Origin of the sequence: Kitasatospora sp. NPDC086791 (assembly GCF_040685975.1) — a bacterium.
Classification (GTDB): domain Bacteria; phylum Actinomycetota; class Actinomycetes; order Streptomycetales; family Streptomycetaceae; genus Kitasatospora.
This window is the reverse complement of the sequence record NZ_JBFBOC010000002.1, coordinates 455,500-511,970: the sequence shown is the minus strand read 5'-3', so window position 1 is coordinate 511,970 and position 56,471 is coordinate 455,500. Positions and strand designations below refer to the sequence as shown.

The following is a 56,471-nucleotide window of genomic DNA, read 5'->3' as shown; positions in this document are numbered from 1 at the left end:
CTTGAGGTCGGGGGTGGACGGCGAGTGGTCGGAGACGACGGCGATGAACTCGCCGTCCGCCAGGGCCTGCCAGAGCGCGTCGCGGTTGGCCTCGTCGCGGATCGGCGGGCAGCACTTGAAGGCGGTGTCGCCGTCGGGCACCTGCTCGGCCGCGAGGGTCAGGTAGTGCGGACAGGTCTCGGCGGTCACCCGGACGCCGTCCTGGCGGGCCCGACGCAGCAGCGGCAGGACGGCGGCGGAGGAGACGTGCAGGATGTGGACCCGGGCGCCGGTGCGCCGGGCGGTGTCGAGCAGCCGGGCGACGGCCGCGGTCTCCGCGTCGGCGGGGCGGGAGGCCAGGAAGTCCCGGTAGTGGACGCCGGGTTGCCGGGGGGCGGCGTCCAGGACGGCCGGGTCCTCGGCGTGGATGACGGCCGGGGCCCCGATCCGGGCCTGCTCGGCCAGGGCGGCCTCCAGGTCGGCGGCCTCGACGTGCGGGAACTCGTCCACCCCGGAGGGGGCGAGGAAGCTCTTGAAGCCGAACACGCCTTCCCGGTACAGGGGTTCGAGCTCGGCGACGTTGCCGGGGACGGCACCGCCCCAGAAACCGAGGTCGACCCAGGCCTGCCCCTCGGCGGTCTTCCGCTTGGCCAGCAGTGCCTCCACCGTGGTGGTGGGCGGGATCGAGTTGAGCGGCATGTCGATGATCGTGGTGACGCCGCCGGCCGCGGCGGCCCGGGTGGCGGTGGCGAAGCCCTCCCACTCGGTGCGGCCGGGCTCGTTGACGTGCACGTGGGTGTCGACGAGGCCGGGCAGCAGGGCGGTGTCACCGAGGTCGGCGAGTGCGGCGGGTCCGGCGGCTGCGGCGAGTTCGCGGTCGCCGACCGTGAGCGAGCCGTGCGCGACGACCCGCTCGATCTTCCCGTCCCGGATCAGCACGTCCGCGGGGCGCTCGCCGTCGGGCAGGACCACCCGTCGGGACCGGATCACCGTCGGCTGGCTGAAAGGCATGGGAGACCTCCGGAACCTGGGAGTCGGGGGGCGTGGCTTGGCGGCGGGGTCGAAAGGGGTTCACGGGTGGATCGCGGGCGGTTCGAGGGCGGTTCGGGGGCGGTTCGGGGGTCGTTCGCAGGTGGTCCACGGGCGGCCCGGAGACGGCCCGGGGACGGTCGAAGGCGGGACGGGGCGAGGGATTGCCGGGAGCCTAGGCCCGCCTTCAACAAAACGTCAATGGACGAACGCACGAGGGTTCAGCGCGACAGCAGCTCGTCGGCCAGTTTCCACCCGGCGGCCTCGGCCAGCTCGCCGGCCTTGGTCAAGCTGTCCCCCGGCTGCTCGGCCAGGTCGGTCAGCGCGATCGCGGCGGTGAAGCCGGCCGCCCGCCACTGCGGCTCGGCGAGCTCCAGTCGGCCCGCCACGGCCGCCACCGGGACGCCGGCCCGGGCGGCAGCCGCGGCGACCCCGGCGGGGGCCTTGCCGTGCAGCGTCTGCGCGTCCAGGCAGCCCTCACCGGTCACGACGAGGCGTGCCCCGCGCACGGCCTCCTCGAAGCCCAGTAGGTCGAGCAGCAGCTCGATGCCCGGTCGCACGGTGGCGCCGAGCACAGCGAGGGCGGCGAAGCCCACCCCGCCCGCGGCCCCGGCGCCGGGCGCCTCCCGGACGTCCCGCCCGGTGGCCTCGGCGACCAGGTCGGCGAACCGGGTCAGCCCTTCCTCCAGAACCAGCAGGTCGTCGCCGTCCGCGCCCTTCTGCGGGCCGTAGACGGCGGCGGCGCCGCGCGGCCCGAGCAGCGGGTTGTCCACGTCGCAGGCGACCACGACCTCGATGCCGGCCAGCGCGTCGGCCGGCGGCCCGAGCTCGATCGCCGCGAGCCGGCGCAGGGCGGCCCCGCCGGGCGGGAGTTCGGCGCCGGCGGCGTCGCGCAGGTGCGCCCCGAGCGCCTGCACCATGCCCGCGCCGCCGTCCGTGCAGGCGCTGCCACCGAGGCCCAGCACGATCCGTTCGGCCCCGAGCGAGACGGCCCGGGCGATCAGCTGGCCGACCCCGTAGGACCCGGCCGTGAGCGGGGCGGTCCGGCCGCCGGGCAGCCGGGCGAGCCCGGAGGCCTGCGCCAGCTCGACCACGGCGGTGTCCCCCCGGACGGCGAGCGCGGCGTCCACCAGCAGGCCGGTCGGACCGGCCACCTTGGCCGGAACCCGGTCGAAGCCGGCCGCGAGCGCGGCGGCCAGGGTGCCCTCGCCGCCGTCGGCGACGGGCAGCTCGCGCACCTCGGTGCCGGGCACGGCGCGCCGGATGCCGGCGGCGATCCGGGCCGCCGCCTCGGCGCCGTCCAGGCTGCCCTTGAACTTGTCGGGCGCGACGACCACATGGCCCTGACGGGGGGTGGGGGGCATGGTGCGGTCCTCGCTTCCGGACGGGCGTGGCGGTGGCACGCTACGGCGTGCGTCAAGCATGTGCCCGGCGCTCCGGGGGTGCGACCCCCTCCCCGCCGTATCCCCCTCGTCCCGCTCCCGGGGCACGAGGGGCTCCCTCGGCGGGGAGGGGCCGGGCGACGCGCGGGCACGACCGACGTGCCCCCGGGAGGGGGTACGCGTCACCGGCTGGAGCGACCGGCAGGCGGGCGGATGAGCCCCGGCCCGCCCGCCGGTCGGGTCGGACCTCCTGACAGCGCGGGCACGACCGGATGGGTGCACGCCGCCAGGACACGGCCGCTGCCCCTCGCCCGGGGGCCTCCACCACCGGGATCCCGACTGTTCGATCACCCGACCCCTGCCCGCCCGGACCCCCGCTCGATACAGTGATCCCGTGCGATTGATGGTGGAGTTCACGACAGAACCGTTCGAATTGGACACGTTCCCGGAGCACGCCGCGGCAGCTCGCAAGGTCGTCGACGAGGCCGGCCTGGCCGTGTCGGTCGGCCCGTTCGGGACCGGCGCCGAGGGTGAGGCCCAGCAGGTCCTCGCCGCGGTGACCACGCTGCTCCGGGAGACCCTGGACGCCGGGGCGACCCGCATCTCGGTCCAGATCAGCGTCCTGGAGGAGGAGGGCAGCGCACCGTGACCGAGCACGTGGAACACCCGCTCGCCGCGGCGGTGAAGCCGCTGCTGGACGCGGTCGGCGCGACGCCCGTCCCACTGGGCGAGGCGAGGGCCGAGGACATCGTTCTGGAGTGGGAGGGCGCGCCGGCCCTGGCCGTCCGGCTGCCGCACCTGGGCAGCGCGCTGGACCGGCTGCTGGCCGAGATGGCCCGCCAGTTCGACGGCCGCCCGCTGGCCGAGCTGGACCGGGTGGAGAAGCAGCGGGTCGTCGCCCTGCTGGAGGAGCGCGGCGCCTTCACCGTCCGCCACGGCGTCGAGACGGTCGCCTCGGCCCTGGGCGTCAGCCGCTTCACGGTGTACAACTACCTGAACCGCCAGGACAGCTCGAAGCCCTCCTGAGGAGGCGGCCCCCAGAAGCCCGCCCCCCGGAGCCCGACGGTGTCAACACCGCCGAGGAGCCCCCTCGGGGGCTTCCGAACGGGCGACCCCGCCCGTGCGGCCGGTCCGGACCGGCCCGCGGCGGGGCGCACTTGGCGAATCACACACGAAAGGGCCCGGCAGCGCCGGCCGGTTCAAAACGTAACCACCAACCGTTCAACAAAGTGTTGACGATCGAGTGGGGTCGATCTAGCTTTTCCGGGTGGCACCACTCTTCAGGAGGTCCACCCGTGACCAACCACCCCCACGCCCTCGACGCCCTTGACACCCTGGCCGCGGCCGACACCGCGAAGCTGGAGGCGATCCTGCTGGAGGTGTGCTCCAGCCCCCGGTGGGCCGCCGCGGTCGCGGAGGCCCGCCCCTGGTCCGACCGCGAAGCCCTGCTCGCCGCCAACGCGGCGGCCATGACGTCGCTCGCGGTCGAGGACCTGCACGACGCGATGGCCGGCCACGCCCGGATCGGCACACCCAGGACGGGCGACGCCGCCTCCGGGCGCGAGCAGGCCGGGATCCAGGGCGTGGACCGGGCCGTCCTCGACGAACTCCGCGAGGCCAACGCCGCCTACGAGGCGAAGTTCGGCCACGTGTTCCTGATCTGCGCGACCGGCCGCACCGCGGTCGACATGCTCGCCGCACTGCGGGAGCGCCACCCCCATGACGCCGCCACCGAGGCGGAGATCGTCCGCGAGGAACTGCGCAAGATCAACGACATCCGCCTCAACCGCCTGCTCGACGGCTCCTGACCCAGCCATCCTGACGTATCGTCAGATCCCGCCGGGCAACGAGCGCATGCCCTTCCCGTCGCTCGCGAACCGACGCATCATCACCTCTGCCATCAGTAAGGTCACTTCACCCATGACTGGCATCTCAACCCACGTGCTCGACACCAGTCTCGGCCGCCCGGCCGAGGGTGTCCCGGTCGAGCTCGCGCTGCACACCGAGGGTGGCTGGCAGGTGCTCGGCGCCTGCGCCACGGACTCCGACGGCCGGGCCAAGGACCTGCCGGCCGTGGAGGCGGGCTCGGTCGTCCGGCTGCTCTTCGACACCGGCGCCTACTACGCGCCCACGTCGCCGGAGCCGCCGTTCTTCCCGGAGGTCTCGATCGTCTTCACGGTCGCACCCGAACAGCACCACTACCACGTTCCGCTGCTGCTCAACCCGTTCGGATACTCGGTCTACCGCGGAAGCCAGTAGACCGACCTGGAAGCTCTAGGAGCCTCGCCATGGTCCACGTGCTCGGTCAGAACCAGTACGGCAAGGCGGAGAACCGGATCGTCCGGATCTCCCGCGACTCCACCCGGCACGAGATCAAGGACCTCAACGTCTCGGTCTCCCTCCGGGGTGAGTTCGAGGACGTCCACCGCACCGGCTCCAACGCCAACTGCCTCCCCACCGACACCACCAAGAACACCGTCTACGCCTTCGCCAAGAAGTACGGCATCGAGTCGGCCGAGGCCTTCGGGATCATCCTGGCACGCCACTTCGTCGACGACACCGAGCGCGGTGTCGTGCACGGCGCCCGGATCCGGATCGAGGAGTACGCCTGGGAGCGGATCAAGACGCCGGACAGCCCGGCCCGCGTCATCGGCTCGGAGGAGGTCGGCCACTCCTTCGTCCGCAACGGCCAGGAGGTCCGCACCACCGAGATCTGCTACGACGGCGAGACCGTCCGGGTCATCTCCGGCCTGAAGGACCTCGTGGTGATGAACTCCACCGACTCGGAGTTCTGGGGCTACATCAAGGACAAGTACACCACCCTGCAGGAGGCGTACGACCGCATCCTCGCCACCGAGGTCACCGCCCGCTGGACGTACGGCTACCGCGGCGCGGACGGCGAGGCCCAGCCCGACTGGAACCGCTCCTACACCCAGGTGAAGCGCCACCTGCTGGAGGCGTTCGCCGAGACCTACTCCTACTCGCTGCAGCAGACCCTGCACGCGATGGGCACCCGGGTCCTCGACACCCGCGCCGAGGTGGACGAGGTGCGCCTCGAACTGCCCAACAAGCACCACTTCCTGGTCGACCTGGAGCCCTTCGGCCTCGAGAACGAGAACGAGGTCTACTACGCCGCGGACCGCATGTACGGCCTGATAGAGGGCACCGTGCACCGCGAGGGCGTCGTCCCCGTCATCCCGGTCGCCTGACCTCCCCCAGCGCCGTGGACTCCGCCCGGAACCGCCGCCGCCCCACACACCGCCCGACGCGCGCCCCTCCCGCCTCTCCCCCACAGGAGTGACACCATGGCAGTCCAGCCCCCGCCCGCCGACCAGCGGATCGTGATCGAGAACGTCGCGATCGCCACCGTTGACGCGAACGACACCGAGTACGCCCGCGGCCACGTCGTCATCCTCGGCAACACGATCGAGGCGGTCGGCGACGGCCCGGCCCCGGCGTGGCTGGACAACGTGGTGCGCCGGATCAACGGCGAGGGCCACCTGGTCACCCCCGGCCTGGTCAACACCCACCACCACTTCTACCAGTGGATCACCCGCGGCCTCGCCCAGGACCACATCCTGTTCGACTGGCTGGTCGCCCTCTACCCGACCTGGGCCCGGATCGACGCGAAGCTCGTCCACGCCGCCAGCCAGGGCTCCGCCGCCGCGCTGCTCAAGTCCGGCTGCACCACCGCCTCCGACCACCACTACGTGTTCCCCGAGGGCGGTGGCGACGTGCTCGGCGCCTCGATCGAGGCCGTCCAGGAGCTCGGCCTGCGGTTCACCGCGCTGCGCGGCTCGATGGACCGCGGCCGGAAGGACGGCGGCCTCCCGCCGGACCACGCCGTCGAGGAGCCGGACGACATCCTCGCCGCCTCCGAGGCCGCCGTCGACCGGTACCACGACTCCTCGTTCGGCTCGATGCTGCACATCGCGCTCGCGCCCTGCTCGCCCTTCTCGGTCTCCACCGACCTGCTCCGCCAGTCCGCCGAACTCGCCCGCCGCAAGGGCGTCCGGCTGCACACCCACGGCTCGGAGACCGCCGAGGAGGAACAGTTCTGCAAGGAGCTGTTCGGCATGGGCCCGACCGACTACTTCGAGTCGGTCGGCTGGCTCGGCGAGGACGTCTGGATGGCGCACTGCGTCCACATGAGCGACTCCGACATCGCCAAGTTCGCCGAGACCGGCACCGGCGTCGCCCACTGCCCGTCCTCCAACGCCCGCCTCGCCGCCGGCATCGCCCGGGTGCCCGACATGCTCCGGGCCGGCGTCCCGGTCGGCCTCGGCGTGGACGGCACCGCCTCCAACGAGTCCGGCCAGCTCGGCACCGAGCTGCGCAACGCCCTGCTGATCAACCGGCTGCACGGCTCCCCCACCGCCCTCACCGGCCGGCAGGCGCTGCGCCTCGGCACGATGGGCGGCGCCCGGGTGCTCGGCCGGCAGGACGAGATCGGCTCGATCGAGGCCGGCAAACTCGCCGACCTGGCGCTGTGGAAGATCGACGGGGTCATGCACTCCTCCATCGCCGACCCGGTCGCCGCGCTCACCTTCGGCGCGCTGCCGCCGCTGGCGGTGCTGTTCGTCAACGGCAACGCGGTCGTCGAGCAGGGGCAGCTGACCACCGTCAACGAGGACCGGATCGCGCGCGACTGCGCCCGCGCCGCCAGGGAGCTGGCGTCCCGACCGGTCTGACCGCACCCGCTGGGGCGGGTCTTCGGACTCCCGGGGGCGCCCGGGGACGGTGCGCCCCCGGGTTCCGCGCACCCCGCGGCGGGTGCGCGGACCGGATCGGGATCAGCCCAGCAGGGGAAGCGCCGGGAGGGTCAGGAAGTCCTCGAACTCCTCGGCCAGGGAGACCTGTTCGAAGAGCCGGGCGGCCTCGCTCCAGCGCCCGGCACCGTAGGCCTCCTCGCCCAATTCGGCGCGCAGTTCGGCCAGTTCGGCGGCAAGCAGGGTGCGGACCAGCTCGGCGGTGGCCTTCTCCCCGGTGTCGGCGAGCACGACCCCGTTGTGGATCCACTGCCAGATCTGCGAGCGGGAGATCTCGGCGGTGGCGGCGTCCTCCATCATGTGGAAGATGCCGACCGCGCCCAGTCCGCGCAGCCACGCCTCGATGTAGCGGATGCCGACCTGGACGGCGTTGCGCAGCCCGGCACGGGTGCAGGTGCCGCCGGCGCCGGCGATGTCGAGCAACTGGGCGGCGGTGACCGGTTCGGACGGACCGGGGTCGTCCTTCTGGTTGGGCCGCTCGCCGAGCACCGCGTCGAAGGAGGCCCGGGCGACCGGCACCAGGTCCGGGTGGGCGACCCAGGAGCCGTCGAAGCCGTTGCCGGCCTCACGGTCCTTGTCGGCCTTGACCTTCTCCAGCGCGGCCGCGTTGACCTCGGGGTCCTTGCGGCTGGGGATGAACGCGGCCATGCCGCCGATCGCGTGGGCGCCGCGCTTGTGGCAGGTCTGCACGAGCAGGCGGGTGTAGGCGGCCATGAACGGCGAGGCCATGGTCACGCTGTTGCGGTCCGGCAGGATGTAGTGCGCGCCGGCGTCGCGGAAGTTCTTGACGATCGAGAACAGGTAGTCCCAGCGCCCGGCGTTGAGACCGGCCGCGTGGTCGCGCAGCTCGTACAGGATCTCGTCCATCTCGAAGGCGGCGGTGATGGTCTCGATGAGGACGGTGGCGCGGATGGTGCCGTACGGGATGCCGAGTTCGGCCTGGGCGTGGGTGAACACGTCGTTCCAGAGCCGGGCTTCGAGGTGGCTCTCGGTCTTCGGCAGGTAGAAGTAGGGCCCGGAGTTGGGGTCCTCGGCGCCCCTGGCGAGCAGCCGGGCGGCGTTGTGGAAGAAGTACAGGCCGAAGTCGAGGAAGGCGCCGGCGACCGGGACGCCGTCGACCAGCAGGTGGTTCTCGTCCAGGTGCCAGCCACGCGGGCGGACCACGACGGTGGCGAGCTCGGCGGCGGGCTTGAGGGCGTAGGCCTTGCCGGCCGCCGTGGTGAAGTCGATCCGGCCCTCGTAGGCGTCGATCAGGTTGACCTGACCGCTGATCACGTTCTCCCAGGTCGGGGAGGTGGCGTCCTCGAAGTCGGCGAGCCAGATCCTCGCCCCGGAGTTGAGGGCGTTGACGACCATCTTGCGGTCGGTCGGGCCGGTGATCTCGACCCGGCGGTCCTGGAGGGCGCGGGGCGCCTCGGCGACCTTCCAGTCACCGGCCCGGATGTCGGCGGTCCCGGGGAGGAAGTCCAGCGTGCCGGCCGCCGCGATCTCGGCGCGGCGGGTCTTCCGCCTGGCCAGCAGCTCCTGCCGACGGTCCTCGAAGGCGCGGTGGAGGCCCGCGACGAAGGCGACCGCCTCCGGAGTGAGCACCTCCTCCGCCCGGTCGACGTGCGGACCGGCGACGGTGACGACCGGAACGGCGGGGGAGGCACTTGCGGGCGCCCCCAGCCGGAGGCTGGGGGAGGTCCCCTGATCTGCAGCCATGAGCAGGACACTCCTAAGACGGTCGATTCTGTACAGTGGAGACTAGTTTCCGCGATACAGAATTTCAACGACTTGTTGACGAGGTCGCCGGATTCCGCTCCTCCCCGACAGTGAAGGGAACGCCGGTGGTCGCGACCCCCGACACAGCATCGACGACAGGCGCCGACCGCGCGAGCGGCGGCGTGCAGTCCGTCGAGCGCGCCTTCCAACTCCTGGAGGCGCTGGCCGACTCGGGCGGCGTGGCCACCCTCAGCGAGCTCTCCACCAGCTCCGGCCTCCCGATGCCGACCATCCACCGACTGGTTCGCACCCTCGTCCAGCAGGGCTACGTCCGTCAGGACACCGCCCGCCGCTACACCCTCGGCCCCCGGCTGATCCGCCTCGGCGAGACCGCCGGCCGGCTGCTCGGCAGCTGGGCCCGCCCCTACCTGGCCGAACTCATGGAGGCCACCGGCGAGACCGCGAACCTGGCGGTGCTGGAGGGCGGCGAGGTGGTGTACGTCGGGCAGGTGCAGTCGCGTCGTTCGATGCGGATGTTCACCGAGGTCGGCCGGCGGGTGCAGCCGCACTGCACCGGCGTCGGAAAGGCGCTGCTCGCCCAGCTCCCCGAGGACGAGGCGCGCGCCGTCCTCGGCCCCAACCCGCTGCCGGCGCACACCGAGTACACCGTCACCGACCCGCGGGAGCTGATGCGCCAGCTCGCCGAGGCGCGCGAGCGCGGCTACGTGGTCGACGACCAGGAGCAGGAGATCGGCGTCCGCTGCATCGCGCTGGCCGTCCCGGGCGCGCCGACGCCCACCGCGCTCTCGGTCTCCGGGCCGGAGGCCCGCGTCCGGGCGCTGGAGGAACAGGCCGGGGCCGCCTCGCTGGTACCGGTGATGCACCAGATCGCCACCCGGCTGGGGCAGGTGCTCGCCCCCTGACCACCGCTGTCCGGTGCCCGGCGCCTGACGTCACATCAACTCCCTTCGCCGGCAGGACACGCTCCGGCCGACGCCGAACGTCCTCCGATCGGGCGAACGGCGGGCGGGGCGGATCCGGTCGCGACAGCCACTCGGCAACCCTGGTGCGGACGCGGCCCGCGACGGCGCGGGTCGCCGGAGCACGAGAGCAGGGTGTGCGGGATGAAGCACCAGGATGTACGGGGCGTCGCGAGGGACGGCACGGAACAGCACGGCGGCGTGAGGGGCGAGGACCGGGGCAGGAGGTTCGGCGGGGCCGGTCTGGTCGCGGCCGTGGCGGCGGGCTGCGCGGTGGCGGCACTGGCCACCGGCCCGTCCTGGGCGCTGCATCGGCCGGGGCCCCGCCCGGCGGTGGACGTCGTCGCGCCGGGCACGCCGGGCACGTCCGGCGCCCCCGAGGTGTCCACCCTGCCCGCCCTGGTCGCCGCGCCGTCCGACTCCGATCTGCAGGTGGTCCGGATCGACCCGGACCCGGCGCCGCCCGGCGGCAGCACGGTCGTCCACGGCTTCGTCGGCAACGGGGGCCCGGACACCACCGCCTCGCCGTTCACGGTCACCGTCGACCTGCCGCCGGGGGTCACGGCGACGGGACCGTACTTCCCCGCGGACTGCCAGGTGCTCCTGCTCGGCCGCCGGGTGCGCTGTGTCTTCGGGCCCGGCCTGAAAGAGGGTCGCAGCGCGACGGCGCTCGTCCGGGTGAATCTCTCCCCCACCCTGCCTTCGGGCGAGCGACTCCTCGGGGAGGTCTCGGTGCAGAGCCCGGACGACCGGCACCGGGGAAACAACCGGACGCCGTTCGAGATCACGGTCGAATAGAGCAGCAACGAGTTCCTGAAACGCGTCGTCCCATCGGGCGCCGGGCGCCGGTGAGCGGCTGCCGGTTCCCGGCGACCGGTGGGACGTGCTCCGCGTCGTCGGTTACCGGTAGACGCGGACGTAGTCGGCGGCCATGGTGATCGGGGCGGTCCCCTGCGGCGCGGGGTGGTACTGCCCCGCGCACACCGAGAGGTTGAGGATCAGGTAGGCCGACCAGTTGGCGCCGACGCCCTTGCCGTCCGAGAAGACCTTGACGCCGTTGACGTACCAGTCCACCGAGTCGGCGCCGTAGTAGGTGCCGATGGTCACCCACTGGTCCTTCGCGACGGCGCTCGCGTCGGTGTAGTACTTCGCGTTGCCGGGGTTGACGTGGTTGGTCAGCTCCAGCAGGTTCGGGTTGTCGGGGTGGTACTCGAAGGAGTCGACCTCCCCGTTGCCGTTCTTCCAGGTCCACAGGGCCGGCCACGCGCCGGTGCCGGCGGGCAGCTTGACCCGGGTCTCGGCGTAGTCGCCGGTCTTGACCTGGAAGCCCTCGCTGGAGCCCTCGGTGGTCAGGAAGCCGGTGTTCCAGGACTGCTTGCCGTTCTCCAGGGTCGGGCCGCCGGGGGTGGCGGTGAAGGTGGCGACCCCGTTGGCGACGCTGACGTTGTTCTTGTTCAGCCAGTCCAGCTTGTTGTCGTCCGGGTTGTGGTTCCCGTACTTGTACGAGGTGGTCTTGTCGCCGACCCAGCGCTGGCCCCAGGAGATCGCGCTGTTGAACTCGTCGGACCAGGTCAGCGACTTGCCGGCGACCGGGGAGGACGGCGCGGGAGTGGTAGGGGTCGCCGTGGCGCTCGGGGTCGGGGCGGGGGTCGCCGTGGGGGTCGGCGCCGGGGTCGGGGTCTTGGTGGGCGCCGGGGTGGGCGTGGCCGTCGGGGTCGGGGTCTGGGTCGGGGCGGTGGCCGAGACCACCAGCTGCTGTGCGGGCAGGTTGTGCCAGACCCCGCCGAGGTCCTGCCAGAAGCCGAACTGGGAGTACGTCCCGGCGGGCAGGGTGCGCGCACCACTGGTGAAGTTCACCCCGCTCGGGCAGATCTGCACGTCGGAGGCGTTGCCGGGGAAGTCGAGGTTGGTGCCGCTCGCGTCGCGCACGCCCACGCCCACGGTCTTCGCGGTGAAGCAGGCCGAGGAGTGCAGGCCGAGCGAGGCGGTGGCGGCCTTGCCCGCGACCATGGTGGCGGGGCCGAGGCGGTCCTGGGTGACGGTCGGCGCGGGGGTGGTCGCGGTGGCGGTCGGCGCGGTGGCGGCCTGGGCGCCGGCGACGGCCGGCAGTCCGAGCAGGCCGGCGCCGCCGATGGCGAGCGCCCCGGTGGCGGCGAGGGCGGCGTTGCGGCCGCGGTGGGAGGGGCGGGCGTGACGCGGCGCGCGGCGCCGGGCAGCAGGCTGGGGCATGGGGTGACCTCTGCGACGCCTGCGAGGTTAGCTGTCGGGTTCGGGCTGCAGTTGCCCGGCCGCCGGTGGAACGGCTTCACCCCTAGCCTCGCCCCGTACGCGCGAGCGCACGGACCGGGCGCCTACCTCGGTTTCCCCGCTCCCGTCCGCTGTGGTGCTCGGTGGCCCGCCGGCGGGTGGACGGGACTCGGCGTCCCGGCGGCGGGGTCCGCGACGGCGGACGACCGTTGCAGGCTAGGCAGGCCGTCCGTGAACGGACAACTCCGCCGGACCGGTTGTCGTACAGCTCACAGCGGTGTCGATCAACGACGCTGGGTAGCGGCCGAGTTGATCACTTCACCCGGCCCGGCCGGATCCCGGCCGGGTGCCCGCGTGACGGTCGCACGCCTCGGCGGGTGGCACGGCGGCTGCCCCTGCCGTGGCAAAGATCTGACCGAGTGCGCCCCGTCGGATAAATTGGAGCTCCGACATTTTCCGCAGTGCACAAGACCCTCAAGACCACCAAGACCCGAAACGAGGAGCCGCCCCACCATGACCGCGTCCCCGCCCGCCTTCGCCGGCCGCACCTACGTCTTCCGGGCCGACAACGGCGCGGCCTTCCGCAACACCTACTCGGCCGACGGCACGCGGCTGCGCTGGGAGGGCCTCGGCGAGTCCGCGGGCCAGTGGGAGGACGTGCGACTGCACGTCGCCGAGGTCGCGCCGGAGATCTACTTCGTCAGCTGGACGGAGCAGAGCGGGATCACCGTCAGCCATGTGATGGACCTCAACAAGCTGACGGTACGGGCCTTCTGGACCTTCGAGGGCGAGGGCGGCCGGGTCGGGCAGCTGCACACGGGGACGCTGGAGCGGGTGGCCTGAACCGCGTGACGACCGAACCCCCGAGGCTGTGGCCCCGGGGGTTCGGTCTTTGGTCTTCGGTCTTTGGTCTTTGGTCTTTGGTCTGTGGTCTGTGGGCGTTCCGCCGGACAGCAGGACGATCAGGCGGTCGGGTTCGGCACCCTGAGGTGCTGGGACAGCCACTCCAGCGAGGACGGCAGCAGCGCGCTCCAGGTCTCGAAGTTGTGGCCGCCCTTTTCGAGCATGCTGTAGGAGACCTTCATCGGGCTCCGCGCCGCGTCCACGAAGGCCTCGGTCTCCCGCCGGTAGTCGCCGTCGCCCCTCTTGGTGCCGGCCAGCAGCACCGACACGTTCGGCTGCGGCAGGTTCTTCAGCCGCCACACCAGGTTGGCCTCGTCCCGACGCTGCCTGCTGCCGCCGAACAGGTCGCCGGTGGTCGGGTCGTCGGCGGCGTCGTAGTAGGCGGAGAGGGCGACGGCGGTCGGGAAGACGTCCGGGTGGCGCATGGCCAGCTTGAGCGCGCAGTAGCCGCCGGTCGAGTTGCCCATGAAGGCCCAGGCCTGCGGGTCGGACGAGACCCGGAAGCTGGCCTGGATCGCCGAGGGCACGTCCTTGGTGAAGTACGTGTCGGACTGCGGGCCGTTCGGGATGTCCTCGCACTCGGTGTCCTGCGGCAGCGCGGGCGAGGGGCGCACCAGGACCATGACGGTCGGCTGCATCCGGCCCTCCTGCAGCAGCTTGAGCGCCGCGCCCGGGTAGTTGAACCGGGTGATCAGGTTCTCGGCGATCCCGGGGAAACCGGTGCTGACGATCACGGCGGGGAACTGCTTCTGCGCGTACTCCGGCTGGAAGTACTGCGGGGGCAGGTAGACGTAGCCCTCGGTGGAGAGCCGGCTGACCGCGCCGTCGATCCGGACCTTGCGGATCTCGCCCGACTGACTGGGCTCACGGCCCATCGCGCCGCCGCCCTTGACCGAGGCGTGGCCGATCGTCTCCACCAGGAGGCGTCCGGAGGCGTCCGCCTTGTTGTGGATCACCACCGGGCCGGCGTCACCGGTGCCCAGCAGGTCGTCCCAACTGCTGTAGAAGGCGAAGTAGCTGTTCGCCACCAGGCCGAGCGCCGCGAGCACCGCGAGCTGGGTGGCGAGCAGCGCGCCGATCCGGCCGAGCACCGCCTGCCAGGTCTTCCTCGCCAGCCTGGGCCACAGCCAGACCGTTCCCCCCATCACCACGACGGCGATCAATACGGTCAGCGCCAGCACCTTGTGGCTCGTCAGACCCATGTCCTACTTGCTCCCACGCCTCGAACTCCAGTCCCCTCCGCTGGGGACATCCGAGGAGGTCACCCCGGTTCCCCCGCCGGGGCGCGAGGACCAACCCTAGCGGTAGCTGGGAGAAGGCTGGTGATCGCTGGGAGGTCACGGGGAACAGGTGACAGGTTTCAGCTGTCAGAGTTCAGAGTTCAGATAACAGATTTCGAAATCTGTTATGTGAACTTTGAACTCTGAACTCTGAGGTCGCGCCGGAGTGGCCAGTCGGCGGGCGTGAGGGTTCGGGGCGCCATGATGGCCATCACTCAGGCTCCGGCCACCCGGCGGTAGCCGCCGTGCCGGCCCGGGTCGAGGACGGGGTACGGGTACCAGTCGACAGCGTGACCGCGCAGCAGCACGTAGGCCGGGTAACAGCAGCGGGAAGGCCCGCCGGCCGAGCACCACGACCGGGCGGATGCGCCGGGCGGGCGGGTCGACCAGCCAGTCGGCGAGCACGACGAGCGACATCACGCGGTGCACGACGTCGCCCGATCCCGGGCTGCTGCCGGGCTCACGGGGTGCGCCAGTCGACGGCGAAGGCCGCCGCCGGGTTGGCGGTGAGGAGCAGTCCGGGCAGCTCGGGGCCGAAGGCGCGGGCGAGCCGTGGGGCGAGGTCGGTGAGCAGGCGGGCCGGGCCACCGGCCTGCCGGGCGGTACGGGTGGTGGTGTCGGCGCCGAGGAGCACCCGGGAGGCGTGGCCCGCCTCGACCAGGTCGGCGATGACGTCGAAGGCCCGGAGGTCGGCCGGGTGACCGCTCCGGGAGGGGCTGTCCAGTGCGAGGTGAACACCCTCGGCGGCGAGGCTGCGGTACACCGAACGGTCGGGGAAGCGGGTGAGGTGCCCGAGGATGATCCGGTCCGGCCGGACTCCGTGCCGGCCGCTGAGCCGGAACAGGACCTCGTGCGGATCGCCGTCGGGTTCGAGGTGGACGGCGATCGGGGCGCCGGTGGCGTGGTGGGCTTCGGCGGCTGCGGCCATCGTCCGGCGGGTGTGCGGGGTGGTGCGGCCCGCGTCGTCCGCGACCTTGATCAGCCCGGCCCGGACGGGCACGACGGCGCCCGGGCCTTCGCCTTCGGTCGCGCCCGGGCCTTGGGAGGTGCCCGGCAGGCCGGTGGTGAGCTCGGTGACGAAGCGTTCGGCAAGGTCGTCGGGGGCCGCGTCGGTGCCCGGCGGGTAGTGCACCGCCTGGTGCGTGCCGGTGGCGGCCACCAGGTGGACCCCGGTCGCGTGGGAGAGGGCGGCGAGCCAATCCGCGCCCCGGCCCATGCCGGACGGGGTCCACTGGACCAAGGTGCTGCCACCGGCGGCGGCGTAGGCGCGCAGCACGCCTTCGGCGGCGGCGGGGTCGTCCAGCTCCTGTCCGGGGAGCAGCGGGCTGCGGATGAAGAGGTGGTCGTGGGAGTCGGTGACGCCCAGCTCGGCGGGGTCGAGGTCGCCGAGGACGGTACGGATGATTCGGCTCATGCCTGTGCCTCGGGGACGCCGGTGGCCGCGGCGGCTTCGGCGAAGGTGGCGGTGGCGACGCGCAGGCCGGCCAGGGCCTTGGGGACGCCGACGTACGGGGCGAGGTGGACGATGACCTCCGTGATCTCCTCCTTCGTCATGCCGATCCGCAGGCTGCAGCGCACGTGGTCGGCGAGCTGGGGTTCCACGCCGCCAAGGGCGGTGAGGGCGGCCAGGTTGGCGATCTGACGGTCGCGCGGGGCGAGCCCGGGGCGCTGGTAGGTGCCACCGAAGAGGCTGGTGACGATCCAGTCCGGGAAGCCCGGGGCGAGGGCGTCCAGACCGCCGAGGGTGCTCGCGGCGACCGGGCCGGCGAGGTCGGCGAGCAGGGCGTAGCCGGCTTCGCGGTCGAGCGGGGCGGGGGTGAGGCCGGTCGGCGACAGCGGGGCGGACATCGTCGGGACTGAGGCCGTTGGGGTTGAGGTCATCGGGGCAGAGGTCATCGGAGTGGCTGGTCCTTTCACCAGTGGCGGCCGGCCGGCAGCCGGTCGAGTTCGGGGCGGGAGAGGTGCAGCACCTGGTAGCGGGTGCCGGTCGCCTCCTCCGGGGCCGGGCCGTGCCAGAGGGCGATGCGCAGCAGTTCCCAGCGGCTCGGATCGACGGCCACGGCGGCGGTGTGCAGGGCCGGGTGCGCGGGGAGTTCGGCGAGCGCCCGCTCGACGGCCTCGGCCGGATCGGCGGTTTCCGGCAGCCGTACGGTGTCTCGGGTGGCGGTGGTCGGGGCGGTCGTACCGCCGCTTGCGAGGCCCGCTCCGAGCCAGTGACGGACGACGGGGCGGCCGAAGTCGGCGCTCAGGCCCCGGAAGCCCGGGCCCCAGAGGAAGCTGTTCATGCCCTCGGCGGTGCGCCAGAGGTAGAACGGCGCGTACTGGTTGACCGGCGAACCCAGGTGGCCGCGCTCCCTGACCAGGTACGCCTTGAGGCCGAGGCCCGGGTAGGCGTCGAGCAGGTGGCCCTTGTCGGCGACGCGCTTGCGGATGATGCCCATGTCGTAGTCGGCGGGGAGGGTGATCTCGTACTGCATGGCGTGCACGGCGGGACTCCTCGGGGGTCGGTGGGGCGGCGGCGTCGGGCTGCGGCGGGTTGCGGGTCCGGTCCGCCCGTCCTGGGCGTCCTACAGGTCCTGGACGGCCAGGACGCTCTGGATGCTCCGGACGTTCCGGACACTCCGGACGCCTTGTTCGTCAGGCCGTTCGGTGTGCCGCGAGCAGGCCGAGGGCGCCTCGGACGGCCCGGTCGAAGGGCTCCGCGCTGTCGGCGGCGCGGGCCAGGACGTAGCCGCCCTGGACGACGGCGACCACGGCGGCGGCGGTGTCGGCCGGGTCGAGGCCGGGGGCGAACTCGCCGTTGGTCCGGCCTTCGGCGACCAGCTCGGCGATCCGGCCGCGCAGCCAGTCGAAGGTCTCCTCGACGGGCGCGCGCAGGTGCGGGTCGGCGACCACGTCCGGGTCCTGGGCCATCCGGCCGATCCTGCAGCCGCGCAGGACGTCGCGGTCACGGCGCAGGTACGCGGCGATGCGGTCGTACGCGGTGCCGGGGGCGGCGAGGTCGGCCTCGGCGATGCCCCGCAGCTGCTCGGCGCTGCGGCGCAGGGCGGCGGCGGCGAGGTCGGGCTTGCCGGTGAAGTGGTGGTACATGCTGCCCTGGCCGACCCCGGAACGCTGCTGGATGGCCTTGGGACTGGTGCCGACGTAGCCGCGCTCCCAGAGGAGGGCCTGGGTGCTCTCGATGAGGCGGTCCTGGGTGCTCATGCGGATCACTGTACATACCAGTAGGTACAGAAGGCCAGCGATCTCCCGGACCCGCTCCGGCCTCCGGGCGCTCCCGGCACTCCCGACACTCCCGGCGGCCGCCGAACGATTGAGGGCCGTGCGCCGCCCCCCGGCGGCCACGGCCCCTCGACCGTTCGTCATCCCCCGTACCGCCGAACGGCATTCCGGCGCGATCGGTGGCGCACGTCACGTCACGCACGGTTGCCGGCGTCACGCCGTGTAGGGGGTGCGCGGCGCGCTGCGCGGGCGGGCGCCAGAACGGTCGTCACCCGAGTTCGCGCCGGATCACGGGAGCCATCTCCCCGGCGAACAGCTCCCGTTGCTCGCGCTGCGCCCCCTCGGTGAGCGCGTCCACGCCGATGCCGACCACCTCGTTGCCGAAGGCCTCGTGGTAGCGGTGGATCTTCTCGATCACTCGCTGCGGACTGCCGACCAGCGCCGATCCGCGCTCCAGCGCGTCCTCCAGCGAGCCGAACGGCGAGTTGTTGTGACGACCGGCGGCGGAGTCGAACAGCGCGCTCCAGTACGGGCGGTAGCCCTCGACGGCGTCCTGCGAGCGCTTGGCGACGTACAGTCCGCCGAAGCCCCCCGCCCACCCGGGCCTGCTCCGGGGCGCGCCCGCAGTGCGCCCGGCGCTCGCGGTAGTGCTCGACCAGCGAACGGTACTTCTGCAGCGGATGGAAGGAGTTGGCGGAGAAGAGCTGGTCGCCGTGGCGGGCCGCGAGGTCGGTGGACTGCCGGCTGGTCGCGCTGCCGTGCCAGACCGGGACCGGGTCCTGCGGCGGGCGCGGCCACACGGCCCTGCCGTCGAGCGGTGGCGGGCATGGCGGGCATGGCAGGCGCGGTGGACACGGTGGGCACGGTGGGCACGGTGGGCACACCCAGGACCGCCATCACGGCTCCCCTCGCCTCGTCCCACCTCGCACGCACACGATCCTCCGCGAGCACAGGCACCGGTCAGAAGCGGGGCAAGAACGTGATCCGCCGGGACCGACTGGCAGGATGTCCGGCATGAGCTACCTCGCCACGGATGACCGCTATGCCTCGATGACCTACCGGAAGGCCGGTCGCAGTGGCGTCCAGCTGCCCGCCGTCTCGCTCGGCCTCTGGCACAACTTCGGTGACGCCCAGCCGCTGGAGGTGCAGCGGGCGGTGCTGCGCCGGGCCTTCGACCGGGGCGTCACCCACTTCGACCTGGCGAACAACTACGGTCCGCCGTACGGCAGCGCCGAGCGCAACTTCGGCCACCTGTTCGCCCAGGACTTCCGGCCGTACCGGGACGAGCTGTTCATCGCGACCAAGGCCGGCTGGGACATGTGGCCCGGCCCGTACGGCAACGGCGGCAGCCGCAAGTACCTGCTGGCCAGCCTCGACCAGTCGCTGGACCGGATGGGGCTGGACTACGTCGACGTCTTCTACTCGCACCGCTACGACCCGGACACCCCGATCGAGGAGACGATGGGGGCGCTGGACAGCGCGGTGCGCTCGGGCCGGGCGCTGTACGCCGCGATCTCCAACTACCCGGCGGAGCAGCACCGGGAGGCAGTGGCGATCCTGCGCGAGCTGGGGACCCCGGCGCTGCTGCACCAGTCGGCCTACTCCATCCTCGACCGGCACGTGGAGGACGGCGGCGTGCTGGACGCGGCGGGCGACACCCAGACCGGCCTGATCGCCTACTCACCTCTGGCCCAGGGCCTGCTGACGGATCGCTACCTCTCCGGTGACGTGCCGGTGGGCTCGCGGATGTCGGTCGGGAAGTTCCTGACCGAGGAGGCGTTGACCAGGCCGACGCTGCAGCGGCTGCGGGCGCTGGACAAGGTCGCCGAAGAGCGCGGGCAGACGCTGGCGCAGCTGGCGCTGAGCTGGGTGCTCCGGGACCCACGGGTGGTGTCCGTGATCATCGGCGCGAGCAGCGTGGCCCAGCTGGACCAGAACCTCGACGCACTGGCCGGCGGACCGCTGACGGCGGAGCAGCTGGCGGAGATCGACCGACTGAGCCGGTGAGCCGGTGACCTGCCGGGCTGCCGGGGCGCCCGGCCGGAACGCATGACGGGTGACAGATGACAGATGACAGATTTCGAAATCTGTCATCTGTCATCTGTTATCTGTCGGCTGACCTCCGACATCCGTCAGCGCGTCAGCGCGCCGACCCGTCAGCGCCGGCCGATGCCCAGTGCCGGCAGAACCGTTTCTGCAACCCGGTGGGCCTCCTCCAGCAGCGGGTTGCCCGAGAGGATGAAGGTGTCGACGCCCAGCGCCTCGAACTCCTGCAACCGCTCGATCACCTGGGCGGTCGAGCCGACCACGGCCGTCCCGGGGCCGGGCCGGAACAGGCTCATCCCCGGCCAGAGGTTGGGGTGGGTCTCCAGCTCCCGGGCCCGGGCCGGCACCCTGCCGCCGTGCTGGCGGAACTGCCGCTGCCAGCCGACCCCGTCCTCTCCCTTGGCGTCGCCCAGCTGGCGCGCGTACGTCGCCTCGCTGGTGACGTCCAGCAGCCGGTCGGCGGCCGCCCAGGCCTCGGCCTCGGTGTCGCGGACGATCAGGTGCAGCCGCAGCCCGATCCGCAGGGTCCGGCCGTGTGCCGCCGCACGCGCGCGGACCAGGTCCAGCTTCTCCTTGAGCAGGTGCGGCGGCTCGCCCCAGGTCAGGTACACGTCCACGTGCTCGGCCGCCATCTCGATCCCGGCCGCCGAACTGCCGCCGAACCAGAGCGGGATGCCGCCGGGCTGCTCCGGGGTGAGCTCGCGCAGGCTCGCGCCCGCGTTCTTCAGGTCGTAGAACTCACCCTTGTGGTCGAAGACCTCACCAGCCGTGAGGCGCTTGACGATCGACCAGTACTCACCACTGAGCCGGTACCGGTCGTCGTGCTCGACGTCGAGACCGTACTCGCGCAGCTGCGCCGTCGAGCCGTTGACCACGTTGAAGCGCAGCCGGCCGCCGTGCAGCCGGTCGAAGCTGAGCGCCATCTTGGCCAGCAGGGTGGGCGAGATCAGTCCGGGGTGGACCGCCAGCAGCGGCTTGAAGGCCGGGGTGGTCGCGGCCGCGAGCGCGCTGCCGAGCGTCCAGACGTCGTGGAGATCGGTCGCCAGCAGGGCGCCCGTGTAGCCCAACCGCTCCACACTGCCGGCGAGTTGCTGCAGGTACCGCAGGTCCACCGGACGACGGCCGGACGGCTCCCAGGGGTAGTGGCCCTCGCGCGGGATGATGTACCAGAGGACTTCGGCGGCCACGGGTCAGACCGCCTTGGCGAGCGCGGCGGCCACCGGGGCCTCCAGGGCGGGCAGGTGGGCGTCGGCGACGGTCAGCGCGCGGCCGATGAAGCCCACCCCGTGGAAGATGTCCGCCGCTTCCTGCTGCTCGGCGACGAACCCGGCGGTGGCGGGCTCAAGTCGCCACGGCAGCGCGGCCAGCGCGGTCTGCCAGTCGGCGGCCGCACCGCCCAGCTCCCCGGCCGCGATCGCGGCGGCCTCGGCCGGATTCGCGGCCACCCAGGCATCGGCGCGGCTCAGCGCGCGGGTGATCGCGGCGACCACCTCGGGGCGCCCGGTCGCGAACTCGCGCCGGGTGAAGAACACCGAGCGGTCGGTGATCACGTCGCCGGTGCGGATCAGCTCCCGGAACTCCCCGCCGCGTCGGGCGGCGGCGAGTTCGGCGCCCTGTGCGATCCAGCCGGCGATCTCGCCGTCGCGCAGCCGCCGGGCCTGGTCCTCGCCCGCCGCCGGGCGGGCCGGGGTGACGTCCTCACCGTACGTCAGCCCTTGCGCGTGCAGGGCCTTGGCCAGCAGGTGGGTCTGCCAGGAGCCGACGCCGAGGACGACGGTGCCGCCCTTCAGGTCCGCGACCGTCCGGACCGGGCCGGCGGCCGACACCAGCAGCGCGCCGTGGTCCGGGCGGGGCGCGGACACCGCCGCGTAGACCAGGTCGTGGCCGGCCGCCTGCGCGGTGATCGGCGGGGTGGAGCCGGTGCCGCCGAAGTCGATGGTGCCGTCGGCGAGCAGCGTGCCGGTGCGGGTGCCGTCGGCGTAGTGGTGGAAGGCGCCGGTCTCGCCGAGCGGGGCCAGTTCCTCGTCCAGGTAGGGGAGTCGGGCGAGGTAGTAGAGCGAGGGGTTGCTGGCGTGGACGCCGAGGGTGACGGTCATCTGTTCAACTCCGGTGGTACGGGCTCGGTTCGGCCGGGGAGGGCGAGGTGAGCGGGGAGGGCGAGGTGAGCGGGTGGTCAGTGGACGCCGAGGTCGGCGAGCAGGCGGCGGCGCAGTGCGGCGAAGGCCGGGTCGGCGGGGTCGCGCGGGCGGTCGACGGCGACCGGCTCGTCCCGGGCGAACAGTCCGTCGCGCAGGACCACCACGCGGTCGGCGAGCCGGACGGCCTCGTCCACGTCGTGGGTGACCAGCAGCACGGCCGGGCGGTGGCGGCGGACCAGGTCCCCGACCAGGTCCTGCATGCGCAACCGGGTGAGCGCGTCCAGGGCGGCGAACGGTTCGTCCAGCAGCAGGAGTCGGGGCTCGCGGACGAGCGCCCTGGCGAGCGCGACGCGCTGCGCCTCGCCGCCCGACAGGGTGGCCGGCCAGGCGTCGGCGTGCCGGTCCAGACCGACTTCGGCGAGCGCCTTCAGCCCGGTCTCCCGGGTCGCGGCACCGCGCGGCAGACCGACCGTGACATTGGCCAACACCCGCTTGGACGGGACGAGTCGGGGCTCCTGGAACACCACCGTACGGGCCGGAGGGACGAGCACCGTGCCCTCGTCGGCCCGGTCGAGCGCGCCGAGGATGCGCAGCAGCGTGGTCTTTCCGGTGCCACTGGCGCCCAGCAGTGCCACGAACTCGCCCCGGGTGATGGAGAGGTCGACACCGTCGAGGACGGCCCGGGTGCCGAACACCCGGCGCAGTCCGCGCAGATGGACCGCCGGGACGGCCTCCGCAGCCCCGCCTCGCACGGGCACGCTGCCGGGTGCGGAGCCGGGCACGCCGTCAGTGTCGGTGTCGGTGTCTGACGTGGTGCTCGGCGAGGTGACGGCTGTGGTCGCGGTCATCGGGCTGCTCCCTGGACGGCCTGGCGCCACGGCATCAGCAGGCGCTCCAGGACTCGGACGATCCCGTCGGCGGTGAGGCCGAGCAGCCCGTAGATCAGGATGCAGACGGCGAGGACGTCGGTGCGGGAGTAGTTCTGCGCCTGGGCCATCAGATAGCCGATCCCCTCGGTGGAGTTGATCTCCTCGGCGGCGATCAGGGCGATCACGCTGAGCGTCATGGACAGGCGCAGTCCGGAGAGCAGGGACGGCAGCGCGCCGGGCAGCACGACCGACCGTACGATCGCCCAGCGGCCGAGGCCGAAACTGCGCATCGCCTCGACCAGTTTGCGGTCGGTGCTGCGGACCCCGCCGGAGGCGGACACGTACATCGGGAAGCTGGTGGCGACGGCGATCAGGGCGACCTTCGCGGTCTCGGTGATGCCGAACCACACCATGAACAGCGGGACGAGTGCCAGGAACGGTACGGTGCGCAGGACTTGGATCGCCGAGTCGAGCAACTCCTCGCCGAGCCGGGTGAATCCGGTGATCACACCGAGCACCAGACCGATGGAGGCGCCGAAGAACAGGCCGAGTCCGGCGCGGGTGAGGGAAACGGCCAGGGCGTCGGCCAGCTGGCCGTTGCCCCACAACTCCCCCACTGCTTGGCCGACCTGGGCGGGCGAGGCGAGCACGTCCTCGGTGAGCGCGCCGGTGGCGGAGGCGAGTGCCCAGGCACCGAGCAGGGCCAGCGGGCCGAGGGTACGCAGGGTCACCGCGAGCGCACGGGGGCGGGGCCGGTGCCGCCCGCCGCGCGGGGCGACCAGTCCGGCATCGAGCGCGGCCCGGGTGGCATCGGCCGCGAGCTCTGCCGTGGGCTCGGTCGTGGGCTCGACCGCGCGTCCGACCGCGGGTCCGACCGCGGGTCCGACTGTGATGTCCGATGCTGCGGTGGTCACTTGGCGCCGTCCCCGAGCTTGTCGATGTCGATCAGGTACGGCTTGACGTCCACGAGCTGCTTGGTGACCTTCTGGTCGGCGAAGAACTGGGCGACCGTACCGAAACGGGCGATGTCCGCGTCGGAGATGGCGCCGGCCGGGGCACCCTGCTTGCCGACGTTCACCGCGACGTCCTTCTCGGCGGGGGTGACGGCGGTGGGACCGGAGTCGGTGAAGACGTTGAGGTAGGCGGCCGGATCGGCCTTCTCCTTCTGACCGTTCTCGCGCAGGTAGGCGTAGAAGGCCTTGACCACCTCGGGGTACTTGTCGACGAAACCGTTGCGCACGGCCCAGACGGCGTAGTTGTCGGAGCCCACCTCCTGGCCGTTGACCAGGAAGTGCGCGCCGGCGTTGGCGACGGCGGGCGTCGAGAAGGTGTTCCAGGTCGCCCAGGCGTCCACCTGACCGGAGTTGAACACCCCGGAGGTCTGGTCGGCGCGCAGGTAGACCCGCTCCACCTTGTCCGCCGGGATGCCGTTCTTGGCCAGCGCCTTGAGCAGCAGGTACTCGCTGGTGCCGCCCTGGGAGACGGCGACCTTCCGGCCCACCAGGTCCTGGACGGACTTGACGGGCGAGTCGTTCTTCACCAGGATCCCCTCGCCGACGCCGTCGGGCGCGGTCTGGGCGAACAGCTTGAAGCCGGGCTTCTGGGCGAGTGCGGCGACGGCCGAGGTGATCGAGCCCTGGGCGACGTCCAGTTGGTCGGCGGAGAGGGCCTGGGCGGCGGGGGCGAAGGGACCGGCGCTGCCGGTCCAGGCGACCTTGGCGTGCACGGCTGCCAGGGCCCGGTCCAGCGAGCCGTCCTTCTTGCCCCGGGCGAGGAACCCGTTGTTCCCGGGGTCGGGCAGGCGGAGCACCACATCGGCCTTGCCGTCGGCCCCTCCCCCGGCGGAGGCCTTGGCCCCGTCGGCGGACGAGCCGCAGGCGGCCAAGGCGGTGGAGGCGAGCAGCGCGGTGGCGGCGAGGGCGAGGCGGGGGGTCTTCACGGGGGTCTCCAAGGGGGCGACGGATGACAGCTGACAACTGTCGAAATCTGTCATCTGAAAGCTGAACGTTGAACTCTGAAAGCCGTTCACTGACAGCCGTCGGCTGAAAGCTGCTGACGGTGATCTCGTGGGGTGATCTGCGGATGTGCTCTGAGGAGTCGATGTGCTCTGCGGGGATGTGGCCTGCGGACCGAGGCGGGAAGGCCGTGGGCACCGGCGGCTCAGGAGGCCTCGGGAAGGCCGTGGGCACCGGGGTGCGGTCGCCCGCTCAGTCCCCCGGTACACCCGCCCGCCGCCGGCCCAGCAGCTCGCGGGCGGCGCGCAGCGGCTCCGGGTCCGCCCAGGCCTGAACGTCCACCGGCGCGGCGAGGAAGCCCTGCTCCCGCAGGAAACGTTCCTGCAGCTCCAGCAGCTCCAGCCGCTCCGGCGACAGGTCCAGGTGCAGGGTGCGATGGCTGCCCGCCGCATAGGCCCCGGCGACGCCCTCGGCGCCGGCACCGGTCTCGGCCCGCAGGATCCGGGCCACCTCCGCCGGTCGCTCGGCCGCCCAGTCGGCGGCCTCCAGCAGGACCGCGAGGAAGCGCGCGACCAGTTCGGGGTGCTCGTCCAGCAGGCGCTGGTGAACGGTGACCGGCCGGGGCGTCCCGTTGTTGACCCGGGCCCGCCGGTCCGGCGCCGCGTCCAGCTCCACGGCCACCTCCGCGCCGATCCGCCGAGCCGCCTCGACGGCGAGCGCCCCCTTCACGTACACCGCGTCCACCACGCCGTCCCGCAGCGCGGCCAGCTCGGCCGACCACTGCCCGCCACCCGGGGCAGCCGGCACGTCGACGGGTTCGGCATCGTCGAGGGTGAGCCCGGCGAGCGCAAGTGCGCCGCGGAAGCCGGCCAGGGCCATGGCCCGCCAGAAGTCGATGCCTATTCCATGATGTGGGACCGCCAGTCGCAGCCCGCGCAACTGCCCGGGCTCGGCGATGCCGCTGCCGGCCCGAACCAGGACCACCTGGCGCTCCTCGATCCAGGTGAGGCCGATCAGCCTGGTCGCCGCCCCGCGCGAACGGGCCCACAGCGCGGGCACGTTGCCGCCCTCGCGGAACAGCCCGGTGAGCGCGTGGGTGTAGTGGTGGTCGGCGGCCTCCTCGGGCGAGGCGTCCTGGAGCGAGCGGACGGCGATCCCGTCGGCGGCGAACTCCCGGGCCAGCCAGCCCTGGTCGGCCGCGATCCCGGTCGCGGTGGGCACCGGGCAGCGGGTGAACCAGAGGGTGTCGGGAAGGGCGGAGGAGCTTGCGGAACGACTGGTCACGAGGCTTGGTCCTCTACGAAGGGCACGGAGGTCAGAGAGAGCGGGAAGGGGCGGCGAGCGCAGGGGAGACAGGAAAGGCACAGTGGGCGCGGGGTACACGAAGGACGCGAAGGACGCGCCAGGCCCAGGCGAACTACCCGGCAGACCGCCGGAAGGGCGTGGATCCGGGCGCTCCCCCGGCACACCACGGGCCCCGGGAGGCGGAGGGATCGCGCACCGCCGAGGAGGCGGTGGCACGGCGCGCGAGAAGCGGGTCAGCGACAACACGCACAGGAGGGCAGACACCGGCAGGACGTCACGGCGCAGCTCCTTCCTGTGAGTCGGGACATCCGCGCCGCCCGATCGGAGGTGCCGTGCGGCGCGATGTGAGGAGCGTTCCACGGCGGTCGAGTCGGAAGCAAGCTTTTGCCACATGGTGGGATCACTTGTTCATCAACGCCATTCCATTGCAACGTCATCGACACATTCCCGCAGCACCGGCTGCCCTACGCTGAGACTCCCTCCGGCGGTCCGCCCGGAGCCCGAACCGAAACGCGAGGTGTCATGGCCGAGGCCGCCACCGCCGTCCAGAACCCGCCGGCCGGTGCGCAGGCCGTCCAACGGGCGCTGGGACTGCTGCACTGCTTCCACGACAACGGCCCCGACCTGAGCGCCTCCGACCTGGCCCGCCGGATGGGCCTCTCGGTCTCCACCGCACACCGGCTGGCCCGTACGCTGGTCAGCGCCGGGTTCCTGGAGCAGGACGAGCAGAACGCCCGCTACCGGCTCGGCCCGGCCGTCGCCGAACTCGGCCAACTCACCTACCACCAGCGTGGACTGCACCTGGCCGCACCCGAGTTGGAGCTGCTCTCCCGGCGCACCAAGGCGACGGCGGACCTCGCGATCCGCAGCGGCCCGCACGCGGTGATCCTGGTCGGCGGGTCCGTCCGCCCGGACACCGGACTGGGCCTGCGCCGTCCGCTGCACTCCACGGCGCTCGGCAAGGTCCTGCTGGCCTGGCCACGCCCGGGCGAGGCGACGGCGTCGACGCTCGGTCCGCTACGCCCCTTCACCGACCGCACGATCACCGAACCGACGCTTCTGGACGAGGAGTTGGCGAGGGTCCGGGCAGCCGGGTACGCACTCAACGACGGCGAGTCGGCCGCCGGGGTGCGGACGGCGGCCATCCCCGTCCTGGACGGCGCCGGACAGGCCCGCTTCGCGCTCGCGGTCCGCTCGACCCCGGCGCACCTCACCGACGAACGGCTGGACTGGTTCCTGGGCCACGCCCGCACCTGTGCCGACGCCCTGGCCGTGCTCCTGCTGCCGCCAGGCCAACGAGCCTGACGGATCGTCATGTCAGCCCGTCAATCACGGCCGCGCGCGCAGTGGCCGGCTGCCCACCCCTCCTGGAGGTACGGCAGCCGGCCACTGAAGCCGACGGCAACGATCAAACCGCAGAGCGGCAGGCGATCAGACGCCGGCCGGGGTGTACTTGTAGCCGACCCGACGGACCGTCACGATCGTGTCGCGGTAGGCGGATCCGAGCTTGCGACGCAGCCGCGCGACGTGCACGTCGACCGTCCGGCCGTCCCCGACGTGGCCGTAGCCCCAGACCGCGGAGACCAGGTGGTCCCGGGTGTGCACCCGCTGCGGGTGCTCGGTGAGGTGGGCCAGCAGCTCGAACTCCAGGTAGGTGAGGTCGAGCAGCCGCCCGTCGACGTAGGCGTTGCGCCGTTCGGTGTCGACGCTGATGCCGCGCCCGGCCGGACGCACCGGGCGGACGCCCGCCGAGGCCTGGGCCGCGGCCCCGGACCCGGTCGGCGCGACGGGCGCGACGGGTGCGCCGTGCAGACCCGGGCCTCCCGCCGCCGAGTTCTCGGCCGGCACCAGCACCAGGTACCCGACCATCGGGCTCCCGTTCGCGCCGAACTGCGTGCCGTACTGGGCGAGCAACCCCTGCGGCAGCGCGCCCTGCGGCACGGCGGCGACGACGGCCGCCCCCTCCGGCAGTGCGGCGAGCAGCGCGAGCGGGGCCTGCGGGACGACCGCGCCAGGCTGCGGCAGGACGGTCGCCGTGGCCGCCGGGACACCCACCGGGCGGGCCGGGGTGGCGTGCGACGGACGGACGTCCGCCCCGGACCAGCGGTCGGCCACCGGGGCCGGGGCGACGGACGACCTGACGGACGACCCGATCGACGGCCTGCCGGACGGCCCGACCTGCGGCCCGACGGACGGCCTGACGGAGGGTCCCGTGATCCCGGCCGAGCCGGTGGCTCCGGGGACGGCGGCGGGTGCGGACGCAATGGTGGGGACGGACGGAACCGAGCGGACCGCGCGCAGGTGCGGGGTCGCGGTGGGCAGGGGCAGGGTGGCCGTGGAGGAAGAAGACATGGTGTGCCGCTCATTTCGCGCGTGACGGACGGGGTGGAGTCGTCTGCGCGTCGACCGGGCGTACTGCCGGGGCTGGACCGGACGGAGCCGGGTCAGCCGGCGGAGAGCCGGGACGCGCTGGGCGAGCCCGGACACGTCTGATCGAACAGGTGCGGCTGCCGGGACGGCCAGAACGGTTCGAGGTCGTGGCGACCCCGCCGACTGTCCACGGCGCGGCTCGCGCGCCCGTTCCACCGTCCGGTCCGGCCGTCACCCGCGCACATCTCGGGGGCCGTCACGGTCGTTCGGGTACGGCCGAAGGCGGCGGGGGAAGGTCTGAGGCAGACGATGTTCACTGGTGGTCTCTCCGCTGGGCGGGTCCGGTTGGTCGGCCGCGGCACGCCGGACGGCGTTCCGCTACGGCCTGGTCGACGGGATCGGCGGTGCGTCGGGCGACGGCCGGTGGGCCGGGAGTGCCAGGGACGTACCGGGACGGGACAGGCCGGTCAGCGACAACACGCGCTACAGACCAGCGCGTGGTCGATGTAACGGCGGACGGTGAGCACCGGAACGGCAGCGCCCGAGCGGGCGGATCCGGGCGCGAGGGGGCCGGGCACGGTGGTGACGAGAAGTCGTCGGCCGACGGTCATCCTGCTGCCCTCCCCCTTGTTCCACGCGTGGCGACGCGCCACTCCGGGTACGCGCCGGCGGTGCCCCGCCGAATCGTCGGAGGCCGTCCGCCGGTCGGCAACGCCCGTGTGAACGGAGCGTTTCCGGCGCTCCCGACAGCATGGCCGGGCGGCCCTCGTCCACAGAGCCTTCCACGACCGGGCCTGTCTAGGCAACCTTCCGCACTCCGAACGTCCGGGATGCGGACAACCGAATGAGACGTCGGCCCGAGCAGGGTGCCCACAGCGCCTCCGCCGATGCTTTCTCAGGCTCCGACCGGCCACCGGAAAGCCCGGGAAATCCCGGAAGCCGCGAGGCAACCCCCCGTCAGACCCGGGCGGGGGCCCGGTGGCGGCGCGCCGCGGCGTGCTCGACGAGGGCGACGAGCAGATCCTTCCCGTCCGCCCGCAGCCGCGCGTCGCAGAGCAGGACCGGAATGCCCGGGTCCAGGTCGAGCGCGTCCCGCACCTCGTCCGGCGAGAACCGCTTGGTGCCCTCGAAGCAGTTCACCGCGACCACGAACGGGATGCCGCGCTGCTCGAAGAAGTCGACCGACGGGAAGCAGTCGGCCAGCCGCCGGGTGTCGGCGAGCACCACGGCACCGAGCGCGCCGCGCGCCAACTCGTCCCAGACGAACCAGAACCGGTCCTGCCCGGGCGTGCCGAACAGATAGAGCGCGAGGCCGGGCCGCAGGTCGATCCGACCGAAGTCCATCGCGACCGTGGTGGTGCGCTTCGCCTCCACGCCCGCGGTGTCGTCCACCGGACGGCCCAGCTCGCTGAGCTCCTCCTCGGTGCGCAGCGGCCGGATCTCGCTGACCGAGCCGACCAGGGTGGTCTTGCCCGCGCCGAAGCCGCCCGCGACCAGGATCTTCACCGCGACGGCCGGACCGCCGCGCCACTGCGGGTCGTTGGCGTTCGCGGGGTGGGACGCGGCACCGTCCGGGCGGAGGTAGTGGTCAGAGCGCACGGAGTCCATTGATCACGTCTCGCAACAGGCGCTCGTCCGGCAGCTCGGCGAGCGGAACGGGTCGGGTGACGCTGATCAGGTCGGCGTCGTAGAGGTCGCCGAGCAGCACGCGCACCACGCTGACCGGCAGGTCGGTGAAGGAGCCGAGTTCGGCGACGGAGAGCGGCTCACTGCGGCACAGCGCCAGCAGCGTCTGGTGCTCCGGGTCGAGGACGTGCGCGGGCACGGCCCCCGCGTCCGGCCCGGGCTCGACGGCGATGACCAGCGAGATCAGGTCGAACAGCCCCTCCTCGACCGGGCGGGTGCGGCCGCGGGTCATCGAGTAGAGCCGCACCACCGGGCCGGCCTCGTCGTCGAACCAGCGGTCGTCGACCGGGGTGCGCGGCCGGAACAGGTCGATCTCGGGTTCGTCCGGCTCCACCGGCTCCGTCGGCTCCGCGCCCACCGGGGCGTCCGCATCCTGGGACGCGTCCGCACCGGCAGGCGCGGTCGTGCCGGCAGGCCCGTCCGTGCCCACCGGCAGCTCCGGACCGTCCGGCACGTCCGCCCTGGGATCCGCCATCGGCCCGCTCATCTCCCCGGCGGGGCGGTTTCAGTGCGCGGCTCGGCGGCCATGTGCTCGCCGACCCGCTTGACCAGCAGGGCCATCTCGTAGGCGATCTGACCGATGTCGGCCTCGGCCTCGCTCAGCACGGCCAGGCAACTGCCGTCGCCGGCGGCCGTGATGAACAGGAACGCCTCGTCCAGCTCGATCATGGTCTGCCGGACGCCACCGGCCTTGAAGTGCGCGCCGGCGCCCTTGGCCAGGCTGTGGAACCCGGCCGCGACGGCGGCCAGGTGTTCGGCGTCCTCGCGGTCGAGGTCGCGGGAGGCGCCGGTGGCCAGGCCGTCGCTGGAGAGGATCACCGCGTGCCGCAGGGCCGCGACACGCCCCACGAGGTCGTCCAGGAGCCAGGTGAGGTCCCCGGACGGCTGCGTCGAAATGGTCATGAATCAGTTCCTTCCGCTGGAGCGGGTGGTGCAGGTGATGCGGGTCGTGCGGGTGGTACCGGTCGTTCGGATGGTGCGGGTACGGCGTGTGGTGCGGGTACGGCAGGTGGTACAGGTGCGACGGGTGGTGCGGGCACGACGGGTGGTACTGACAGTACGGGTGATCCGGGGCCCGGGGTTCGACGGACCGGCGGTCCGGCCTGCGGCCGACGGGCCAGCGTTGCCCGCCCGGTGTCCGAGGGCGCGGGCAGCGCCGCCGGGGCGGGCGCCGGGCCGATCGCCCGGCGGGACGGGTCCGGCGGCTGCCAGGCCGGTACGGCTACGACGACCCGGCCGCGCGACGAGCCGTCGCGGTCCTTGGCGGCGCCGGTACGGTCCACCGGCGTGGTGGCACCGCGTCCCCGGGTGAAGCCGCGCTGGAAGGAGGCGAAGGTCGCCCGGGCCTCCTCGGGCGAGCGCTCCCGCACCTCCCGGGCGTCCGGAGCGGAACCCGCGCCCCCGCTCGGGTCCTCCGGCCCGCCCGCGTTGCGGAATCGTTCTTTCAGCTGTGGCGCCAGGTTCGCCTGCCGGATCCGACGCGGCAGACCGCCCGCCGTCCGGGGTGCGGCGTCCACCGGCGGCGCCCCGGCGACCCCGGCGGCCCCGGCAGCCTCGGTGGCGGTCGCCGCAGTCGCAGCGGTCGCCAGGGCCTCCTCGGCCGCGGCCACCACGACGTCCTCCCGCCGGTGCCGCCCCGTCCCGGACTCCTCCCCGGCGTCCACCCCCGGCGCGGGGACCAGGACCGGTCCGCTCCTGGTCCGCGAGGCCCGACGCGGCAGGCCGCCCGCCGTACGCCCCGCCTCGGGCGCGGAGGGCCGCGGCCCGCCCGCCACCCGGTGCCGACCGCCGGCTCCGGACCCGGAGGATGAGGCCGACGAAGACCCGCCCGGAGCCCCTGCCTCGAACCCGACGCCACCGCCCGCACCGCCCGACCTCGGCCCGGAGCGCGACCCGAAGCCCGTCCCGGACCCGGAGCGCGGCCCCGAGCTCGACCCGGACCCGGAGCCCGGCACCGCGACCAGGTCCCGCTGCCCGCCCCGACCGGTGCCCACCGACCGCCGACCGCCCGCAGCCGGCTCCGGCTGGCCGTCCGACGCCTCCGCCAGCAGCTCGCGCGGGATCAGCACCACCGCCGTCGTCCCGCCGTACGGGGACGGCCGCAGGTGTACCCGGATGCCGTGCCGCCGGGCCAGCCGACTGACCACGAAGAGGCCCAGCCGGTCGGTGTCGGCGAGGTCGAACTCCTGCTCCACGGAGAGGCGTTCGTTGATCTCGGCGAGCAGTTGCTCGCTCAGCCCGAGCCCGCGGTCGTCGATCTCCAGCGCGAAGCCGTGCGCCACCACCTCGCCCTGGACGGTGACCTGGGTGGTCGGCGGGGAGAACACCGCGGCGTTCTCGACCAGTTCGGCGATCAGGTGGGTGACGTCCGCGACGGCGCTGCCGAGCAGGCCGGTGCCGGGGAACGGCCGGACGGTCACCCGGGCGTACTCCTCGACCTCGCCGACCGCCGCCCGGACCACGTCCACCATCCGGACCGGCTTGCGCCAGGCCCGCCCGGGCGAGCCGCCCGCCAGGATGATCAGACCCTCGGCGTGCCGCCGCATGCGGGTGGTGAGGTGGTCGACCTTGAAGAGGTCCGCCAGCTCCGTCGGGTCCTCGGTGCGGCGTTCCATGGTGTCGAGCAGGGTGAGCTGACGGTGCAGCAGCACCTGGCTGCGCCGGGCCAGGTTGACGAACACGGCCGAGACGCCGCGCCGCAGTTCGGCCTGTTCGACGGCGGCCTCGACGGCGGCCCGCTGGACCGCGTTGAAGGCCTGGCCGACCTGGCCGATCTCGGCGTCGCCGAAGTGCAGTTCGGGCGCCTCGGTGGCCACGTCCACCGGCTCGCCGCGGCGCAGCCGCAGCATGACGGAGGGCAGCCGGGCGCCGGCCAGCTCGTTGGCCGCGTTGCGCAGGCCGATCAGCTCGCGGACCAGGCCCCGCCCGATCCGGAACGAGATCATGATCGACAGCACGATCGCGACCAGCCCGATCGCACCGGCGATGCCGCCGCGCCAGAGCATCCCGATCACCGCGGACCGCGCGCGGTCATCGAGCCCGGCGGAGATCCGGCTGTTGATCGCGGCGAGGTCGCCGAGCGCCCGGTCGGCGGTCTCCCGCCAGGAGTCGCCGTTGAGCGCCTGGACCACCCGGTCGGGGCCGCCGGCGCCGACGAAGTCCGCCTCGGCGCGGGCCAGTGCGCCCCAGGCCTCGCCGCTGCGCAGGGCGATGTAGTCGGACTGGTCGGCGGGTTCGAGCTCGGCGACGTAGACGGTGAACAGCGCCTGCTGGTTGTGCAGGGCGTCCAGCGCGATCTGGTACTGCTCGGCGGTCGGCTTGGCGGCGCCCGAGCGCAGGCCCTCCATCGCCGCGTCCTCCTGCGACAGGTACTCGCGGGCGCGCACCAGCTCGATCAGGATGGTTCCCTGGCGCGGGAGTTGGCCGGTCTGCCGGGCGACGTAGGCGGAGCGGAAGCCGAACACCGGCTTGACCAGGTCGCTGTACTGGTCCAGCGCGAACTCCCAGTTCAGCGCGGCCCGGCCGACCTGGGAGCGCAGCGGGCCCATCTGGTCGGCGGCGGCGACGATCTGCAGGAAACGGCCGCGCTGGGAGGAGGAGAGCTTGCCGCCCGCACTGTCCTTCATCTGCTTCAGGACGGCGAGGCTACGGTCGGTGAGGGTCTTGGCGCGCTCGTAGGCGTCCCGGGCCACCGGCGAGCGCGGGTCGGCCAGGCGCTGGACGGCGGCGCGGCGCTCGTTCTGCAGGTCGGTGGCGTACTGGTCGACCGGGCCCGCGAACTCCTTGTACGTACGGCTGATCCTCAGCTGGCTCCAGACGTCCCCGGTGGTGGCGATGGTCGCGTACACCCACAGGGCGGTGAGCGCGACGATGGGCACCAGGAGCAACGCGATGATCTTCGCGCGGATCGAGCTGCTGCGCAGACGCATGGAGTCCTCGGTCGGGAAGTGCCAGGCGCGGACGGGGAGGGTGGGGGCCGTGGAAGCGGTGGCGGGCCGGGGAGGGGTGGGGCACGGTGGGGACGGAGAGGAGGGATTCGGAGGGGGCTCCCGGCCGCAGGTCTGCGCGACTCTACTACGCCCTGACCACACGTTCGAGGGTCGAACCGATCCACTTCTCCGCCTTGCCCCGCACACGTCAGAAACCGGTCGGGAACTCCTCCGCTTCGTGTCCGGATCATCCGCAGACGTCCGGATTTTCCGCCCGCCCGACACCCTTGACTCCTCCCGACCGCCCTGGCCGGGGCGTTCCTGAGTCCTTCCTGGATCTTCCCTGAGTACCCCCTCCCGCCCCACCCGGTCCCCCTGATCCGCCCTCAGTCCCGCCCCGACCCCCGCGCGCTTCCGTCCCACCTCCCGCCCGCCTCCTCCCCGTCCTCCCGCCCGCCGCTCGCCTGCTCACCGCCTGCCTCCTGCCTGCTCACCGCCCGCTTCCCCGATCGCGACACCGTCCGACCGCACCCGTGCCGATCTCGTCGCGTCACCGTCACAACCCTGGGCAGTGACGGAGCGATCCGATAGTTTCGCTCCACCCGCACAACCGGGCGCCGCCCCGGCGGCCGGAGCGCGGGCCGGGCCGGCGGAAGGCGCGGGGAGACGCGAACTGGGGAGGATCGTGCGCGAGTTCACCACCCCCGCCCCGGCCGGGCCGGAGGCCGCCGGAGGACTCGCCGACTCGCTGTACGACACCGCCGAGCGCACCCCCGACTTGGTCCAGCTGTCCTGGCGAACCGGCGACGGCCAGTGGCAGGACGTCACCGCCCGGGAGTTCCGGGACCAGGTGCTCGCCCTCGCGAAGGGCCTGCTCACCCACGGCGTGCGCTACGGCGACCGGGTCGCCCTGATGTCCCGCACCCGCTACGAGTGGACGCTCTTCGACTACGCGCTCTGGTCGATCGGCGCGATCACCGTCCCGGTCTACCCCACCGCCGCCGCCGAGCAGGTGCGCTGGATCCTCGCCGAGACCCAGGCGGTGGCCTGCCTGGTCGAGGACGAGGACGCCGCGATGACCGTCGGCGCGGTCTGCGACGCGCTGCCCGACCTCACCGGCATCTGGCAGCTGGACCGCGACTGCGTCGCCGCGATCACCGAGGACGGCCTCGGCGTGCCGGACTCCCTGGTGCACCGCCAGCGCCTCGGCGTCGCGGCCGAGAACATCGCCACCGTCGTCTACACCTCGGGCACCACCGGCCGCCCCAAGGGCTGCCTGCTCACCCACGCCAACCTGGCCGCCGAGGCCGACGCGCTGCTCGCCGGCTGGGGGGACACCCTGCGCGACGCCGGCGGCAGCCAGCCCGGCACCCTGCTGTTCCTGCCGCTCGCGCACGTCTACGGGCGGGCGGTGCAGATCGCGGCGATCCGCGCCGGCTTCCGGATCGGCCACGTGCCCGAGGTGTCCACCGACGCGCTGCTGCCCGCGCTGGAGACCTTCCGGCCGACCTTCCTGCACGCCGTCCCGTACGTCTTCGAGAAGATCTTCCAGCAGGCCCGGCGCACCGCCGAGGACTCCGGGCGCGGCGAACTCTTCGAGCAGGCCCGGCAGGTGGCCGTCGACTGGGCCGCCGCCCGGGAGCAGAAGGCCTTCGGCCGCGGCCCCGGACCGGGCGCCGCGCTGCGGTTACGCCACCTCGCGTACGAGCGGACCGTCTACCCGAGACTGCGCGCGGTGCTCGGCGGCCGGGTGCGCAGCGTGATGTGCGGCGGCTCCTCGCTCCGGCGCGAACTGGGCCTGTTCTTCACCGGCGCCGGGCTGCAGCTGTACGAGGGGTACGGGCTCACCGAGACCTCCGCCGCGATCACCGCCAACCCGACCGGGCGGCAGAAGCTCGGCACGGTCGGGCAGCCGGTGCCGGGCGCCTCGGTGGCGATCGCCGACGACGGCGAGGTGTGGGTGTGCGGCGGCTCGGTCTTCGGCGGCTACCTGAACCACCCGCAGTGCACCGCCGAGTCGCTGGTCGACGGCTGGTTCGCGACCGGCGACCTGGGCCGGCTGGACGAGGACGGCTACCTCACCATCACCGGTCGCAAGAAGGACCTGATCGTCACCAGCAGCGGCAAGAACCTCGCCCCGTCCGGCCTGGAGGAGCGGGTCGCGGCACACCCGCTGGTCTCCCAGTGCCTGGTGGTGGGCGACGACCGCCCGTACGTGGCCGCACTGATCACCCTCGACCAGCCGGCCCTGTCGCACTGGCTGAAGACCCGCGGCCGGGAGGAGCTGGACGCGTGGGCGGTGCTCGCGGACGAGGAGCTGCACGTCGAGATCCAGCGCGCGGTGGCGGCGGCGAACACGGCGGTCTCCCGGGCCGAGTCGATCCGCGCGTTCCGGCTGGTCCCACGGGAGTTCAGCCAGGAGCAGGGGCTGCTGACGCCCTCGCTGAAACTGCGGCGGACGGCCATCGCGGAGTACTACGCGGAGGACATCGAGGAGCTGTACCTCTCCTGATCGGTATGTCCGTTAGGTGTTCTGACGGTCCGTCTTGTCCGGTGCGGGGCGGACGCGGTGGCCGCCCGGTTCACCTGCCGTTCCCTTGACGGGCCGATTGGTCCAGTCCATTGTTTCTCTTCGGTCCGAGTGCGGCGCACCACCACCCCCCTTCGCCCACGTCCCCTGTACTCACGCCCCTGCGCTTCCGCCCCCTCCGGGAGCGCCCGGGTTCCACGGTTCTCCGTTCGCGTCACCCTGATTCCGCTCACGCCCTCCCCACGGGCGTCTCCCCCACACGCTGGAGTCCTCACGTGTCGATGTCCACGCGCCTGTCCGCGCTGGCCGCCTCCGCCGCGCTGCTCACCGCCTTCGCCGTACCGGCGGCCTCCGCCGACCCGGCACCGTCCGCCCCGGGCGCGCCCGCCACCGCGACCGTCAACCTGGCGACCAACCCCGGGTTCGAGCTGCCCGCGCCTAGCCTCGCCGACTGGGGCAGCATCCCCGGCTGGAACTGCACCGGCGGTCCGGCCGAGGCGGCCGTCACCACCGTCGCGCCGCGCTCCGGCACCTCCGCCCTGACCGTCACCCCGGCGAGCGCCGACTCCACCGGCGAGTGCGCCCAGACCGTCGCCGTCCAGCCCAATACCACCTACACCGCGTCCGCCTGGGTGCGCGGCAGCTTCGTCTACCTGGGCGCCACCGGTACCGGCAAGGACCTCCCGCCCGCCTGGACGGAGAGCACCCGCGGCGGCTGGCAGCGGCTGACCACCCGCTTCACCACCGGTCCTGCCGCGCGCAGCGTCCGGCTGTACGTGCACGGCTGGTACCAGCAGGGCCCGTTCTCGGTGGACGACGTCCGGGTCGACGGCCCCGCGCCCGCCCCTGCGGTGGCGGCCAGTTCGATCCCGACCACCGACAAGGTCGTCTTCTTCACCGTGGACGACGGCTGGCAGCGCACCCCCGAGGCGGAGCAGTTCATCGCCGACCACCGCCTGCCCGTCACCACCTTCCCGCTGCCGATGCCGGCCGGCACCGACCCGGGCTTCTTCAAGCGGGTCACCGCCGCGCCCGGCTCCTCGGTCCAGGACCACACGGTCTCCCACTCCGACCTCAGCAAGCTCCCGCTGGACCAGCAGCAGGTCGAGATCTGCGACGCCCGCGACACCCTGACCCGCCTCTTCGGCACCGCGCCGGTGGTCTTCCGCCCGCCGTACTTCGCCTCGAACGCGGACACCCTGCAGGCCGCCGCCAACTGCGGCATCCGCACCGTGCTCACCGCCGACGCCGACTTCAGCTGGGGCGCCGCCAACGTCTGGCACCCGGGCCCGCTGCAGCCGGGCGACGTCATCATCATGCACTGGACCGACACCCTGGCCACCGACCTGCAGCGCGCCCTGGCCGCCGCCGACGCCGCGGGCCTCAAGCCGGCCGGCCTGGTCGACTACCTGCGCTGAGGCGCCGGGGCCGCTGGCCACCGGTCTGCGGCCCTCCCCGGCGAACCCGACGCGCCGCCACCTCCCGGGGGAGCGGCGGCGCGGTGTCGGGTCCGGGCCGGGCCGAGCGGGGCCGAGCGGGTCGGGCGGGGCCGAGCGGGTCGGGCCAAGCGGCAGCCGGAACGGCGTTGCCGCCGCCCCCTCCCCGTGCCTCTGGAGGGGGCGGCGGCACCCGCGGCAGAGCGGCGCCGGAGACCGACGCGGCCCCGTCAGGACTGCGAGAACACCGGGAGGTAGCCACCGGCCTGGCCGGAGGCCTTCGGGTGGTAGCTCTCGTCGATCGGGAGGGTGGTGCTGTTCAGCCAGGTGGTGAGGCTGCCGCAGATCTCGTGGTTGGTGAAGATGCTGCGGACGTCACCGAAGGTGAAGCCGGCGTTGGCGGCGCGCTTGGCGAGGACGCCGTCCAGGGTGTCGGCGGCGCCGTTGATGGCGGCACGCTTGGTGTCGCCGATGCCGAAGAGGCAGTCACCGCCGACCTTGTAGATGTGCGGGTAGCCCATCACCACGACGTGGGCCTTCGGCGCCCTGGACTTGATGGCGGAGTACACCTGGTCCAGCTGGGCGGGCAGGGTGTTGAGCGCGTAGTTCTTCGCCGTGTCGACGGCGTTGAGGCAGGAGCTGTCGGAGCCCAGCACGCAGGTCTGCATGGTGTCGGCGAAGCCGGCGTCGTTGCCGCCGACCGTGATGCTGACCAGCGTCGTACTGGCGTCCAGCGCGGAGACCTGGCTGTTCAGGACGTCGCCCGTCCTGGCGCCCGAACAGGCGACGAACTTGAAGGAGGACGGCGAGTGCGCGTTCTTCCACAGGTACGCGTACGCGTTGGTGCTGCGCTTGCAGCTACCGCTGTCGCTCAGGTAGCTGCCGGCGCCGACACCGGCGGAGTACGAGTCACCGAGGGCCACGTAGTTGACGCCGGCCGCGCTGGCCGACGAGGCGGCGAACAGCGTCGTCATGGTGAGGCCTGCCGCAATCGCGGCGATGGACAGGGAACGGGCAGGGCGGATCATGACACCTCCAGGGTGGGGGGTGGGGGGTGGGGGCGTGGCGTGGGTCACAGAAGTGATACCAGGCGGTAGGGGAACCCGGAAGCGGTCATGCCAAGGCAATTGACGAGCCGTCTGATAACGGAGAGATGAACTGCCGCCCACAGTAGGTGAGTTATGACTGGTCAGCGGGGGTTCGCCATGACGCGCGTAGTACTCCGCGCGTAGACCGACAACTTTCGACCGTTAAGGCTGGGGCAAACCTGGAGTCGACGTCAGACCACCGTTGAGTCAGTTTCGACAGGAGTAGGCCGTCGGGGCGAGAGCGCGGCAACGAGCACGAGGAGACCGCGGCGGGCGCGAAGAGGCAGCGGCGAGCGCGCGCGGGTACGACCGGGCGCGTGGGTTCGACCGGGCGCGGCCGGACGCCGTCGCGAGCCACCGCCGCCGCCAGGACCGAACGCGCCGCGTGCACGGAAGGCACGGAAGGCACGGAACGTCAGGACACCCGGCGTCACTCAGGCCCCGGCCCCGCCGGACGGTCCCCGGAGCCGGCCCGGTCAGCCCCACGCGCCCGAGTGGCCGCCGCCGGGGTACACGGTGCCCGACGAGACCGTGCAGCCCTCGACCGGCAGCTCCTCGATCGTCTCGTTCGCGGCGGCGGGCACGCCGAGCCAGCGGACGGCGGTGGCGACCGCGGCCCGGGCCTGGCGCAGCCCGGGCACGCCCCAGCCCAGCAGCTCGACCGCGAGCCCGGGCGCGACCAGCAGCCGCCGGTAGTGCCGGCCCGAAGCGGGGTCCGCCGCACTCGGCCCGACCTTCCGCAGCGCCGCCGCCATCCGGACCCGCGCGCACTCGTGCCCGCCGTTCGCCGAACCGACCCGGTCGTAGAGGTAGCCGAGGTAGTACGGCCGACCGATCACCGCCTGCGCCTCCTCGGCGGCCTCCCTGGCCAAGGCGGCCGCCGGGTCCCCGGCGTCCTCCGGCTCCAGCGAGCCCCCGGGCAGCGAGCAGATCCCGTCCCGGGGGTTCACCAGGGTCAGCACCCGCCCGTCCGGGGCGAACAGCCACCCCCAGGACTGCTTGACCGGCAGCCCGTCCGGCACCTGCTCGCCCGGCCGCCACGGCCAGCCCGCTGTGGGACGCCGCCGCACCTTCCCGAGCAGCTCGGCGATCTCCGCGCTGTACTCGATCGGGCTCATGCTCTCGCCCCGCGGCGCTCGGCAGAGCCGTCGGCCGGCCCGGCGGAAGCCCCGGTCGCCGCCCCGGCAGGGCCGCCGGCCGTACCAGCCCGCAGCCCGCCGGGCACCCCGTCGGCCACCCCGCGGGAGGGGGCGGCGCAGGAGCCCGCGGAGACCTCGGCCGTGGCGTCCGCCCGCGCGCACCCCCCGGCACCGGGCGCGCTCCGCTCGCTCATGCGTCCCCCTCTCGCTGTCGGGCTCGCCGGACCGGCGGTGCGCGGAGGGGACCTGCAGGGCGCGGTACGGAGCTGAGCGGCCGGAGCGGCGGCGTGGGGTACCGCGCGCTCCTGCTGTTGATCTTCTCCGAAATCTTCCCCGAACAGGCGGTCGATGAACAGTCCCCAGCGCCGCATGGTGGATGCGGAGGCGGTGAAGGCCCTGATCATCCCAGCGGCCCACCCCCTCCCCGGGGCCCCGGGAAACCGGGCAGCGGGAACCCCGGCCGCGGGTCCACGCCCGGCGGGAACGGCAGCCCGCGCGCCGCGTCGTCGGCGAGCTCGTCGAACACCTCGTGCGCGGTCATCGGCCGCAACCGCCCGCCGTCCAGCGCCCACCCGCGCACCGGCGGCCGGGCCGGGGCGTCACCGGCCGGGCGACCCGCCGGGTTGCCGGGCGACGCGTCGGCCCCACCGCCCGCCGACGGATCACCGTGCAGCAGCAGCGCACCCGCGCCGCCGGAGGCGACGCCCGCCGCCAGCGTCACGCAGAACGCCTCGGTGTCCCGCCCGGCAGGGTGCAGCCGCCCGTCCTCCACCCGGACGTCCACCGCCGAGGTGAGCTCCTCGCCGTCCTCCGGGCCGTGGCAGCGCAGCGTCAGCAGGTGGCAGCCCTCCCCGGCGCCCTCGGCCAGCGCCAGGTACACCGACGTCACGTACCGCATCACCGCCGCCATCCGCCCCTGCCCGGCCGGGTCGTCGCCGACGGCGTCCAGCAGGGCCGCGCAGGCCACGGACATCCGCAGCCGCGCCCGGTGGTCGTCCATCAGCACGGGCAGCAGCTCGGCCAGCCGCTCCCCCGCGTAGACGAAGGGCTCCCCGGCCAGCTCGGGATCGCCGGCGTAGGCGACCCGGGCCGCGGGCATCCGCGGGTCGAGGCCGAGCGCCTCGCAGTAGTCCTCGAAGTCGTCCGCCTCCAGGACCCGCAGGTGCACCTCCAAGCCCTGCCGGTGCAGGGCCGTCAGCTGCTCCTCCGCCCACCGCAGGTAGTCCCGGTGACCGAGCCCGCCGAACAGCCCGTACCGCGCGAGCCCGGCGAAGTCCCCGGCCCCGACGGCCAGGGCCACCGCGACCGGCTGCGGCGGCGCACCCCGGGCCCGCCCGCCGCGCCGCGCCCGCGCACCACCCCCTCCCGCGCGCCCGCCCGGCGACCGCCCGCCCCCGGGCGGCGGTGCTCCACCGGGCCCGCCGCCCGGCGCCCCGCCGACACCGCTCCCCCGCCCGCGCCCGGCCAGCACCAGCACCCGCCGGCGCCCCTGAGACGCCCGCGCGCCCGCAGCGCCCACCACCTCGCGCACCAACTTCCGCACCGCAGCCATGGTTCCTCCCGTTCCTCACTCGACCGACACCGGACAGCACCGGCCGCTCCGAACGCCGGAGCCGCCGACGTCGAGGAACATACACAGAGCCACTGACAATTCACCCCGGGTAATCGAACACCGGGCGTCGGAACCGCTCTCCCGCCCCTCTCCGCCCCTCCCGAGGCCCTGTACCCCGCACCCCGTCGACGGTCCGGGCGCCCGGCAGCGGCCCGACCGGCCCCCGGTACGCGTGAGACGCACGCCTCCACGGATCCGGGCGGGATTGTCAGTGCCGCGCGTTAGGGTCGGGGACCATGCGACTGCTGCATACCTCCGACTGGCATCTCGGGCGCACGTTCCACCGGGAGAGCCTGCACGACGCCCAACGGGCCTTCCTGGACCACCTGGTGGAGGTGGTCCGGGCCGAGGGCGTGGACGCCGTGCTGGTCGCCGGGGACGTCTACGACCGGGCGCTGCCGGGGCTGGAAGCGGTCGCGATGTTCGACGACGTCCTGCACCGGCTGGCGGATCTCGGCGTGCCGACGGTGTTCATCAGCGGCAACCACGACTCGGCCCGCCGCCTCGGGGTCGGGGCGGGGCTGATCGGCCGGGCCGGGATCCACCTGCGGACGGATCCGGGCGAGTGCGCCAGGCCGGTGGTGCTGGCCGACGGGCACGGGCCGGTCGCGGTGTACGGGCTGCCGTACCTGGAGCCCACGCTGGTGCGCGAGCGGTTCGGGCTGACGAAGGGCGGGCACGCGGCGGTGCTCGGGGCCGCGATGGAGGAGGTCCGGGCCGATCTGGCGGCGCGCCCGGCCGGCACCCGCGCGGTGGTGCTGGCGCACGCCTTCGTCACCGGCGGCGCGCCGAGCGACAGCGAGCGGGACATCGCGGTCGGCGGCGTCGCCGCGGTGCCCGCCTCGGTGTTCGACGGGGTGCACTACGTCGCGCTGGGCCACCTGCACGGCTGCCAGACGCTCGCCCCGCACCTGCGCTACAGCGGCTCCCCGCTCGCCTACTCCTTCTCCGAGGTGTACCAGGGCAAGAGCATGTGGCTGGTCGACCTCGCGGCCGACGGCTCGGTGGCCGCCGAACGCGTCCCCTGCCCCGAGCCGCGCCGCCTCGCCACCCTGCGCGGCACCCTGGCGGAACTGCTCACCGACGAGCGGTACGCCGAGCACGAGCAGTCCTGGGTGCAGGCCACGCTCACCGACGCCGCCCGGCCGAGCGAGCCGATGGAGAAGCTGCGCCGCCGCTTCCCGCACACCCTGCAGCTGCTCTTCGATCCCGAGGAGTCCGGTGCCGAGCCCTCCTCGTCGTACGCGGCGCGGGTGAGCGGCCGGGACGACCTGGAGATCGCCGAGGGCTTCCTGCGGCACGTCCGCCCCGGTGCCGAGCCGGAACCGGACGAGCTCGGCTGGCTGCGCGAGGGCTTCGAGCGCGTCCGGGAGACCACCGACCGGAAGGCGGACCTGCCCCGATGAGGCTGCACCGGCTCACCGTCACCGCCTTCGGCCCGTTCGCGGGCTCCGAGACGGTCGACTTCGACGCGCTCGCCGCCGGCGGGCTGTTCCTGCTGCGCGGCCCGACGGGCGCGGGCAAGAGCAGCGTCCTGGACGCGGTCTGCTTCGCCCTGTACGGCGAGACGCCGGGCGCCCGCCGCGCCGTCCGGCTGCGCAGCGACCACGCCGACCCGACCCGTCTGACCGAGGTCCGACTGGAGTTGACGCTCGGCGGGCGGCGACTGCAGATCACCCGCCTGCCGGAACAGCGCCGACCGAAGAAGGTGGGCAGCGGGACGACCGTCGAGCGGGCGCAGACGCTGCTGCGCGAATGGGTCGCCGACTCCGGCGACGGCTCGCCGGGCTGGCGGGGGATCAGCAAGTCGCACCAGGAGGTCGGGGAGGAGGTCCTCCGGCTGATCGGCATGAACCGGGAGCAGTTCTGCCAGGTGGTGCTGCTGCCGCAGGGCGACTTCGCCCGCTTCCTCAAGGCCGACTCGGAGGAGCGCGGCAAGCTGCTGCGGCGGCTGTTCGACACCGAGCGGTACCGGCTGGTCGAGGACTGGCTGGCCGAGCAGCGGCGCGCCCAGGAGGCGGCGGTCCAGGCGGGCCGGCGGCGGCTGCGCGACCTCGCCAGCAAGGCCGAGCAGGCGGCCGGCCCGGCTGCCGAGCCCGCCGAGGGCTGGGTCCCGGCCGAGGACGCTTCCGCCGGGCTGACCGCCGGGGTGCTCGGCTGGGCGGCGGTCCTGCGCAGCGGCGCGGCCGAGCAGCTCGCCGTCGCGGAGGCGGCGCTCGCGGGCGCCGAGGCGGCACAGGGAACGGCCCAGCGACACCGCGAGGCCGCCGAGGAGCTGGCCGGGCGGCAGCGCCGGCACCGCGAGGCGCTGGAGCGGGCCGAGCGGCTGGCCGCGTTCGAGCCCGAGGCGGCGCGGGACCGGCAGCGGTTGGCCGCCGCCCACGAGGCCCTCGGGGTGGAGTCCGCGCTGCGACTGCGGGAGGGCGCGGCCGAGGCGCTGCGGCGCGCCCGGACGGCGGAGCAGCGGCACCGCGAGGCGCTGGCCGCCGCCCCCGGCGGGGAGGGCCGGGGGCTCCACGGGGCCGGCGCCGCCGAGCTGGCCGAGACCGAGCTGCGGCTGCGGGCCGAGGTCGTCCGACTGGAGACGGCCCGCGCGGAGGAGCGGAAGTGCGCCGAACTCGCCCGCGAGCAGCGCTCCTTGACGGCGGACCGGGCCTCGGCCGAGGCGCTGGCCGAGGAGGCCGAGGACTGGCTGGCCGAGTTCGAGGGCGAGCTGAACCGTCTGGAGGAGGAGCACTCCCGGGCCCTCGCCGCGACCGCCAGGGTCGAGCAACTGGACCTTCAGCGAGCCGAGTTGACCACCCGCCTGGCCGCGGCCAGGGAGCGCGACGGCCTGCGCGCCGAGATCGCGACGGCCGAACCGCGGGTCGCCGGGCTGCGCGCCGCCGCGCTGGACGCCCGCGAACACAGCCTGGACCTGCGGGACCGACGGCTGGCGGGCATGGCCGCCGAGCTGGCCGAGCAGTTGCGGAGCGGCGAGGCCTGCCGGGTCTGCGGCTCGCCCGCGCACCCGGCACCCGCCGAGGCGGCGCCCGGCGGCCGGGTCGGCGCCGAGGACGAGGAGCGGGCCCGCCGCGCCCAGGCCGTCGCCGAACAGGCCTGGACGGAGGCCGACCAGGCGCTCACCGCGCTGCGGGTGCGCGAGGCCACCGCCGCCGGCGCGGCCGGGCCGGACAGCGCGGACGCGTCGGCGCGGGCCCTCGCCGAGCTGGAGCGCGAGCACCGCGAGGCCCGGCACACGGCGGAGGGGCTCGGCCGGGTCGAGCAGGAGATCGCCCGGCTGTCGCGGGACCGCGCCCGCCGCGGCGACGAGCTGCACGAGGCCAAGGAGCGCGCCGCCGTCCTCACCGACCGGCTGCTGAAGCTCGGCACCGAGCAGGAAGCGCTGACCGCCCGGGTGGCGGCCGCCCGGGGCGAGGCGGCCTCGGTCGCCGACCGGGCCGCGGCCCTGACCCGCCTCACCGAGCAGGTCGCCGCCGCGGCGGCGGCGGCCCGGGCCCACACCGAGGCGGCGGCCCGGCTCGACGAGGCCGAGGGCGAACTGGGCCGGACCGCCACCGCGGCGGGCTTCCCGGACGCCGGGGCCGCACTCGCGGTCCTGCTGCCGCGCGAGGAGCGCGAGCGGCTGGAGGCCCGGCTGGAGCGGCACCGCACGGAGACGGCCGCCGTCCGGCGCGAGCTGGACCTGCCGGAGCTGGCCGAGGCCGCGGCCCGTCCGCCGGTCGACCTGCCCGCCGCCGCGGCCGCGCTCCGCGCCGCGACCGACCGGCTCGGGCGGGCGCACGCCGCTGAGGCCGCGGCCCGCGAGCGCTGCGGGGCGCTGGCCGCGATCGGACGGCAGCTGGCCGGACTCGCCGCCGAACTGGCCCCGGCGCTGGACCGGTACGGGCGGATCAACCGGCTCGCCATGCTGACCGCCGGCACCTCCGCCGAGAACCGACTGCGGATGCGCCTGGAGTCGTACGTGCTGGCGGCCCGGCTGGAGCAGGTCGCGGCGGCCGCCAGCGACCGGCTGGTCCGGATGTCCGGCGGGCGCTACACCCTGGTGCACAGCGACGACCGGGGCACCGGCGCCAAGCGCTCGGGCCTGGCCCTGCGGGTGGTGGACGCCTGGACGGGCACCGAGCGGGACACCTCGACCCTCTCCGGCGGCGAGAGCTTCTTCGCCTCGCTCTCCCTCGCCCTGGGCCTCGCCGACGTGGTGACCGACGAGGCGGGCGGCATGCCGCTGGACACCCTGTTCATCGACGAGGGCTTCGGCACGCTCGACGAGCAGTCCCTGGAGGAGGTGATGGACGTCCTCGACGGCCTGCGCGAACGGGACCGCGCGGTCGGCATCGTCAGCCACGTCGCCGACCTGCGCAGCCGCGTCCCGGCCCAGCTGCTGGTCCGCAAGGGCCGACGCGGCTCGACCCTGGCCCTGGCCGGACGGGAGGACGCCTGACGCCGACAGCTCAGCCGCAGCTCAGCCGGCCGACCGGCCTCAGCCAGGAAGCGGCCTCACCCCGAGCAGGCGATCCGCTGCGCCTGCTGCCACGCGCACACCGGGCAGAGCGTGCTGCCCGACCGGTCGGCGGGCAGCTCGGTCGGCTCTCCGCACAGCACGCAGTCCGCACGCGGCCCGGACGCCGCCGGATCGTGCCGCAGCGCCGCCTCGGCACCACCGGCGTCGGGTGCGAGTTCGCAGACCGGCGTGGACTCGTTCGTCGCGCTGTCACTCATGCCGCCTTCCTACTCCGCCACTCCACCCCACCGCAAGACGCCCCCGGCCCGGCCCGCCGATCGGTCGGTTCCGGCCGGCGGTTACCGTGGCCGGCATGGCTACCGACCTCCGCCGGCGTCTGCTCGCCGCCCGCGCCGCCGTGCCCTCGTACGCCGAAGTGGGGGCCACCCGGGGTGGGCGGTTGCCGAACGGGTACGCGCACCTGCGGCGGCGGGTGCACCTCGGACGCGGGCCGGAGGTGCTGCGGCGGGCCGGGCGGTACGTGCTCGGCTGGGGCAGCCAGGTGGGCAGCGGGTTCGCCGTCCACCCCGGCGGCCCGGCCCGGGGCGGGGAGACGGTGCTGCTGCGGCTGAGCCTGCCGGGCAGCCGGTGGCCGCGGCTGGTGATCCCTTGCCGGGTGGTGTGGACGGTGGACGGGCCGGACCGGGTCGGGTTCGCGTACGGGACGCTCCCCGGGCACCCGGAGTGCGGCGAGGAGGCGTTCCTGGTGTCGATGGACGCCGACGGGGAGGTGTGGTTCGAGGTCACCGCGTTCTCCCGGCTGTCCGCCTGGTACGCGCGGCTGGGCCGCCCGGTCGCGCTGCTCCTCCAGCACCTGGCGATCGAGCGCTACCTCGCGGCGGTGGCCGCCCACGTCGGCCGGTAGCCGCGAGCCACCGGCAACCAGCCCGGCCGGACCGGCCCGCCCGGACTCAGCCCAGGAAGGACAGCCGGACGGTGCGCCGCGGGTTGTCCCCGTTGGTGTCGACCAGCACCACGGACTGCCAGACGCCGAGCGCGAGTTGGCCGCCGACCACCGGCAGGGTGGCGTGCGGGGCGACCAGTCCGGGCACCACGTGGTCCCGGCCGTGTCCGGGGCTGCCGTGCCGGTGGCGCCATCGGTCGTCGGCCGGGAGCAGTTCGCGCAGGGTGGCGAGGAAGTCCTCGTCGCTGCCGGAGCCGGTCTCCAGGACGGCGATCCCGGCGGTGGCGTGCGGCACGAAGACGTTGAGCAGGCCGTCGCGCCCGGCGGCCTGCTCGTCGAGGAACGCCGCGCAGCGGTCGGTGATGTCGAGGGCGACCTCGCGGCTGCCCGTGGTGATCTGGAGGGTGGTGGTCCGGAAGCGATCGGTCGGGGTGGAGTGGTTGTTGTCCGCCATGGCGCCATCCTGGCCCAGGTCAGGGGGCCCGGCGTACTGCCTCGCCGACTCGCCGCACCGGGGAGGCGAACTCGCATAGGGTGAAAGGTTCAGACCACAACGGGGTTACGAACCGCCCCGGAACAGCGCCCCCGGAGTCGGAAGCCGCCCGGACACACCAATGACCCGGCGGACCGGAGGGTCCACCGGGTCTGCTCCCGGCCAGGACGGGACGACGACTGGCGACGGCCGGGGACGAACCCCTAACCGCGCCCGCCGAAGAGGCTCCGCCGCAGCCGACGCAGCGGCGTCAGCAGCGAGATCCTGGTGTGGCGACGACGGGTCGCCGGGGCCTCGGCGCCGCGAGGCGTCAGCTCCCTTATCAGCCCGAGCGCCTCGGCGGTGTCCACCGCCGGGAGCGCGGGCGCGCCGAGCACGGCCAGGTGTCGCTCGATCCGGCGGCCGGTCGTGCCGACACCGCACTGGATCGCCGGCACACGGGGCCGAGTCCGCACTTGCATGTGTTCCATCAGTTTTCCCACCCCTACGAGGCGCCAGGGCCGTGAGGCGAAGACTATCCGTGACAGACGGCCTTCGCGCAACCGTCCTTGGTGTTGTGCCACCGTATCGTGCGGCGTCAACTGACGATGCACCAGGGGCCACCCGGCCGATCACGACTAGGCATCAATGATGGTGCACGACCAGGCATCCGTCACCAGGGCCCGGAAGTGCGGGTCCGGCACCCGTCCGCGCCCCTCGCGCCCGGCGCACGTGGGGCGCTGCGGCGGCTCCCGGCACGGCACCGGACCGGGCGCCCGCGCACACCCCCGGACCTCCGCACGTCGACACCACATATAGGGGACAGCCGCCAGATCGACAAAGTGATCTTCGGGGCCGCCGCCGACCATGGAGCCACCCAGCTGGGAGCCACTCACAGCTCGCTTTCATGAAGTGAACACAATCGAGGGATTGACTCGCGTCGACACTCCAAGCAATATCTGATGCACGCGCCCGTGCTCGCACCGCACCCAGGCACGTGTTCGAGTGATGAAGAACTCCGGCTCCCGCGAGCCACTGCCCGGCCGCCTCGACGCTGCGGCGGCCAGGCTCGCGCGGTGCCCGGACCGGCGGTCGGCCGTAGAGGGTCGGCCGGACCGCCACCTGACTGCCGGTGCCGCCCCGTGAGGGGCCCGGCACCGGCGGTTCCGGGTCCGCCCCGTGGATCACGCCCACGAGTCACACCTGGATCCCACCCCCGATCACGCCCCCGGGGTCCCGCCAGAACCCTCGAAATCCCGCGGATCCCCGGCCCGCCCGCCCGCACCGGACGTCCGCGCAGGTCGCGCCCGGTGGATCGGTAGACTCGGCCAGCGTGTCCCTCCTCCTCAGCATCGTGCTCCCGGTCCACGGCGTGGAGCGGTACCTCCCGCGCTGCCTCGACTCGATCCTCGGCGACACCCCCGCCCTGGAGTCCCGCTTCGAGGTCATCGCGGTCGACGACCTCTCCCCCGACGGCTCCGGCGCGATCCTGGACGCCTACGCGGTCCGCGACCCCCGGCTGCGGGTGATGCACCTCACCGAGAACCAGGGCCTCGGCGGCGCCCGCACCGCCGCCCTGCCGCAGGCCCGCGGCCAGTACGTCTGGTTCCTGGACAGCGACGACTGGCTGCCCGAGCGCACCGTCAGCGTGGTCCTCGACGAGCTGGCGCAGGAACGCCGCCGCGAGGTGCCCGCCGACGTGCTGATCACCGACTTCACCCACGTCTACCCGGACGGCGGGACGGAGTCCAACCCCTGGCGCCACGTGCTGACCGGCTCCCCGCTGGTCGAGGGCTGCACCCTGGCCGAGCACCCGGCCCTGTTCCAGACCGTGATGTCGGTGTGGAACAAGGTGTTCCGGCGCGAGTTCCTGGACGGCCTCGGCGTCTCCTTCGGCCGGGGCTACTACGAGGACATCTCGGTCACCTACCCCGCGCTGCTGGCCGCCGAGCGGCTGCGCTACGTCGACCGCCCCTGCTACAACTACCGGCGCGGCCGGGACGGCGCGATCACCGCCACCGCCTCCCCCAAGCACGCCGACGTCTTCGCCCAGTACGACGCGATCTTCGCCTTCCTGGACCGCCCGGACCGCCCCGGCCGGCCCGTCCCGGACTCGCTGCGCACCCTGGTCTTCGACCGGACCGTCCGCCAGGCGCTCAACGTCTACGACACCCCCGGACTGGTCCCCGCCGACCGGCGCCGGGACTTCTTCCAGCGGATCTCCCGGCACTTCGACCGCCACCGCCCGGCCGGCTACCGCTACCCCGGCGGGGTGCGCGGCGTGCAGTACCGGCTGGCCGCCCGCGGCGCCCGGATCGCGTACGCCGAGCTGCGCCGTACCGGCCGGCTGCCGCGCGAACTCAAGCGCGGGGCACGGGCGGTGGCGCCCGCGGTGAAGAAGGGGGTGCGCAGCGGCGCCCGGTTCACCGCGTACAACGCGTTCCGCCGGCTGCCGCTGGACGAGCACCTGGCGGTCTACGCCGCGTACTGGCACCGGGGTTACGCCTGCAGCCCGGCGGCGATCTACGAGAAGGCGAAGGAACTCGCGCCGCGGATCCGGGGCGTGTGGGTGGTGGAGAACCGCCGGCAGGCCGCCACGCTGCCGCCCGGGGTGCCGTACGTGATCGTCAACACCCCCGCCTACCTCAAGGTGATGGCGACCGCCAAGTACTTCGTCAACAACGTCAACTTCCCGCGCACGATGGTCAAGCGGCCCGGCTCGGTGCACGTCCAGACCCAGCACGGCACCCCGCTCAAGGCCATGGGCATGGACCTGCGCGACCGCCCGGAGGCGGCGGAGGGGATGGACTTCGACCTGCTCCAGGAGGCCATCGACCGCTGGGACTTCCTGGTCTCCCCCAACCCGCACACCAGCGAGCACTTCGCCCGGGCCTTCCCCGGCCGGTACGAGATGCTCGACACCGGCTACCCGCGCAACGACCGGCTGGCCGACGCCACCCCGGAGGAGGTGCGCGCGGTGCGCGAGCGGCTGGGGCTGCGGCCGGGCACCAGAGCCGTGCTGTACGCGCCGACCCACCGTGGCGGCAAGGGCGGTTACGTGCCCCTGCTGGACGTGGCCGAGCTGGCCGGGCGGCTGGGCCCGGACTTCACGCTGCTGGTCCGCACGCACTACTTCCACACCGGCGGTCCGGGCGACCTGGCGGCCGACGGGGACGCGGCGCGGATCGTGGACGTCTCGGCGCACCCGACCGTCGAGGACCTCTACCTCGCGGCGGACGTGCTGGTGACGGACTACTCGTCGATGATGTTCGACTACGCGGTGCTGGACCGGCCGGTGGTGGTCTTCGCGCCGGACTGGGAGGACTACCAGCGGGAGCGTGGCGTCTACTTCGACCTGTTCGCGGAGCCGCCGGGAGCGGTCACGGAGACCGCCGGGGAGCTGGCGCGGGCGCTGCTGGCGGGCGATCCGGCGCCGGGGGCGCGGGCACGGTTCCGGGCGAAGTTCTGCGTCTGGGACGACGGCGGGGCGGCGGACCGGGTGGTGCGCCGGGTGTTCCCGGTGGACGACAGGCGGTAGCGCCCCGCGCCGACGCGGAAGCGCGGCCCGAACGGAGAACGACGCGGAGGGAGCGGCCGGGAGCGGCCGGGACCGGCGCGGTGAGCGGCCGGGCCGCCGGACGGGGCCGGTGCCGCCGGTACGGCGACCGGCCCCGTCGGCACGGGCTCAGCGCCGGCGGGCGGCCAGGAACTCGTCGAAGGTCAGGACGCCGTCGTGGTTGGTGTCCATGCTGTGGATCAGGGCCTCGGCCATCGAGAGGGTGACGTCGTGGTCGCCCATCTCGTTCGCGGCGAGCGCGTACTCGGCCGGGGTGATCTTGCCGTCGCCGTCCTTGTCGAAGCGGTCGAAAAAGGCCTTGATCGCCTCGGTGGTCTCCATCGTGCCCTCCTGGGTACTGCGGGGTGTTGCTCGGTTCGGACGGCCGTACCCTACCTGTCCGTGGTGTGCGCCACGGTCGGCGGGAGTGGACGGGCGCGGGGGTGGGTGTCGTAGTCTGCGGATCTGATTGCAGGCCCGGGCACCTCCCGGGCGGTCGTTCGTCCAGGGAGGGAATCGTGCTCGACCTCATCACCAAGCTGGTGCTGAAACCGGTTTCGCGGGGAATCTGGCGGCCGGTCATCGAGGGGGTCGAGAACGTACCGCGCAAGGGCGGGGTGATCCTGGCCAGCAACCACCTGTCCTTCATCGACAGCGTGGTGATCCCGCTGACCGCCCCGCGCCGGGTCCACTTCCTCGCCAAGGCCGAGTACTTCACCGGCACCGGGCTCAAGGGCAAGCTCTCCAAGGGCTTCTTCGAGGCGATCGGCGCGGTGCCGGTCGAACGCGGCACCTACCGTTCCGCTCAGGCCTCGCTGGAGTCGGCGCTGGAGATCCTGGAGGACGGCAAGGCCTTCGGCATCTACCCCGAGGGCACCCGCTCGCTGGACGGCCGCCTCTACCGGGGCAAGACGGGCGTCGCCTGGCTCGCGCTGACCGCGGGTGTGCCGGTGGTGCCGGTGGCGCTGGAGGGGCCGGAGCAGATCCTGCCGGTGGGCAAGCGGGTGCCGCGGCTCAAGAAGGTGACGGTCCGCTTCGGCGAGCCGCTGCACTTCGACGAGCTGCACGGGCAGGCGCGCTCGCTGAAGGCCCGTCGGCAGGTGACCGACGAGGTGATGGAAGCGATCCAGCGACTCTCCGGCCAGGAGGTCGCGGAGAACTACAACGAGGTGCCGAAGGCGGCCTGACCGTCCGGGGGTTCACGCGCGGCGCCGGGGGTTCACGCGCCGCGCCGGGGGTTCACCGCCGGTCCCGGGGTTCACACGCGGTCGAGGGCGGCCTTCGGCACGGCGGCCGCCTCCGGCGCTTCCCGGCGCAGCAGGGCCGCGTACCGGCCGTCCAGCTCCACCAGTTCGTCGTGCGTGCCGAGTTCGACCACCTCGCCGTGGTCCAGGACGGCGATCTGGTCGGCGGCGCGGACGGTGGACAGCCGGTGCGCGATGGTGATGGTGGTCCGGCCGGCCGCCAGGGTGTCCACGGCCTGCTGGACGGCGCGCTCGGTGCGGTTGTCGAGCGCGCTGGTGGCCTCGTCGAGGATGAGCACCGGCGGGTTGCGCAGGATCGTCCGGGCGAGCGCGAGGCGCTGCTTCTCGCCGCCGGAGAAGCGGTAGCCGCGCTCGCCGACCAGGGTGTCGTAGCCGTCCGGCAGGGCGGCGATGGTGTCGTGGACCTGCGCGGCCCGGGCCGCCTCGACCAGTTCGGCGTCGGTGGCGCCGGGCTTGGCGAAGCGCAGGTTCTCGGCGACCGAGGCGTGGAAGAGGTAGGTCTCCTGGGAGACCACGCCGACCGCGCGGGCCAGGGTGTCGAAGGAGAGTTCGCGGACGTCGACGCCGTCCAGGGTGACCCGGCCACCGGTGACGTCGTAGAGCCGCGGGACGAGGTAGCTGAGGGTGGTCTTGCCCGAGCCGGTCTCGCCGACCACGGCCAGTGAACTCCCGGCCGGGACGTGGAGGTCGACCCGGGAGAGGGTCGGGCGCTCCTGCGCGGGGTCGTAGCGGAAGTCGACGCCGTCGAAGCGGACCTCGCCGCGGATCCCGGTCAGGGTGACCGGGTCGGCCGGCTCGTCGATCTCCACCGGCAGGTCGAGGTACTCGAAGATGCGCTGGAAGAGCGCGAGCGAGGTCTGTACGTCCACGCCGGTGGACAGCAGGCTCACGGTGGGGCGGAAGAGGCCCAGCTGGAGGGTGACGAAGGCGACCAGGGTGCCGACCGAGACGATCGGCGAGCCGGCCGCGGAGGTCAGCCCGGCCGCCCAGTAGATCAGCGCGGGCATCGCGGCCATCACGATCTGGATGGTGTTCATCCGCCAGCGTCCGGCCATGCCGGCCCGGACTTCGAGGTCGGCGAGCCGGTCGGACTGCTCGGTGAACTCGCGGGCGAGCGAGTCGGAGCGGCCCATCGTGCGGCCGAGCAGGATGCCGCTGACCGAGAGCGATTCCTGGACCGCCGAGCTCATCGCGGCCAGCTGCTTCTGCCGCTCGGTGGTGATCTTCTTGCGCTCCCGGCCGACCCGGCGGCTGATCCAGACGAACAGCGGGAGCAGGAGCAGGGAGACCACGGTGAGCCGCCAGTCGAGGGCGGCCATGGCGACGACGGAGGCGACCACCGCGGTGAGGTTGGAGACCAGGCTGGTCGCGGTGGACGTCACCGTGGACTGCATGCCGCCGATGTCGTTGGCGATCCGGGACTGCACCTCGCCGGTGCGGGTGCGGGTGAAGAAGGCGAGCGACTGCCGCTGCAGGTGCCCGTAGACGGCGGTGCGCAGGTCGTGCATCACGCGCTGGCCGACGGTGGTGGAGATCAGCGTCTGCAGGACGTTGAAGACGCTGTTCACCACGGCGGTGAGGATCATCCCGAGCACGAGCAGGCTGAGCAGGCCGGTGCGGCCCTGCGGGATCGCGGTGTCCAGGACGGCCCTCAGCAGGAACGGCGAGACGACCGAGACCACGGCGGAGGCGGCGACCAGCAGCCCGACGGTGGCGAGGCGGCCCCGGTACGGGCGGAAGAGCGCGAGGATCCGCCGCCACTCGGCGGGCGGACGGGGCTCACCGTCGGCGCGCTCGGGCGGGGTCCAGTCGATCACGGTGGGCCTCAAGGGCGGTCCTCCCTGGTGGGGCGATGGGGCGGTCGGGCGAATGGCGCCCAGCATAGCGGGGATAGCTCATAGTTAGACAAGCTAATAGTGAGGCTTCCTCTATTCCCGCCGGAGCCGGGGCCGGGGCCTCAGCCTCAGACCCCGCCCTGCCCCGCCCCGCCCGACCGCCCCGCCACCAGGAGGCGCGCCCCGGCCGTCAGTCGGTGCGGTAGGTGCGCGCCGCCTTCGAGGAGAGCCCGCCGAGCCCGCCGGGCGGCAGCAGCCGGGCGATCGCGACCGCGATCTTGTACCGCTTGCTCGGCACGGACAACGACCGGCCGCGGGCCAGGTCGCGCATCGCCTCGTCCACCACCCGCTCGACGGAGAGCCAGGACCAGGCCGGGATGTTGCCGGTGCCCATGCCCGCCCGCTCGTGGAACTCCGTCCGGGTGAAGCCCGGGCACAGCGCCATCATCCGCACGCCCGTGCCGCCCAGGTCGCGCAGCACGCCCTGGGTGAAGCTGACCACCCAGGCCTTGCTCGCGCCGTACGTGCCGCGCGGCAGGAAGGCCGCCACCGAGGCGACGTTGACGATCGCACCCCGGCGACGCTCGCGCATCCCGGGCAGCGCGGCCGTGGTCAGCCGCAGGATCGCCTCGACGTGCACCTTCAGCATGTCCAGCTCGTCCTGCAGCGGGACCGTCCCGAACGCGCCCTTGTTGCCGAAGCCGGCGTTGTTGACCAGGAGGTCCACCGGGCGGGCGGAGTCGGCCAGCCGGGCCTCGACGGCGCCGATGCCCTCGTCGGTCGCGAGGTCGGCGGTCAGCACCTCCACCTCGACGCCGTACGTTCCGTGCAGGTCGGCGGCGGCGCGCTCCAGGCGGTCGGTGTCCCGCGCCACCAGGACGAGCCGGTAGCCGCTGCGGGCGAGTCGGCGGGCGAAGGCGGCTCCGATGCCGGCGGTCGCGCCGGTGATCAAGGCTGTGGTCATGCCCCGACCGTACCGACTCGCCGCAGTCGAGCCCACACCGAGTGCAACGTCCCAGCTCAGGGGGTTGCGGATGCATGGATCCGGTCGTGCTCGTAGTGTCGACAGGGGCACCGCCCGACCGGGCGGTGAAAGCCAGACGAGGAGGCACATCTGATGCTTACTCAGTTCCGGACCGAATCGGTTTCGACGTCACGCAGCGCGACGTCGGCCGAGGCCGAAACCCTAGCGAGCCTGATGGTGGAGGACGAGGCCGTCGTGTCCGACGCGCCCACGTACCTGCCCGAGGCCGCCGGTGGCCTGCTGCTGCTCGGCCTGCTCCTGCTGTCCCCGAAGGGGCCCAAGGAGAAGCCGACCCGGTAGCCACGCTCCGTCCGCAGGGCCCCGCACCCGCGGGGCCCCGCCCACGCCCGACCTCCTGAAGGAGGACCTCAGCACCATGCCATTCGCCGAGACCCCTCTCCGTGACGAGTACGCCGCGGCGGTCGAGCGGGTGGCGGGCCGGACCCTCGACGCCCTCCGGGGCGGCGGGGGTGCGGCCGCACTCGCGGCCCCGGACACCCCCGTGCCCCGCACCCTGCTGGCCGCGGTGCGCGTGCTCGGCGCCGACCTCTTCGCCCCGCAACTGCTCACCGGAGCCGAGCCCGACGGACCCACCGCCGCACTGCTCTCCGAGGCCCGGCGGGCCTTCCCCTCCCCGGCGCCGGCCTCCCCCGAGGCCGCGCTGGCCATCGCGTGGCAGGACTGGGCGGCCGAGCAGGTGCTCGCCCGGACCCCGTACCGGGATGCCGCTCCGGCTCCGACTCCGGTGTCGACTCCGGTTTCGACTCCGGTTTCGGTTTCCGTGCCCGCGCCGCTGCCCGGTCCGGCCGAACTGGGTTGGCAGGCCTGGTCGGTACGGATGGCGCAGCTGTCCGTGCTCACACTGCCCGGGCTGGACGGCCCGGTCCACGACGCCGCCCGGGCGAACGTCCTGGACCTCTCCCGCGGCACCGCCCGCGCCATGCTCCGGCGCGACTTCACCACCGCCGTCCGGCTCGCCCGCTGGCTCGCGTGGGCCGACACCGAGGACCGGCCGCCGCACCTGGAGGTCGAGCCGATCCTGGACCGGATCCGCTTGGTCGGCATCGGCGCCGTCCGCACCAGGCTCGAACTCGCCGTCGCCGAACGGCTGTCGGAGGGTGGGCCACGATGACCGACACCCAGGTGCTCGCCACCGCCCAACAGCTCGGCACCCGCGCGCTCTCCTGGCTGCACACCTGCTACCAGGGCGGCTGGGGCCGGCTCTCGGACAACACCATCATCGACCTCGCCGAGCCGAACGACGTCTACAAGCCGCTCTGCGAGGCCGCGATGGCCTCCTCCCTGGTCCTGCG

At 73.6% G+C, this 56,471-nt stretch carries 51 protein-coding genes, 1 pseudogene and 1 riboswitch (2 of these 53 only partly in view); of the genes and pseudogenes, 21 read left to right on the top strand and 31 right to left on the bottom strand.

What is annotated here, in order from left to right; genetic code table 11:
• Positions 1-990, bottom strand: partial view of an allantoinase AllB gene (gene allB / locus AB0Q99_RS06195; protein ID WP_363568956.1) — the 5' portion only. It extends 402 nt beyond the left edge of the window; only the first 990 of its 1,392 coding nucleotides appear in the window; the start codon lies at positions 988-990; the stop codon falls past the left edge of the window.
• Between the two features lie 239 nt (positions 991-1,229).
• Positions 1,230-2,372, bottom strand: coding sequence for a glycerate kinase (locus AB0Q99_RS06190; protein ID WP_363568954.1), 1,143 nt, complete (start codon positions 2,370-2,372; stop codon positions 1,230-1,232).
• Positions 2,373-2,784: 412 nt separating this feature from the next.
• On the opposite strand from AB0Q99_RS06190, the gene AB0Q99_RS06185 reads away from it, so the two are divergent.
• The 6 genes from AB0Q99_RS06185 to AB0Q99_RS06160 all read left to right on the top strand — a co-directional run bounded on the left by AB0Q99_RS06185 (position 2,785) and on the right by AB0Q99_RS06160 (position 7,081).
• Positions 2,785-3,039: a thiamine-binding protein gene (locus AB0Q99_RS06185; RefSeq protein ID WP_363568952.1), complete on the top strand. Its 255-nt coding sequence runs from the start codon at positions 2,785-2,787 to the stop codon at positions 3,037-3,039.
• Positions 3,036-3,416, top strand: coding sequence for a helix-turn-helix domain-containing protein (locus AB0Q99_RS06180; protein WP_363568950.1), 381 nt, complete (start codon positions 3,036-3,038; stop codon positions 3,414-3,416). The genes AB0Q99_RS06185 and AB0Q99_RS06180 overlap by 4 nt, the downstream gene beginning before the upstream one ends.
• Positions 3,417-3,685: 269 nt before the next feature.
• Positions 3,686-4,198, top strand: a complete 513-nt coding sequence (uraD, locus tag AB0Q99_RS06175) for a 2-oxo-4-hydroxy-4-carboxy-5-ureidoimidazoline decarboxylase (RefSeq protein WP_363568948.1) — start codon at positions 3,686-3,688, stop codon at positions 4,196-4,198.
• A gap of 112 nt (positions 4,199-4,310) precedes the next feature.
• Entirely contained in the window at positions 4,311-4,649 is a 339-nt protein-coding gene (uraH, locus tag AB0Q99_RS06170; RefSeq protein WP_363568947.1) for a hydroxyisourate hydrolase, read from the top strand.
• Between the two features lie 29 nt (positions 4,650-4,678).
• Positions 4,679-5,599: a factor-independent urate hydroxylase gene (gene pucL, locus AB0Q99_RS06165; protein ID WP_363568945.1), complete on the top strand. Its 921-nt coding sequence runs from the start codon at positions 4,679-4,681 to the stop codon at positions 5,597-5,599.
• A 96-nt stretch (positions 5,600-5,695) separates the two neighbouring features.
• A complete protein-coding gene (locus AB0Q99_RS06160; protein WP_363568943.1) occupies positions 5,696-7,081 on the top strand; it encodes an 8-oxoguanine deaminase in 1,386 nt (461 codons plus the stop codon).
• Positions 7,082-7,183: 102 nt separating this feature from the next.
• Here AB0Q99_RS06160 and aceB read toward each other — a convergent pair whose 3' ends face one another.
• Positions 7,184-8,863, bottom strand: a complete 1,680-nt coding sequence (aceB, locus tag AB0Q99_RS06155) for a malate synthase A (protein ID WP_363568941.1) — start codon at positions 8,861-8,863, stop codon at positions 7,184-7,186.
• A gap of 125 nt (positions 8,864-8,988) precedes the next feature.
• Between aceB and AB0Q99_RS06150 the strand changes: the two genes are divergently transcribed.
• A complete protein-coding gene (locus tag AB0Q99_RS06150) occupies positions 8,989-9,786 on the top strand; it encodes an IclR family transcriptional regulator (protein WP_363568939.1) in 798 nt (265 codons plus the stop codon).
• A 201-nt stretch (positions 9,787-9,987) separates the two neighbouring features.
• On the top strand, positions 9,988-10,641 hold the full coding sequence (locus AB0Q99_RS06145; protein ID WP_363568937.1) for a hypothetical protein: 654 nt from the start codon (positions 9,988-9,990) through the stop codon (positions 10,639-10,641).
• A gap of 102 nt (positions 10,642-10,743) precedes the next feature.
• On the opposite strand, the gene AB0Q99_RS06140 is transcribed toward AB0Q99_RS06145, so the two are convergent.
• Positions 10,744-12,072 (bottom strand): glycoside hydrolase family 16 protein, encoded by a 1,329-nt coding sequence (locus AB0Q99_RS06140; RefSeq protein ID WP_363568935.1) that lies wholly within the window; start codon positions 12,070-12,072, stop codon positions 10,744-10,746.
• A 1-nt stretch (position 12,073) separates the two neighbouring features.
• A riboswitch (cyclic di-AMP (ydaO/yuaA leader) is annotated at positions 12,074-12,203 on the bottom strand.
• Positions 12,204-12,603: 400 nt separating this feature from the next.
• Here AB0Q99_RS06140 and AB0Q99_RS06135 point away from each other — a divergent pair.
• Positions 12,604-12,933, top strand: a complete 330-nt coding sequence (locus tag AB0Q99_RS06135; protein WP_360250264.1) for a phenolic acid decarboxylase — start codon at positions 12,604-12,606, stop codon at positions 12,931-12,933.
• A 119-nt stretch (positions 12,934-13,052) separates the two neighbouring features.
• Here AB0Q99_RS06135 and AB0Q99_RS06130 read toward each other — a convergent pair whose 3' ends face one another.
• The 7 genes and pseudogenes from AB0Q99_RS06130 to AB0Q99_RS06100 all read right to left on the bottom strand — a co-directional run.
• A complete protein-coding gene (locus tag AB0Q99_RS06130; protein WP_363568933.1) occupies positions 13,053-14,195 on the bottom strand; it encodes an alpha/beta hydrolase-fold protein in 1,143 nt (380 codons plus the stop codon).
• Positions 14,196-14,733: 538 nt separating this feature from the next.
• Positions 14,734-15,687, bottom strand: coding sequence for a phosphotriesterase (locus AB0Q99_RS06125; RefSeq protein ID WP_363568931.1), 954 nt, complete (start codon positions 15,685-15,687; stop codon positions 14,734-14,736).
• Entirely contained in the window at positions 15,684-16,121 is a 438-nt protein-coding gene (locus AB0Q99_RS06120) for a carboxymuconolactone decarboxylase family protein (RefSeq protein ID WP_363568929.1), read from the bottom strand. The genes AB0Q99_RS06125 and AB0Q99_RS06120 overlap by 4 nt, the downstream gene beginning before the upstream one ends.
• Positions 16,122-16,186: 65 nt before the next feature.
• Positions 16,187-16,759: a DUF4865 family protein gene (locus AB0Q99_RS06115; protein ID WP_363568927.1), complete on the bottom strand. Its 573-nt coding sequence runs from the start codon at positions 16,757-16,759 to the stop codon at positions 16,187-16,189.
• A 151-nt stretch (positions 16,760-16,910) separates the two neighbouring features.
• A complete protein-coding gene (locus AB0Q99_RS06110; protein WP_363568925.1) occupies positions 16,911-17,477 on the bottom strand; it encodes a TetR/AcrR family transcriptional regulator in 567 nt (188 codons plus the stop codon).
• A gap of 286 nt (positions 17,478-17,763) precedes the next feature.
• Positions 17,764-17,913: a hypothetical protein gene (locus AB0Q99_RS06105; RefSeq protein WP_363569294.1), complete on the bottom strand. Its 150-nt coding sequence runs from the start codon at positions 17,911-17,913 to the stop codon at positions 17,764-17,766.
• Between the two features lie 148 nt (positions 17,914-18,061).
• Positions 18,062-18,295 (bottom strand): annotated as a pseudogene (locus AB0Q99_RS06100) (LLM class flavin-dependent oxidoreductase); the annotation flags it as partial.
• Positions 18,296-18,509: 214 nt separating this feature from the next.
• Between AB0Q99_RS06100 and AB0Q99_RS06095 the strand changes: the two are divergent.
• A complete protein-coding gene (locus tag AB0Q99_RS06095) occupies positions 18,510-19,502 on the top strand; it encodes an aldo/keto reductase (RefSeq protein WP_363568923.1) in 993 nt (330 codons plus the stop codon).
• Between the two features lie 149 nt (positions 19,503-19,651).
• Here AB0Q99_RS06095 and AB0Q99_RS06090 read toward each other — a convergent pair whose 3' ends face one another.
• The 6 genes from AB0Q99_RS06090 to AB0Q99_RS06065 all read right to left on the bottom strand — a co-directional run bounded on the left by AB0Q99_RS06090 (position 19,652) and on the right by AB0Q99_RS06065 (position 25,787).
• Positions 19,652-20,728 (bottom strand): LLM class flavin-dependent oxidoreductase, encoded by a 1,077-nt coding sequence (locus AB0Q99_RS06090; RefSeq protein ID WP_363568922.1) that lies wholly within the window; start codon positions 20,726-20,728, stop codon positions 19,652-19,654.
• Positions 20,729-20,731: 3 nt separating this feature from the next.
• Positions 20,732-21,637: an ABC transporter substrate-binding protein gene (locus tag AB0Q99_RS06085; RefSeq protein ID WP_363568920.1), complete on the bottom strand. Its 906-nt coding sequence runs from the start codon at positions 21,635-21,637 to the stop codon at positions 20,732-20,734.
• A gap of 77 nt (positions 21,638-21,714) precedes the next feature.
• Positions 21,715-22,527 carry an ABC transporter ATP-binding protein gene (locus tag AB0Q99_RS06080; RefSeq protein ID WP_363568918.1) on the bottom strand — a complete coding sequence of 271 codons (813 nt, stop codon included), beginning with the start codon at positions 22,525-22,527 and terminating at the stop codon, positions 21,715-21,717.
• Positions 22,524-23,330: an ABC transporter permease gene (locus AB0Q99_RS06075; protein WP_363569276.1), complete on the bottom strand. Its 807-nt coding sequence runs from the start codon at positions 23,328-23,330 to the stop codon at positions 22,524-22,526. Before AB0Q99_RS06075 ends, AB0Q99_RS06080 begins: the two co-directional genes overlap by 4 nt.
• A gap of 128 nt (positions 23,331-23,458) precedes the next feature.
• Positions 23,459-24,487, bottom strand: a complete 1,029-nt coding sequence (locus AB0Q99_RS06070; protein ID WP_363568917.1) for an NrtA/SsuA/CpmA family ABC transporter substrate-binding protein — start codon at positions 24,485-24,487, stop codon at positions 23,459-23,461.
• Positions 24,488-24,755: 268 nt separating this feature from the next.
• A complete protein-coding gene (locus AB0Q99_RS06065; RefSeq protein ID WP_363568915.1) occupies positions 24,756-25,787 on the bottom strand; it encodes an ABC transporter substrate-binding protein in 1,032 nt (343 codons plus the stop codon).
• Between the two features lie 543 nt (positions 25,788-26,330).
• Between AB0Q99_RS06065 and AB0Q99_RS06060 the strand changes: the two genes are divergently transcribed.
• A complete protein-coding gene (locus tag AB0Q99_RS06060; protein WP_363568913.1) occupies positions 26,331-27,113 on the top strand; it encodes an IclR family transcriptional regulator in 783 nt (260 codons plus the stop codon).
• 126 nt (positions 27,114-27,239) lie between these two features.
• Here AB0Q99_RS06060 and AB0Q99_RS06055 read toward each other — a convergent pair whose 3' ends face one another.
• From AB0Q99_RS06055 to AB0Q99_RS06035, 5 genes are all read right to left on the bottom strand, one after another.
• A complete protein-coding gene (locus AB0Q99_RS06055) occupies positions 27,240-27,791 on the bottom strand; it encodes a winged helix-turn-helix domain-containing protein (RefSeq protein WP_363569275.1) in 552 nt (183 codons plus the stop codon).
• Between the two features lie 1,344 nt (positions 27,792-29,135).
• Positions 29,136-29,684: an ATP/GTP-binding protein gene (locus AB0Q99_RS06050; RefSeq protein ID WP_363569274.1), complete on the bottom strand. Its 549-nt coding sequence runs from the start codon at positions 29,682-29,684 to the stop codon at positions 29,136-29,138.
• An 82-nt stretch (positions 29,685-29,766) separates the two neighbouring features.
• Positions 29,767-30,198: a DUF742 domain-containing protein gene (locus AB0Q99_RS06045; RefSeq protein WP_363569273.1), complete on the bottom strand. Its 432-nt coding sequence runs from the start codon at positions 30,196-30,198 to the stop codon at positions 29,767-29,769.
• Positions 30,199-30,347: 149 nt separating this feature from the next.
• Complete coding sequence (locus AB0Q99_RS06040; RefSeq protein ID WP_363568912.1) at positions 30,348-30,767, bottom strand: roadblock/LC7 domain-containing protein; 420 nt, start codon at positions 30,765-30,767, stop codon at positions 30,348-30,350.
• Complete coding sequence (locus tag AB0Q99_RS06035; protein WP_363568910.1) at positions 30,764-33,793, bottom strand: nitrate- and nitrite sensing domain-containing protein; 3,030 nt, start codon at positions 33,791-33,793, stop codon at positions 30,764-30,766. Before AB0Q99_RS06035 ends, AB0Q99_RS06040 begins: the two co-directional genes overlap by 4 nt.
• A 685-nt stretch (positions 33,794-34,478) precedes the next feature.
• Here AB0Q99_RS06035 and AB0Q99_RS06030 point away from each other — a divergent pair.
• Together AB0Q99_RS06030 and AB0Q99_RS06025 are read left to right on the top strand one after the other, a co-directional pair.
• Entirely contained in the window at positions 34,479-36,305 is a 1,827-nt protein-coding gene (locus AB0Q99_RS06030) for an AMP-dependent synthetase/ligase (protein ID WP_363568908.1), read from the top strand.
• Positions 36,306-36,604: 299 nt separating this feature from the next.
• Entirely contained in the window at positions 36,605-37,741 is a 1,137-nt protein-coding gene (locus AB0Q99_RS06025) for a polysaccharide deacetylase family protein (protein ID WP_363569272.1), read from the top strand.
• 248 nt (positions 37,742-37,989) lie between these two features.
• On the opposite strand, the gene AB0Q99_RS06020 is transcribed toward AB0Q99_RS06025, so the two are convergent.
• From AB0Q99_RS06020 to AB0Q99_RS06010, 3 genes are all read right to left on the bottom strand, one after another.
• Positions 37,990-38,733 (bottom strand): SGNH/GDSL hydrolase family protein, encoded by a 744-nt coding sequence (locus AB0Q99_RS06020; RefSeq protein ID WP_363569271.1) that lies wholly within the window; start codon positions 38,731-38,733, stop codon positions 37,990-37,992.
• A gap of 590 nt (positions 38,734-39,323) precedes the next feature.
• The gene (locus AB0Q99_RS06015) at positions 39,324-39,965 is read right to left on the bottom strand and encodes a hypothetical protein (RefSeq protein WP_363568906.1); all 642 of its coding nucleotides are present in this window, start codon (positions 39,963-39,965) and stop codon (positions 39,324-39,326) included.
• Between the two features lie 421 nt (positions 39,966-40,386).
• On the bottom strand, positions 40,387-41,286 hold the full coding sequence (locus AB0Q99_RS06010) for a hypothetical protein (RefSeq protein WP_363568905.1): 900 nt from the start codon (positions 41,284-41,286) through the stop codon (positions 40,387-40,389).
• A gap of 548 nt (positions 41,287-41,834) precedes the next feature.
• Between AB0Q99_RS06010 and AB0Q99_RS06005 the strand changes: the two genes are divergently transcribed.
• Together AB0Q99_RS06005 and AB0Q99_RS06000 are read left to right on the top strand one after the other, a co-directional pair.
• Positions 41,835-43,004 carry an exonuclease SbcCD subunit D gene (locus tag AB0Q99_RS06005; RefSeq protein ID WP_363568903.1) on the top strand — a complete coding sequence of 390 codons (1,170 nt, stop codon included), beginning with the start codon at positions 41,835-41,837 and terminating at the stop codon, positions 43,002-43,004.
• A complete protein-coding gene (locus tag AB0Q99_RS06000; protein WP_363568901.1) occupies positions 43,001-46,042 on the top strand; it encodes an SMC family ATPase in 3,042 nt (1,013 codons plus the stop codon). The genes AB0Q99_RS06005 and AB0Q99_RS06000 overlap by 4 nt, the downstream gene beginning before the upstream one ends.
• Positions 46,043-46,098: 56 nt before the next feature.
• On the opposite strand, the gene AB0Q99_RS05995 is transcribed toward AB0Q99_RS06000, so the two are convergent.
• On the bottom strand, positions 46,099-46,320 hold the full coding sequence (locus tag AB0Q99_RS05995) for a hypothetical protein (RefSeq protein WP_363568899.1): 222 nt from the start codon (positions 46,318-46,320) through the stop codon (positions 46,099-46,101).
• Between the two features lie 95 nt (positions 46,321-46,415).
• On the opposite strand from AB0Q99_RS05995, the gene AB0Q99_RS05990 reads away from it, so the two are divergent.
• Positions 46,416-46,967 (top strand): DUF1990 domain-containing protein, encoded by a 552-nt coding sequence (locus tag AB0Q99_RS05990; protein ID WP_363568897.1) that lies wholly within the window; start codon positions 46,416-46,418, stop codon positions 46,965-46,967.
• 46 nt (positions 46,968-47,013) lie between these two features.
• Here AB0Q99_RS05990 and AB0Q99_RS05985 read toward each other — a convergent pair whose 3' ends face one another.
• Both AB0Q99_RS05985 and AB0Q99_RS05980 read right to left on the bottom strand, forming a co-directional pair.
• The gene (locus tag AB0Q99_RS05985) at positions 47,014-47,460 is read right to left on the bottom strand and encodes a secondary thiamine-phosphate synthase enzyme YjbQ (protein ID WP_363568895.1); all 447 of its coding nucleotides are present in this window, start codon (positions 47,458-47,460) and stop codon (positions 47,014-47,016) included.
• Between the two features lie 242 nt (positions 47,461-47,702).
• Positions 47,703-47,969: a hypothetical protein gene (locus tag AB0Q99_RS05980; protein WP_078891221.1), complete on the bottom strand. Its 267-nt coding sequence runs from the start codon at positions 47,967-47,969 to the stop codon at positions 47,703-47,705.
• Between the two features lie 842 nt (positions 47,970-48,811).
• On the opposite strand from AB0Q99_RS05980, the gene AB0Q99_RS05975 reads away from it, so the two are divergent.
• On the top strand, positions 48,812-51,016 hold the full coding sequence (locus tag AB0Q99_RS05975; protein ID WP_363568893.1) for a bifunctional glycosyltransferase family 2 protein/CDP-glycerol:glycerophosphate glycerophosphotransferase: 2,205 nt from the start codon (positions 48,812-48,814) through the stop codon (positions 51,014-51,016).
• Positions 51,017-51,163: 147 nt separating this feature from the next.
• Here AB0Q99_RS05975 and AB0Q99_RS05970 read toward each other — a convergent pair whose 3' ends face one another.
• Positions 51,164-51,376, bottom strand: a complete 213-nt coding sequence (locus AB0Q99_RS05970) for an EF-hand domain-containing protein (protein ID WP_360250369.1) — start codon at positions 51,374-51,376, stop codon at positions 51,164-51,166.
• A 176-nt stretch (positions 51,377-51,552) separates the two neighbouring features.
• On the opposite strand from AB0Q99_RS05970, the gene AB0Q99_RS05965 reads away from it, so the two are divergent.
• Positions 51,553-52,221, top strand: coding sequence for a lysophospholipid acyltransferase family protein (locus tag AB0Q99_RS05965; protein WP_363568891.1), 669 nt, complete (start codon positions 51,553-51,555; stop codon positions 52,219-52,221).
• Positions 52,222-52,292: 71 nt separating this feature from the next.
• Here the strand turns inward: AB0Q99_RS05965 and AB0Q99_RS05960 are convergent, their stop codons facing one another.
• Positions 52,293-54,128 (bottom strand): ABC transporter ATP-binding protein, encoded by a 1,836-nt coding sequence (locus tag AB0Q99_RS05960; RefSeq protein WP_363568889.1) that lies wholly within the window; start codon positions 54,126-54,128, stop codon positions 52,293-52,295.
• A 196-nt stretch (positions 54,129-54,324) separates the two neighbouring features.
• Positions 54,325-55,098 carry an SDR family oxidoreductase gene (locus tag AB0Q99_RS05955; protein WP_363568888.1) on the bottom strand — a complete coding sequence of 258 codons (774 nt, stop codon included), beginning with the start codon at positions 55,096-55,098 and terminating at the stop codon, positions 54,325-54,327.
• A 234-nt stretch (positions 55,099-55,332) separates the two neighbouring features.
• Here AB0Q99_RS05955 and AB0Q99_RS05950 point away from each other — a divergent pair, with 234 nt between their 5' ends.
• The 3 genes from AB0Q99_RS05950 to AB0Q99_RS05940 all read left to right on the top strand — a co-directional run.
• Entirely contained in the window at positions 55,333-55,458 is a 126-nt protein-coding gene (locus AB0Q99_RS05950; RefSeq protein WP_363568886.1) for a hypothetical protein, read from the top strand.
• 76 nt (positions 55,459-55,534) lie between these two features.
• Positions 55,535-56,290, top strand: coding sequence for a hypothetical protein (locus tag AB0Q99_RS05945; protein ID WP_363568884.1), 756 nt, complete (start codon positions 55,535-55,537; stop codon positions 56,288-56,290).
• On the top strand, positions 56,287-56,471 hold the beginning of the coding sequence (locus AB0Q99_RS05940; protein WP_363568882.1) for a hypothetical protein. The gene runs 751 nt beyond the window's last position; the window shows 185 of its 936 coding nt (coding positions 1-185); the start codon lies at positions 56,287-56,289; its stop codon lies off the right edge, out of view. The genes AB0Q99_RS05945 and AB0Q99_RS05940 overlap by 4 nt, the downstream gene beginning before the upstream one ends.

Bases quoted from the DNA above. Each gene is read 5' to 3' on its own strand.
- AB0Q99_RS06190 (WP_363568954.1), bottom strand. From the start codon at position 2,372: ATGCCCCCCACCCCCCGTCAGGGCCATGTGGTCGTCGCGCCCGACAAG.
- uraH (WP_363568947.1), top strand. From the start codon at position 4,311: ATGACTGGCATCTCAACCCACGTGCTCGACACCAGTCTCGGCCGCCCG.
- pucL (WP_363568945.1), top strand. From the start codon at position 4,679: ATGGTCCACGTGCTCGGTCAGAACCAGTACGGCAAGGCGGAGAACCGG.
- AB0Q99_RS06160 (WP_363568943.1), top strand. From the start codon at position 5,696: ATGGCAGTCCAGCCCCCGCCCGCCGACCAGCGGATCGTGATCGAGAAC.
- aceB (WP_363568941.1), bottom strand. From the start codon at position 8,863: ATGGCTGCAGATCAGGGGACCTCCCCCAGCCTCCGGCTGGGGGCGCCC.
- AB0Q99_RS06145 (WP_363568937.1), top strand. From the start codon at position 9,988: ATGAAGCACCAGGATGTACGGGGCGTCGCGAGGGACGGCACGGAACAG.
- AB0Q99_RS06140 (WP_363568935.1), bottom strand. From the start codon at position 12,072: ATGCCCCAGCCTGCTGCCCGGCGCCGCGCGCCGCGTCACGCCCGCCCC.
- AB0Q99_RS06135 (WP_360250264.1), top strand. From the start codon at position 12,604: ATGACCGCGTCCCCGCCCGCCTTCGCCGGCCGCACCTACGTCTTCCGG.
- AB0Q99_RS06130 (WP_363568933.1), bottom strand. From the start codon at position 14,195: ATGGGTCTGACGAGCCACAAGGTGCTGGCGCTGACCGTATTGATCGCC.
- AB0Q99_RS06125 (WP_363568931.1), bottom strand. From the start codon at position 15,687: ATGAGCCGAATCATCCGTACCGTCCTCGGCGACCTCGACCCCGCCGAG.
- AB0Q99_RS06120 (WP_363568929.1), bottom strand. From the start codon at position 16,121: ATGTCCGCCCCGCTGTCGCCGACCGGCCTCACCCCCGCCCCGCTCGAC.
- AB0Q99_RS06110 (WP_363568925.1), bottom strand. From the start codon at position 17,477: ATGAGCACCCAGGACCGCCTCATCGAGAGCACCCAGGCCCTCCTCTGG.
- AB0Q99_RS06095 (WP_363568923.1), top strand. From the start codon at position 18,510: ATGAGCTACCTCGCCACGGATGACCGCTATGCCTCGATGACCTACCGG.
- AB0Q99_RS06085 (WP_363568920.1), bottom strand. From the start codon at position 21,637: ATGACCGTCACCCTCGGCGTCCACGCCAGCAACCCCTCGCTCTACTAC.
- AB0Q99_RS06080 (WP_363568918.1), bottom strand. From the start codon at position 22,527: ATGACCGCGACCACAGCCGTCACCTCGCCGAGCACCACGTCAGACACC.
- AB0Q99_RS06060 (WP_363568913.1), top strand. From the start codon at position 26,331: ATGGCCGAGGCCGCCACCGCCGTCCAGAACCCGCCGGCCGGTGCGCAG.
- AB0Q99_RS06040 (WP_363568912.1), bottom strand. From the start codon at position 30,767: ATGACCATTTCGACGCAGCCGTCCGGGGACCTCACCTGGCTCCTGGAC.
- AB0Q99_RS06035 (WP_363568910.1), bottom strand. From the start codon at position 33,793: ATGCGTCTGCGCAGCAGCTCGATCCGCGCGAAGATCATCGCGTTGCTC.
- AB0Q99_RS06025 (WP_363569272.1), top strand. From the start codon at position 36,605: ATGTCCACGCGCCTGTCCGCGCTGGCCGCCTCCGCCGCGCTGCTCACC.
- AB0Q99_RS06020 (WP_363569271.1), bottom strand. From the start codon at position 38,733: ATGACGACGCTGTTCGCCGCCTCGTCGGCCAGCGCGGCCGGCGTCAAC.
- AB0Q99_RS06015 (WP_363568906.1), bottom strand. From the start codon at position 39,965: ATGAGCCCGATCGAGTACAGCGCGGAGATCGCCGAGCTGCTCGGGAAG.
- AB0Q99_RS06005 (WP_363568903.1), top strand. From the start codon at position 41,835: ATGCGACTGCTGCATACCTCCGACTGGCATCTCGGGCGCACGTTCCAC.
- AB0Q99_RS06000 (WP_363568901.1), top strand. From the start codon at position 43,001: ATGAGGCTGCACCGGCTCACCGTCACCGCCTTCGGCCCGTTCGCGGGC.
- AB0Q99_RS05995 (WP_363568899.1), bottom strand. From the start codon at position 46,320: ATGAGTGACAGCGCGACGAACGAGTCCACGCCGGTCTGCGAACTCGCA.
- AB0Q99_RS05990 (WP_363568897.1), top strand. From the start codon at position 46,416: ATGGCTACCGACCTCCGCCGGCGTCTGCTCGCCGCCCGCGCCGCCGTG.
- AB0Q99_RS05985 (WP_363568895.1), bottom strand. From the start codon at position 47,460: ATGGCGGACAACAACCACTCCACCCCGACCGATCGCTTCCGGACCACC.
- AB0Q99_RS05980 (WP_078891221.1), bottom strand. From the start codon at position 47,969: ATGGAACACATGCAAGTGCGGACTCGGCCCCGTGTGCCGGCGATCCAG.
- AB0Q99_RS05970 (WP_360250369.1), bottom strand. From the start codon at position 51,376: ATGGAGACCACCGAGGCGATCAAGGCCTTTTTCGACCGCTTCGACAAG.
- AB0Q99_RS05955 (WP_363568888.1), bottom strand. From the start codon at position 55,098: ATGACCACAGCCTTGATCACCGGCGCGACCGCCGGCATCGGAGCCGCC.
- AB0Q99_RS05950 (WP_363568886.1), top strand. From the start codon at position 55,333: ATGGTGGAGGACGAGGCCGTCGTGTCCGACGCGCCCACGTACCTGCCC.
- AB0Q99_RS05945 (WP_363568884.1), top strand. From the start codon at position 55,535: ATGCCATTCGCCGAGACCCCTCTCCGTGACGAGTACGCCGCGGCGGTC.